This window comes from Bariatricus sp. SGI.019, assembly GCF_050315235.1.
Classification (GTDB): Bacteria; Bacillota; Clostridia; order Lachnospirales; family Lachnospiraceae; genus JAFBIX01.
Genome location: NZ_JBNPOQ010000014.1, coordinates 1 through 57671 on the forward strand (window position 1 = coordinate 1; position 57671 = coordinate 57671).

The window sequence follows — 57671 nt, forward strand, 5'->3', positions numbered from 1 at the left end:
ATATTACATTTCCGAATTGAAATATCATTTTATTTTTGATAGAATATAGATATTCTACGAATGAGGTGAAAGAATTATGGGACTTGCAATACCTATCGAAACAAGTGCGCGCCACATTCATCTGTGTCGCGAGGATTTTAATATATTATTTGGCGAAGACCGTGATCTGACATTTAAAGCCGAGTTAAGCCAGCCTGGACAATACGTCTGCAAAGAACGTGTTGCTGTCAGAGGTCCTAAGGGTTCCTTTGAAAAAGTTGCTGTGCTCGGTCCCTTTCGTAACGAAACGCAAGTAGAAATCTCCATGACAGATTCCCGCAAGCTTGGTATCCCCGGTGTCATCCGTCAGTCTGGTGACACAGCCGGTACTCCTGGCTGTGTCCTGGAAGGCCCGAACGGGAGCATCGAACTCGACCACGGTGTTATTGTTGCCAAGCGTCATATCCATATGACTCCTGTGCAGGCTATTCAGTTAAATGTCAAAGATAATGACGAAGTTTTCGTAATTATGGAGAGTTTCGAACGTTCATTAATTTTTGCTGATGTTGTTGTCCGTGTGAATCCGAATTTTGCACTGGCAATGCATGTTGACACCGACGAGGCCAACGCTTTTGCCAATGACAACCATCCAACCGGAGCATTGTTAAAACTCTTCGGCGGACGAACCTACAATCTTCAGAAATGGGCAGAAGAAGTTCAGAACGGCATCAATCGTTTTTAATCTGACGCCCGGTCACATCCATATGATAATCTTCTTTATAAATCAATTCTGACACCGGAACGATCTGATAGCCTTGTTCTTCTAAACCTGTCAGCAATTGTTCCAGTGCCTGTGCAGTATATTTTGCACCGTTATGACAGAGAATGATAGCACCGTTTTTTAGATCTTTATGGTTTAATACGGTGTCTATGATACTTTGTACTCCATAGTCTTTCCAATCCAAACTATCCACGGACCACTGAATCGGATAATATCCGCATTCCTGTGCAGTCCGAACCACCTCATCATCATAATCTCCATAAGGCGGACGGAAGAGCTGCATCTCCACTCCCGTCAGTTCTTTTACTCTCTCATGGACTTTCATGATCTCTTCTTTCTGCTCTTCTTTCGATAATTGCGACATATTCTTATGGTTCTCACTGTGATTTCCAAGATCATGCCCGGCTTCCTTTATTGCTTTGACATCCTCTGGATATTTTTCCACCCATCCGCCAGTCATAAAGAAAGTCACATGGACATTGTGTTTTTTTAAGATGTCCAGAATCTTCTGCGTATCTTCATCTCCCCAGGCCGCATCAAAGCTTAACGCTACTTTTTTCTCCGATGTCTCCACAGAATAGATAGGAAGCTCCCTTCCATTTACATTACTGGAAACGGTCGTGTAACTGGAAATATACTTGTAGGAACCTGACAGAGCAATAAGCAGTACCATTGCAAACACTCCGTAATTCTTCCATTTTCTCTTATTTTCTTCTTTCATAAATAAGACTCCAGCCATACATTTACTACTAATATATGTATCTGGATTTTGTCCTACCTCTTCAAATCTTTCTTATTCTCCCAAAAGAAAAAGGATGCACTTTTTCATAGCACATCCCCTTTTACATTGCATTAATGTTTAATATAAACATTGTAGAAAGTACAAGAACAAATCCCACTACATCAACCATCTGAAAGCTGGTCCCCAGAAATACTGCCGCCAAGATGGTAGCTGCAACTGGTTCCACACTGGACAGTAGTCCTGCATACACCGAACCAACACTTTTCAGTGCAGCAAGATAAAAGCAAAATGGTAAAATGGTTCCCATAATAACAATTGCGAAAAATCCAGCTATAACTATCCAGTCAATCTCTATCTCATATCTCCAGGGCCTTATCGCAATCATGAGAGTTGCTCCGCCCACAACCATAGCCCATGCGCAGATAATCTCAGCCGGGAATTTCTTAAGTAGCGGTCCTGGAAGCACACCATAAAAGCAAGTGGTAAGGGCCAGAATCATGCCTAGAATAATTCCTTTGGGAGAAATCGACAATTCATGGATATTGCCATGGGTTGCCACCAGGAAAATTCCCGATATGGAGCACAATACCGCTATGATTTCTTTCGTTTTGGGTGCCACTCTGTAAATCACCGCAAAATATAAAATCAAGATTGCCGGGTTCAGATATTGGAAAATAGTAGCTGTTCCAGCATTAGTCTCCTGCACTGCCGCAAAAAAAGAATACTGCATTCCCATCATTCCCAGAATGGAAAATGCTACTTGCCGGACTCCATCGCTCTTGTCCTTCCATACCTCAAACGGTTTTTCCTTTTTGATCAATACTGCATAAAGAAACAGAAGAATCCCAGCCGTCACTAATCGGTATGGAACCAGCCAGGTAGAAGTAATTCCTTTATGTTGGAACAAAAATTGTGCTATGGGGCTTGTTCCGCCCCATAGCAACCCTGCCGCAAATGCGGCGATAAAGCCTTTTTTTCTAGTCATTTGCGTTCAGCCATTCCTTCATTAGCTCAACATATCTGTCATTATCCTCTACGAAACACATATGACGACAGGTACGGAACAATTCCCATCTGGAATTCGGGATTCTGTCATACATATATTTTGCGATATATGGTGTACACAGATCATTACCGCCATTAATCACAAGTGTTGGCTCTTTGATATCTTTTAACTGTTCTGTAACATCGTAATCTTTCAATGTTCCCATAGGAGTATATTCATTCGGGCCCCATCCCACTACATAAGATTCTCCGCCTTTTTTCACCGGACGGCGCAGACATTCTGGTGAATCCTCTGTAACAGCTCCTGCTGCATGACGAAGCATATATTCCGTCTCTGCTGCCTGATATGCCGGATCACTGTAATCATTGGTAGATGTTGCTTTCTCAATTGCATCCTGCATCTCCTGCGGAAGTTCCTTAATCATACGATGCTGTTCAATTCCCCACATCCAGGAAGCCGGAAGTGTGCTGGAAAGAATCAGGCTCTTAAGTCCTTCTGGCTTATGATTACATACATAATCCAAAAGCAACATTCCACCCCAGGACTGTCCCAAAAGGTGCATCTCATCCAGTCCTAGATGTTCTCTTAAAGCAATCAACTCGTTAATCCATGTCTCTGCATTCCACAGATCCGGACGATTCTCTACATAAGATTCTCCACATCCAATCTGATCATACATGACAATCTGACGTCCATCTTCCTCTGCCAGTCTGTCTAACACTTCAAAATAATTGTGGGTAGATCCTGGCCCGCCATGTAATAATACCAATGGCTTCTTATCTCCAGTTTTCTTTCCTACAATACGATAATAAGTTTTGTACTCCAGGTATGGCATATAGCCTTCTTTAATCTCCATAGTTGAAAACCCCCTTTTTCTTCTTTCCCTATTATAATTAATTTATTTTCAAATAGCAATAGAGGGGATGGGGAATTTGCAAATTCCCCCATCCCCTCCTTCCTAAAAGGTGAGTTCCATCTTGGTTCCTTTTCCCACTTCGCTCTCTACGCGAATCTGTGCTCCATGCAGGATTGCACCGTGTTTTACAATTGACAGTCCCAGTCCGGTACCTCCGGTTTCTTTGGAATGGCTCTTGTCTACACGGTAGAAGCGCTCGAAGATTCGTTCCTGTTGGTCTGTCGGGATTCCAATACCCGTATCTGTGACAATAACTTTTTTGCCCTTTAAAGTACCGCCAACCCAGATACTGACTGAACCTCCCTTTTTATTGTATTTAATCGCATTTTCACAGATATTATAAATCATCTCATCAATGACCTGACGAACGCCACGGCAGATTACAGATTCTCCGGTCAGCTCAACATGGACATTTCTTTTCGTCGCCTGTGGTGCAAGCCGACTTACGATTTCTCGCGTAAGTGCATAAAGATCAACATCTTCTTTTTCAAGTTCTACACCGCCCTCATCCAGTTTAGACAACTTGATAATATCTTCTACCAGTGTGATCAATCGTTTTGCTTCATTATAAATGCGTTCTGAGAATTTATTCGTATCTTCTGGCCGTACCATGCCATTCATCATGATCTCGGCATACCCGGATATGGAAGTAAGCGGGGTCTTCAACTCGTGGGATACGTTTGCAGAAAATTCTTTTCGCATATTTGCAACTGCATCTTTGGTCTTGTTCTGCTCATCAATTCGTTCTAGTAACGGCGTCAGTTCCTCATACATCTCATGATCCAAAGGATTCTCAAGATTCAATTCATTAATCGGCCGTATCAGCCTGCCTACCTGTTGTCTGGATAATCCCCATGCAAATACCAGCATCAGGATTGCAATAATTCCGATTCCCGGCAATATCTTCATTGCCGTGTAAAATGCAGTATCCACACTTTTAGCCACACGTAAGATTGTGTGGTCAGGAAGCTGTTCTGCATAATAGAACATTTCCTGCCTCATAGTATCTGATTCTCTGACATCTTTTCCGATTCCGGACTTCATTGCCTCCTGAACTTCCGGCCGATTCTTATGATTCTCTAATTCCATCTTTCCCTGCTGAGAATCATATAAGATTTGTCCATCCTCATCAATCAGAGTCACTCTTGTACTCTTACGTACCGCATCCATCTCCTGCAGATAGTCTACACCGGATATTTCTATCGCTGCCCGGATATAATCTGCTTCCTGCTGAAGTTCATCTTCCATCACATTTACCGTCTGATGGTATATTACAAATGTTGTCATTGCATAAGCAATCAGAAGCGTTGTCGCAATGACCAGAATCATGCTCTTCTGTATTCGGTTCCTTAGTCTCACTGTTGTCATCCGCTCCTTCTCCAACATACTTTCACTCTGAATCATTATATCGACAGGGACAGTGACATCTATTCGCGCATACGATAACCCACACCACGGACTGTCTCTATTCTCTCTCCACTTTTCCCAAGCTTCTGACGCAGGGTCCTGACATGGACATCCACCGTTCTGGTCTCGCCATCAAAATCATAACCCCAGATTTCTTCCAGGAGAAGATCACGAGTCATCACAATATTAGAATTCTTCATCAGTCGCTTTAGCAATTCGTATTCCTTCAAAGTCAGATTCACAATCTCTCCCGACGCCGTTACTTCGTGTTTCTTGGTATCGATCTCAATATCTCCGACCTTAATAATATCCTGCAGCTCATTAGAACTTTTCTGACTCCTTCGAAGCACCGCTTTAATTCTGGAAATCAATTCCATCATACCAAACGGTTTCGTTACATAGTCATCTGCCCCCAGATCCAGTCCTTTCACTTTATCATATTCTGCTCCCTTCGCCGTCACCATGATTACAGGGATATCCCGTGTTTTCGGCGATGCTTTTAATCTTTTCAGCAACTCTATCCCATCTTCACCGGGAAGCATAATATCCATCAGAACAAGTTCCGGTGTCTCCAGCGCCAACGCTTCCAAAAATTCCTTTCCATCTTCAAAACCACGCGCTTTAAAGCCCGTGGTCTCTAATGTGTATACGACTAATTCTCGAATATTACTGTCATCCTCTACACAAAATATCATAAACTGTCTCCTTACGCTTTCTATACCTTACTCTCTTTATGAATTCCGGTAATAGAAAATTCTACCCACTCCGCAATGTTCGTGGCATGATCTGCGATTCGTTCCAGATATTTGGCCACCATGATAAGGTCTATAACCTTTACTCCCTGGTTACCCTTATTCTCGGCAATGAATTCCACCAGCTCCTGCTTATTTTCCTCGAACATCTTATCAACTTCATCATCTGCTTCCATGACATTTCTTGAAAGCTCGAGATTCTTCTCTACATAAGCAGTCACACTGTCTCTGACCATCTTAGCTGCTGCTTCAGACATCTGACCGATTCTTGGTATCTCCGTCGGCTCAACCCTTCCTTCAGAAATAATGATTTCCGCAATATCGGATGCCTGATCTCCGATTCGTTCCATATCGGTGATCATCTTTAGCGCTGCCGAAATCTGTCGAAGATCTCTGGCTACCGGCTGCTGCTGTAGTAACAGCTTCAGACACAGACGTTCAATATCCTTCTCCATCTGGTCAATCTCTTCATCTGCCTCGCGTACTTCTCTTGCCTGCTCAATATCACCTTTCTGTAATGCCGTGGTTGCACGGTTAATGGCAACTTCACATAACTCTCCCATGTGGATCAACTGTTCATTCAGATGCTGCAGCTGCATATCAAACTTATTACGCATATCTTAACCAAACCTCCCTGTAATATAATCCTCTGTTCTCTTATCTGCCGGTATGGAGAATAATTTTTCAGTATCATTGTATTCTATAACTTCTCCTAACAAAAAGAAGGCTGTATTGTCAGATACACGCACTGCCTGCTGCATGTTATGTGTGACCATGACAATAGTATAATCTTTTTTCAGTTCCATCGCAAGGTCTTCAATCTTGGAAGTTGAGATGGGGTCAAGCGCGGATGTCGGCTCATCCATCAGCAGCACTTCCGGCTGTACTGCAAGCGCTCTTGCAATGCAAAGTCTCTGCTGCTGTCCGCCAGACATTCCAAGCGCACTGGTCTTCAGACGGTCTTTGCATTCATCCCAGATTGCCGCATCGCGCAGAGATTTTTCTACAATCTCATCCAGTTTAGATTTTGAATGAATTCCGTGTGTTCTTGGGCCATAAGCGATATTATCATAGATACTCATTGGAAATGGATTTGGTTTTTGAAAAACCATTCCTACCCTTTTTCTCAACAGATTCACATCTATATCTTTGAAAATATCCTGACCATCCAGAAGAATCTCCCCTTCAATACGACATCCCTCTACCAGATCATTCATTCGGTTAATGGATTTCAGCAAAGTGGATTTTCCGCATCCGGAAGGGCCGATAAATGCAGTAATCTTATTTGCTTCAATCTCAAGATTAACATTTTTCAAAGCATGAAAATCACTGTAATACAGCTCCATATTTTTTATGCTAATTTTACTCATGACAATTCCTCTCTATACTTTCGTTAATTTCTTCGCCACAACGCTAGACAATGTATTGATTCCAACCACTAACACCAGCAGGATAACGGCTGTTGCATAAGCCTGATCCATGTATAATCCTTCACTGGCAAGATTATACATATGTACTGCCAGTGTTCTTCCTGAACTCATGACACTCTTTGGGAAATCAGCTACCGTTCCAGCAGTATAAATCAGCGCCGCCGTCTCACCTACGATTCTTCCGATTGCCAGGATCACACCTGCCAGAATACCCGGCACTGCTGAAGGCAATACAATCCGGAACACTGTACGAAGTTTGCCGGCGCCAAGTCCAAAACTTCCTTCCCGATAAGAATCCGGCACTGCCTTCAGGGCCTCTTCTGTACTTCTCATGATCAGTGGAAGTACCATAATAGACAGGGTAAATGCACCCGCCAGAATGGAGAATCCCCATCCACATGTCGTAACAAAGAACAACATTCCGAACAGACCATAGACAATAGAAGGAATTCCCTGCAAAGTCTCTGTAGTCAATCGGATTATTTCTACAAATTTATTTCCTCGCTTTGCATATTCCACCAAAAATATCGCAGAAAAAATTCCAAATGGTACTGCTATCACCAGCGATAAAAACGTCATAATAATCGTATTAATCAGCGCTGGCATTAAGGATGCGTTTTCAGAAGTATAATTCATTGAAAACAAGGAGGGGTTTATATATGGCACTCCATGGATCAAAATATATGCAATCAAGAAAATCAACACCGTAAATGTCAGGATTGCAGAAAGCATTACCAGAAGCATTACAACAAAGGAACCTGGTGTCCTTTTGTATGATTTCATTTTTTGCTTAAATGTAACTTCATTACTACTCATGATCGTTCCTCCTGTTTAATAGTGCTACACAGAAATTAATGATCAGTATAAATACGAACAACACCACACCTGTTGCTATCAGTGCTTCTCTGTGAAGACCGGCTGCATATCCCATCTCGATAACAATGTTCGCTGTCAGTGTCCTGACTCCTTTAAATATACCCGCCGGCATTCTTGCCTGATTTCCTGCTACCATGATCACGGCCATCGTCTCACCGATCGCACGGCCTACTCCCAGCACAATTGCTGCAACCACGCCAGACTTTGCAGCAGGAAGAACAACTTTAAAGATTGCTCTCTCATGTGTTGCCCCCAGGGCGACTGCGCCTTCATAATACTGTGACGGCACTGCCCGAAGAGAGGATTCTGTCAACCCTATGATGGTAGGAAGAATCATCATTCCAAGCAGAAGAGATGCGGTAAGAATACTGCTTCCATTTCCAGCAGATCTTAAGATTCCCATCTCTTTTAAACTCCTTCCTATATTGCGAATCAATGGAACTAATACTACAAGTCCAAAGAATCCATATACAACCGACGGAATTCCAGCCAGCAATTCTGTCGCCGTTTTCAACGGTTTATAGATCTGCTTTGGACAATAAAATGCCATAAACGCCGCTGTTAAAATACCAATCGGCACGCCAAATACAATCGCACCTGCCGTTACATAGAGGCTTCCGACAATCATCGGAAGGATTCCATATATGTCATTATTCGGTTTCCATATCTCTCCAGTCAGAAATTTGCCAAATCCGATCTCTTTCATTGCAGGGATACCATTTGCAAATAAAAACACACAAATGAGAGCTACCGCCAACACCGAAGCGCAGGCGGCAATGAAGAACACTCCCTGCATGAATTTTTCAGTCCATGCTTTCGATTTCATATTATTCTAATACCTCATCCCATGTAAGAGCTTCACCTGTGTAGATTGCTTTTACCTGATCACTTGTCAGCTCATCTGTCGTATTATTTTTATTTACGATAACTGCGATACCATCTGTTGCAATTACCTGTGGTACGAGACCTGCACTTAATTCTTCGTCTTTCAGTTCACGAGATGCCATACCGATGTCATAGCTTCCATCAATAGTAGATGTCATACCTGTTGTAGAATCTGTTGTCTGAAGTTCAATCTCAGCATTTGCATTTACTTCTTTGTAAGCTTCGATTAATTTTTCCATTACAGGAGATACAGATGAAGATCCACCAACAACAGCTTTTCCTGAAGGAGCTGTTCCTGCATATGGCTCAGCGTCATCAGAAGCAATGTAACCATTATCAGAAATAACCTGCTGTCCTTCTTTACTCATGATAAATGTAATGAAATCATTTGCAACTTCGTTGTCCATTCCTTCTTTTGTGGCAATGTTAAATGGTCTTGATACTTTGTATTCACCGCTCTTAACATTCTCTGCTGTTGCTTCTGCTCCATCAATCTTTACTGCCTTGACACTGTCATCAAGAGAACCAAGTGATACATAACCAATCGCATAATCATCTCCAGCTACGATTGTCAGCATAACAGATGTACTGTTCGTAATCTGAGCTTCCTCGGTTGTCATATCAATCTTCTCGCCAGATTCATCCTTCTCTTCAATTCCGAACAATTCAATAAATGCTCCTCTTGTACCAGATCCATCTTCTCTTGATACGATTGTGATATCCATAGAAGGATCCCAATCTCCACCTTCTGCTGTCTCTTCTGTAGCTACATCCTCTCCCTCTGCAGAAGAATCTGCATCAGAACTTCCACAACCAACTGCAAGACTTGCAATCATACCAACTGTTGCTAATACTGCAATAAACTTTTTCAATTTCATATTCAATTTCTCCTTTGATTTTGCTTTTTGTTTTCTTCACAGTTGTTATCATAAAGGCGCAATGTAAAATCTGAAATCTCAGGAATGTAAAATAAATGTTAAATTGGGGACGTAGTATTTTGCAAAAATACTACGTCCCCAATTGCAAAATGTGGTGTACCCAAATGAAAAATGCCCTGTACCCATTTAGTTCTCTAAGTCCGTTATTCCTTTTTCTGTATACAAATCTTTGATGTTCACTGTTTTCGTAACATCTGCGAAGTGTATTTTTATCTCTTCATTTCCGGTTAAATCTATGGTTCCCTTACCGTCAGAATCTAAGATGGTATCTTCATCAATGAAGGTAAATCTGTAATATCCTCCTGTACGAACTGGTTCCTTGAATGGGCTCACACGATATTTTATAATTTCAAGCCATTCTTCCTCTCCAACACTGATAACACCTGCACTAATATATATTTTTTCATTCTGCGGCAGGAACCCAAGTGTTACTATGTTTCCCACTTTCTCATAAGTAATTCTTACGTCACTATAATCTGCGGTCCTTCCATATTCGTAATATGCTTCATATACACCAAATAAAACGGCGCATATCATGGCTGTCACCATCACGGCAGCGAAAATCTTATGCAGATTAACTTTTCGTACTTTAAGCAATGGCTGAATCTCTTTTTTTCTTTTCTCTATCTCGTCTTTCGCTAACTTATCTGTGACAATTTCTTTTCGCATCTCCTCCAGGTATCTACGGCATTCTCTGCAACCTTCCAGATGTTCTTCAATTGCCTGGTTGCTTTCTTCACTTGTTAATCCGTCGATATAGCTTGGTAATAAATCCCGGATAATTTCACATTTCATTCTTTTTTCCACCCTTTCACAATTTTCTGTTTTGCACGATAGAATGTCACTCGCGCCCAGTTTTCATTTTTTCCAAATAATTCCGCGATCTCTTTAAAAGAGAATGCTCCTGTAATTCGAAGCAGTACCACTTCTTTTGAAATTTCATCCAGAATGTGCACCTTCTGAAATAATTCCATCTTTTCTTCTTTCAGGCAAAACTTTTCATCCAAAGATTCATTACCAGAATGCATTTCTTCTAGAAGCGAGGTTGTTCCTTTCTTCTTTCTGCGTTCCAGTTCCCTGTACCACAAATGCTTTGCAATCTGGCACAGCCAAGTTGACACTTTACAGGTTCCATCATATTTCTTTGACGACCGGACTGCCTGATAAAATGTTTCCTGCGTCAACTCTTCTGCCGTATCCTCTTCATGGCATAAAGATAAAAGGAACTTGTACACTAACTCGGCATGCTCTTGATATATGGAATCCATATCCAGCATTCTCTCACCTCCTTGTTATACCTATATATCCAAAAATAAGAAATTTCGTTACACACTTCAAATAAATTATTTACATAGTTAAATGCAACGCAATTCTGGCTTTTCTTTTCTATTTTAGCATGCTATAATCCTATTGAAATTCTAAAATAATATCTGGCATCTGATATGTACCTTACGTGGATACACCATGATGCTATAAAGAGAGGATTATAGATTATGTGGATTGCAGACCATTGGAAAGATTACGAAGTAATAGATTGCAGTAAGGGTGAAAAACTTGAACGCTGGGGACAGTATATTCTGGTTCGTCCGGACCCGCAGGTCATCTGGGACACTCCGAAGACCGAACACGGCTGGAAGCATATGAACGGACATTATCACCGCAGTAAGAAGGGCGGCGGAGAATGGGAATTCTTTCATCTGCCGGAGCAGTGGCAGATTCACTATGGTGATCTGACTTTTAATCTGAAGCCATTTAGCTTTAAACATACCGGATTGTTTCCGGAGCAGGCAGCGAACTGGGACTGGTTTTCAGAGAAGATTCGAAATGCAGGCCGTCCGATCAAGGTATTGAATCTATTCGCTTACACTGGAGGCGCTACGTTGGCGGCAGCGGCAACAGGTGCAAGTGTGACACATGTAGATGCCTCAAAAGGAATGGTTGCATGGGCAAAGGAAAATGCTGCTTCTTCTGGCCTTTCTGACAAACCGATTCGCTGGCTGGTAGATGACTGTGTAAAGTTTGTAGAACGTGAGATTCGAAGAGGCAATCATTATGATGCAATCATCATGGATCCTCCATCTTATGGCCGCGGTCCAAAAGGCGAGATCTGGAAGATCGAAGATGCTATTCATCCGCTGATTAAATTATGTACACAGATTCTGTCAGATCAGCCACTGTTCTTTCTGGTCAATTCCTATACGACAGGACTTGCACCGGCGGTTCTTACTTATATGTTAGGGACAGAATTAAAACAATTCCATGGAACCGTAGATTCTCAGGAAATTGGGCTTCCGGTCACTCACTCAGGTCTGGTTCTTCCCTGTGGAGCTTCCGGCCGCTGGGAAGCACGCTAATCAAAGCTTAGGAATTGGATTCCACAAATATAAAAGGCAGCTACCTTTGTCATGGTCATCGATCAGACATTGGCATCTGCCTTTTTATTCTACTTTATATTAATCATTCTTTTTCTACTTTTCAATTTTTCCAAGATTCCGATCACACCCAGAAGTGTATCACATGTTCCATACAGAAGAGCGTCGATTTCTGGTGTCGGAGCTACAAGATCCGGTATCATGATTGGCTTCATGCCAGCTGCATATGCGGCACGGATACCTGCCGGTGCATCTTCCAGCGCAATACAGTTCACAGGATCTGCACCAATGCTGTCACAAGCTTTCAGGTAGATCTCGGGATCCGGTTTTGCATGCTGCACCATATCCCCAAAGACTCCAGCATCAAAAAAATCATATATCTTAGCCGCTTTCAGATTTTTTAAGGCATACTCTTTCCGAGAAGAAGTTGCTATCGCCATTCGATACCCATTCACCTTCCCATATTCCAGCAATTTTCTTGCACCGTTCTTCATAGGAAGACCTTCTTCATTTACTATCTTATAGAACCAGATTCTTGCCTGCTTTGCAAACTCCTCGCACGGGAAATCCTCCGCAATTGTATTGCGAAAATAATGATTTCTTCCTGCCAGATTCATCCCCAACGTATGGTATATCGTCTCTCCCATATGTTCCAGTCCGAGCTGATTGCCGGCTTCTTCCCAGGAACGCTGTACAATTCGCTCAGAATCAAACAGAAGACCATCCATATCAAACACAATTGCTTCTATCATAGATCCGTCATCCATCAGAACTCTATGCCACGTCCAAGGGCATCTTTCAGATAACTTGATACATCTTCCAGCTTACGGATAATTTCCATCTTCTCTTCCCACTCGTCGCCTTCCATATCCTTATTCACCAGACATTGCTGAATATGCTTTACTTCTTTAATCAGTTCTTCTGTCATAGGAATACCCCCTTTTGCTCAACGTGATCTGTCATCATTTACATTTATAGTATACCATACTTTTCTACTTATTGCCCGTTCATTTCCTTACAAAATACATATCGTGGCAAACCGCCGTATTTTTCAGTCTCAAGCAAAATCTTGTAGCCTAATTTCAGAAAATTATTCACACTATATCTGTTTTCCGGATGGGCAGTTCCCATTAGATAACGATATCCTTGCTGCAATACGATATCTTCTCCTGCTGACATCAGCTGTCTCTGAATTCCTCTTCCTGTATATTCTGGAAGTACCGCTGCCGATTCCATATGTGCGACCATCAAGCTTTCCTGTTTTGTCAGATTCAAGTATTCTCCCAGATTATCTTTGGCGTCTTTCGGATAACGAACCAAAAGAAATCCTGCTGTCTTTTTGTCTATCAGCGCTTTTAATACAAAACCTTCTTGGTCTATATGTCTTCTTACATAAGCTTCATCATCCATGCTGTACCACTTTGCATCCTCGACCAGCCGACTGGCCGTTGTCATAATCTTCATAATCTCTGGAACATCCGCCTGTTCTGCATAACGGATTTGAATTGTCTGCTCCATCCTCTTCTCTCCTCTAAATCTCATCTCCTATAAGTACCAGCATATCTCCCTCCACAATCCGGCTCTCTCCTGTGGGTGCAAAAGAATGTCCCTTACGTTTTATCAAAACAATTCTTGAATGTGGAAGTTCCAGTTCATTCAACTGCCGGTTGTTCCACTTATGTTTCTTGTCGACATAGACCTCTTTCATTGCAATTGGCCGGGACCCCTGATATTCAACGGCACTCATAATTAATATATCTTCTTCCTCCAGAATTGTACTTCCCCTTGGAATGACCTGCTCTTCTCCTCTTCGGATATATGCAATCCGCATCTGTGGCGGCAATATTATACTCTGTATCTGCCGGCCGATCCATTCATGCCCTTTTTCAAGCGTCAAGGCTACAAACTGCAGTGAAGATTCTTCCGCATAATCATTGAATGTCTTCATGACATCCTGACTGTTGTCGATCATATGCAATCTTCTGGATATCAAAGGAAGTAATGAACCCTGTACTCCAATTGAGAGAAGTACTACACAGAATACAATATGAAACACATCATTCTTCGTATATGCATCATCCACCGTTACCATAATTGCAAATACGATAGAGGCCGCACCTCGAAGCCCTGCCCAGGAAACGACTGACTGCTGAGAGAGATTAGAGCGAAAAACCGATAACAATGGGCATACTGCCAATGGTCTTGCAATAAACGTAAGAAATAGGAATATTGCAATTGCCGGGAGCAGAATTGATGGCATTTGTGATGGAAATGCAAGTAACCCCATCAAAAAGAATACCAGCATCTGCATCAATCCTGTTGCACCGTCAAAGAAATGTACCATTCGTTTTTTATCCGGAAGGGTTACATTTCCCAACACAAGTCCCACAATGTAAGTACTTAGATAACCATTTCCGCCGAGTAAAGACGGAAATGTATACGCCATCAATGCAATCGCAACCACAAATATCGTGTCAAAACCAGAAGTTTCAAAATCAATGTGTCGAATCGCCCACATACCAATCCAGGCAATCAACATCCCTACAATCAGTCCCACTAAGACTTGCTGCAGCACTGTTGTCATAATACTTACCGGCGTACCGCTCTCTCCACGCATCACAGATAGAATAAGCACCGTCAACATATATGCCCACGGATCATTACTTCCACTTTCCAACTCAAGAAGAGAGGCTGTTCCATATTTTAAATTCAATTGCTTGGATCGCAGCACCGAGAATACTGAAGCTGCATCAGTAGAACTCAAGACCGCTCCAATCAGAAGACTCTCCAGCCATTCGAAATGAAGCATATGATAACAGAATACTCCGACAAGAAATGCTGTTATAACAACACCCAAAGAAGACAACATAAGAGCTTTTGGTGCAACTACCCTTGCCTCTTTCCAATTGGTGCCAAACCCACCATAGAACATAATAAAAATCAACGCGATCGTACACACCCGCTCTACCAAAACAAAATCATCAAAATGTATCTTAAAGATTCCATCCGAGCCAAAAGCAACTCCAAGCAAAATAAACGCCAGAAGCACGGGAACCCCCATTCTATTCGATAATTTGTTACATAATACACATGTCACAATCACAATGGACACAAGCGCAAGTAATATAAGCATTCAGCCACCTCCATCCTTATTTTAACATATATAATATCAGAAAGAAATCCAATTTTACTCCTCTGATGATTTATGTTAGAATAAGGTACATGATGAGAAAGAGAGGTACTTTACATGAAATTAATGATTGCATCAGATATTCATGGTTCCGCATATTATTGTAAAAAAATGATAGAAGCTTACCAGAAAGAACAGGCAGACAAATTATTGCTGTTGGGGGATATTCTATATCATGGTCCCAGAAATGATCTGCCGAAGGATTATAATCCAAAAGAAGTAATTGCTATGCTGAATCCTTTGAAGCAAGAATTATTGTGCGTTCGGGGTAATTGTGATACCGAAGTGGATCAGATGGTTCTGGAATTTCCGATTCTGGCTGACTATTGCTTTCTGGAATTAGACGGACAGACAATCTTCGCCACACACGGGCACCATTTCAATCCACAGAATCCGCCGATGTTAAAAGACGGGGATATCTTGCTGAATGGTCACACTCATATTCCGGCTAACCAGAACATGGGCGATTATATCTATATGAATCCTGGCTCTGTATCCATTCCAAAAGGAAACTCCGCCCATGGATACATGATCTATGACGGAGCTTTTATCTGGAAAGATCTGGATGGTAATATCATCCCTGTCTAGGTTCCTCACATTCGACTAAATGTCTTGTTCTTTTACTGCTTTTTCGTAATAAGAGAGAGTATTGCGATCAAAGCACACCATCTGCACTACTTCGATTTCCGGATGCTCTGTGCAAAAGTTGCGGATGGTACTTACCGCAATCGGTGCCGCTTTTTCTAACGGGAAACCATAGATTCCTGTACTGATTGACGGAAATGCAATACTTTTACATCCAGCATCGACTGCCAGTTTCAGACAATTTTCATAACAATTATAGAGCAATCTCTCTTCGTTATGCTGTCCACCATGCCAGACTGGCCCCGGCGTATGAATCACGTATCTGGCCGGAAGCCGGTAGCCCTTTGTAATCTTGGCTTCTCCCGTCTTACATCCACCCAGAGTCCGGCATTCTTTTAAAAGCTCTGGGCCAGCCGCCCTGTGAATTGCTCCATCTACGCCGCCTCCGCCAAGCAGAGACGTATTCGCCGCATTTGCGATTGCATCACAGGTACTCTTGGTAATATCTCCTAACACTACTTGCAACTTCATTTTCTATCATCTCCTACTATTGTTTTCCGGTTTCTTATGCCTTCTTATGAAAGATCTTCTTATGTAAATCCTGCATTCCACCAACCAACATCGTCAGATAACGAAGCACCGGTTCTGTTGCAATTGAAAATACCACAAACAGCATGATACATTTCGTAGACATTCCTGTAATTGCAAATAAATCTGGCAGGAATATGCTGCAGGCCAGCAACCCGATGACGCAGCCTACCCATATCACAATTCGAAATACATTAAACGGTTGACAGATTCTATACAGAATCATAAATCCGACAATTGCAAGCAGCATCGTAGCTGCTGTTGAGATGTCGGTTGCACCTACTGCAAAGATCTGCCCAAATACTACCAGAGAACCTACTGCCAGAACATCCGTAAGAGCCGCCGGCAATGCCTTTAGAATTACATTTGGCAAAAAATGACCTTTAATAAGATCCTTATTCGGCTGCAATGCCAGGAAGAACGCAGGAACTCCTATCGTAAACATACTGATCAAAGATACCTGCGAAGGTTCCAGCGGATAAGTAATCATAAATACCACGGAGAACAAGGACAGCAGGAAAGAGAAGATATTCTTCACAAGGAACAGTGTTGCTGAACGCTGAATATTATTAACCACACGTCTTCCTTCCAACACAACGGATGGCATACAGGAAAAATCCGACTCTAACAATACCACCTGAGATGCCTGTGCTGCCGCATCGCTTCCTGACGCCATAGCCACACTACAGTCCGCATCCTTAAGTGCAAGTACATCATTGACTCCATCGCCAGTCATTGCGACTGTCTTGCCCTGCTTCTTTAAAGCCTGTACAAACTGCCGCTTCTGTGCAGGAGTTACCCGTCCGAATACCGTATATTTTGCGACCGCACGCTCCACATCTTCATCTGTTGTAAGCGTTGTTGCATCTATATATTCCTCTGCATTCTCAATACCTGCTTCTTTTGCAACTTCAGATACTGTCATAGGATTATCTCCAGAGATGACCTTTACTTCCACTCCCTGCTCTGCAAAGTAGGCAAATGTCTCTGGTGCTTCCTTTCGAATCGGGTTGGCAAGAAGAATATACCCCAGCGGGAGAACCTTCTCTGTCAACTTCGTTCCTTCCAGCGTTCCTTCATATGTTCCGAAAACCAACACACGATAGCCACGCTTTGCATAAGTCTGAATCTCCAGCCGATAAGTCTCATAGTCCTCACGCAGCACAAACTCTGGCGCTCCCAGTACGTAAGATTTTTCCTCAAACACGACTCCACTGTATTTCGTCGCAGATGTGAATGGAATTGTACGAACTGCAACAGCTCCGGTTCCATCTTTAAAATATTCTTTCAGCGCTTCCATCGTACTGTTATCACTGCCCATGGCCTTGACAAAGTCTCCGACCAATTTTTCCAGTTCTGGTGTTGTCTCCTTATCATATAATTGGGTCGGAACCAACTTCTTCACACTCATCGAATTCTCTGTAATAGTTCCTGTCTTATCTACACACAGGACATTTACACGAGCCAGTGTCTCAATACTTTTCATATCATGAAGCAGCACCTTCTTCTTCGCCAGACGCATAGCACTTACAGCCAGAGCAACACTGGCCAAAAGATACAATCCTTCCGGAATCATGCCAATCACTGCCGCTACCATGGAAGTTATGCTATTGCGGAATGTCTCTCCATTAAAGAAGAATCCCTGAACGAACAACACAATTCCAATTGGAATCAGTGCCACCCCCACACACTTGACCAGTTTATCCAATGAACGAATCATCTCCGACTGTTCGCCCTTTTGCATCGCTTTCGCTTCCAACGTCAATTTTGAAATATAAGAATCCACTCCTACTGCTTCCAGCCGGGCATGGCATTGTCCGGCTACCACAAAGCTCCCGGACATCAGATGCTCTCCGCATCTCTTGATAATCTCGTCCGATTCGCCGGTAAGCAAAGCCTCATTAACCCGCACTTCTCCTTCCACAACGACTGCATCTGCGCAGATCTGGTTGCCACTTTTAAATAGAACAATATCGTCCAACACTAATTCTTCCGAATCCACAACTGATTCTTTACCCTCACGTACCACACTGGCATGCGGTGCATTCAGCATATTCAACTTTGCCAATACATTCTTCGACCGGATCTCCTGAATAATACCTATTAAAGTATTAATGATGATCACCGGTAAAAACGTAAGATTCCGAAAAGAACCCACCAGGCAGAGTAGTATTGCCAGCACCAGAAATATCAAGTTAAAATATGTAAATACATTCTCATGTATAATTTCCTTAGTAGTCTGCGCCGGAGGATCTACGGACAGATTCGACCAGCCTCCATCTCTGTGCTCCTGTACCTGCCTGTTTGTAAGGCCTTCTGTATATACCGGCTGGTAACGAGTCACCGGAGTTCGTTCTACTTCATAATCATATTCCCTTTCCTGTACTTCCTGTCTAGACTTCCACTTCATATAATGGCCTCCTCACATGTATGTTAATAATTATACGCCAGGGAAATAGAGAATTCTATAAACATATTCTTAAAAATGTATTATGCTCCTCACTTCTTCCATCTTCGCCACCGTCTCAGGATTGGAATATGGGATTCTATTGATCAGGCGGTCTACATAGTTTTGTTCTCTTATGATCTGAAATGTCGCTTCGTAATTGATATCAAAAAAATATGCCAGATAAGATACCCAGTAATCCATCTTTGTTTTTCTGGTCTGAGAAAGAATAGATTCTTTTCTATAAACTTGTTCCATGACTTCTGGACTGATCTTCGTCTTTCCTACTTCTTCAGCAGAGACTCCCAGCATGGTCTCAATTGGATCTTCCAGTTTGACACGGCAATTATCAAGCTTATCTGCATCCCGGATAATACGGGCATGCATAAGTTCTCGGGAATCTTCGATTCCTTCCAGCTTATAATCACTATGTTTTGCAATAGCCGTCCTTATAATAGAATCCCACGTATTATCCTGCACAAACTGACGAATCATTCCTTCTTCGAACAATATCTGCACACCAAAACTGGCGTGGTCCATGGTATTCGGTTCAAAACTGTTGTATCGTTTCAACTGTTCGAATCTTCCGATATCGTGTAGCAAGCCTATCAGTTGTGCCAACTGCCTATCTTCTTCTGGCAGTCCCATTCTCTGGGTAATCTGGCGACTACATTCTACCACGCCATATGTGTGCACAATCTTCAACCGTATCTTGTCATCGTCCCTGTCATAATGGTTCAGATAACATTCAAACTGCTTTTTTGCATATTGTAAATCCATCATGTTTCTCTACCCTCTTCTGTATCATTAATATGACAACATAGTAATTAATAATTCTCAACAGTGATTCTTGGTTACCTGCAAATAACTTGCAAAAAACGTTCCCCGTATTTTTGTAGTTTGAATTCTCCCACTCCACTGATTCGCAGCATTTCTTCAAGATTCGCAGGATGCGCAGCACTCATTAAGGCAAGTGTTTTATCCGAGAAGATCATATATGGAGGCACCTTTTCTTCCTCGGCAATCTCCCGGCGGAGCACACGAAGAGTTTCAAAGAGCTCCAGATCCTTTTCCGAAAGCATAGCAGCAGCTCCGGCTTTTTTCCTGCTTCCCCTCTTCTGCTTTCTTCCTGACACTTCTTCTTGTTCTTTTTCTTTTGCAAGTTTCATCACAAGTGTACGATTATTTTGCTGGAATTCGGCTGACTTCCTCGTCGTCTGAATGACCGGATACTGGTCACCGGACAATTCCAGATACCCCTGATACATTAATTCCTGTATGATCTGTCTGAGTCTTGCCACTGTTATCTGTGACAAAGTTCCATACTCCGGATTCTGATTCAATCCTTTGGAGAGAATCTTCTGATTCTTCGCGCCACGCAGAATATCAATAATTGTAGAAACACCATAGTTCATTCGATTTGCATCCATACAATGAATAATGGCTCTTGCCTCATTGGTAATATCAACCTCTTCAAACTGAGTCATACAATTCAGACAGTTTCCACAATACCCCGAACTATTCTCTCCAAAATACTTCAATATATAATGGCGCAGGCACTCGGAGGTAAAACAATAGAACGTCATCTGCTTCAAACGCTCAATATCCCGTTCTTTTACAAGCTGGCGTGTGAATTCGTCTAACTCTTCATTATCTTCTCCATTTTCTATAAAAAAACGATTCGTACGCACATCCATGGGTTCATAATAGAGGATGCATTCCGCCGGTTCTCCATCTCTGCCGGCTCGTCCCGCCTCCTGATAATAGCTCTCCATATTCTTCGGCATATTATAATGAATCACAAAGCGCACATCCGACTTATCAATCCCCATACCAAATGCATTGGTTGCCACCATAATCTGACGTCTGTCATAGATAAAGTCTTCCTGATTCTCTTTTCGTTCCTCATCACTTAATCCGGCATGATATCTCGTAACGGAAAATCCTTCCTTTCTCAATCTATAGCAAATGTCTTCCACATTTTTTCTGGTAAGGCAGTAGATGATCCCACTGCTTCCCGAGAACTTTTTCTCCCTGTCTTTCAGATAATGTACCAGTTCTTTGTACTTATCTACCGGCTTTTTTACTGCAAAATGCAGATTCTCTCTGTCAAATCCAGTCGTCATCACGTATGGATTCTGCAACTCTAGAATATCCATAATGTCATCACGTACATCTTCTGTTGCAGTTGCCGTATAAGCTCCAACCACAGGACGATATGGCAGTTTCTTTAGAAATTCCATAATCTTCAGATAACTGGGGCGGAAGTCTTGCCCCCACTGAGAGACACAATGTGCTTCATCCACTGCCAGGAAGGAGATATGCACATTTTCAGATAACGCAAACTCAAGAAATCCTTCCGTCTCCAATCGTTCCGGTGCTACATAGATAATCTTATAACGACCTTCTTTTGCCAGGCGAAGCGCTTTCACGTATTGTCCCATTGTCAGCGAACTGTTCAAAAACGCCGCATGGACTCCTGCCTGATTCAGTGCTCCGACCTGATCCTTCATCAGTGAGATCAAAGGAGAGATGACCAGGGTAATGCCTTCCATCATAAGTGCTGGGATCTGAAAGCACATCGACTTTCCAGCTCCCGTAGGCATAATTCCTAAAACATCCCGTCCCTTCAGGACAGAATCAATCAATGGGCGCTGCCCCTCACGGAACGTGTCATATCCAAAATATTGCTTTAATATATCTATCGGTTCCATTTTCTTTTATTCATTCTCCTTTTGACTATTTCCTCCAATTCCAGTATAATGCCCCATAGGTATATGTTCAAAGGAGGCGAAATCATCATGAATATGAACTTCAATCAGATTGCAATGATTCAAAAAATAAAAAGCTGTATTGACCGTTTCCGCGCCAACCATCCCAAATTTCCTTTATTTATAAACGCAGTATCCAGGGAAGCTCTGATGGAAGGAACAGTGATTGAGATCACAGTCACAACACCAGAGGGAAAGAATTATTGCTCAAATATCAAGTTAAAACAAGACGATATGGAGCTTGTTGAAACTTTGAAAAGCATGAATCTGAATCAACCATAAGCTTTGACAGAAAGATGGCAAGTAATCATTACGATTCACCTGCCATCTCTTTTTATTCCAGACTTGCAAAAAACAATTCATAGAAGTCATCTTCACTTTCCAACATCGGTGAATTCTCTCCGCCTCCATTGGTACTTCTTTTCATAGAAGCATGAAATTCCTCCCCGGCGCTGATCAGTTCCATCTCATAGATCTCATATCCCAATTCCCTGCATGTCCTGCAAAATGCAGCTACCGGATCTGATTCTGTCCGCGTTGCAAGCAATTGCTTTTTAAGTTTCTCATCTTTCAGAGCACGATTCTGTAATTCATCCAGCATTCCTACAATATCTGCCATAACCATCCTCCTATACACTTCTTATGAACTTACTCTACTCCATTTTTCGCACAGATATCTTTCAGACAGCATTTCTCACAATACGGCTTGGTTCGTGCCGTACAGACATCACGCCCATGGTATACCAGACGATGACAGAAGTCACTGCCTTCTTCCGGCGGAATGATCTTCCAGAGTGCCATCTCTACCTTTTTCGGTTCTTTTATTCCATCTACAAGACCGATTCGATTTACCAGACGGATACAATGTGTATCTGTTACAATTGCAGGCTCACCAAACACATCTCCCATGATAAGGTTCGCACTCTTTCTTCCTACACCTGGCAGCTTAAGCAATGCGTTAAAGTCTTTCGGGACTTTCCCGCCGTACTCTTCTTTCAGCATCTTCATACAGGCACTGATATCTCTCGCCTTACTTTTTCCCAATCCACAGGGTCTTACAATCTTCTCGATATCCTCAACATCTGCCGCAGCCAGTGCATCTATATCCGGATATTTCTCATACAATCCTTCTACCACGACATTGACCCGGGCATCCGTACATTGAGCCGCAAGACGGACACTGACCAGAAGCTTCCATGCCTGATCATAATCCAGAGTACATCCCGCATCCGGATATTCTTTTTTCAAACGTTCGATAACTTCCAGTGCCAATTCTGCTTTTGTCATATTTCCTCCTAATTTATAAATGCATTCTTAGATCTCTATCAGTTCGTATTCCTGTGTTCCAAGTCCAATCTTCTCTGCATGTTCCAGACACACCTTCCAGTTTGTAGTCGGTGCAGAATCAATAAAATGATCATGATGCACATGCGGCATCTGATCCAGCTGACTTCCGGCAATCACCGGCATCCGATTCACTGCATCTGCACAGGCACGATCCAGCGCTACTGGGTCAAAGGATGCGAACATTCCTACATCCGGCACGATTGGAATATCATTTTCTGCATGACAGTCACAGTTCGGAGATACATCAATTACCAGACTCACATGAAAATGTGGACGATCCTTCACCACTGCCAGACTGTATTCGGCTATCTTCTTATTTAAAATATCATTGGATTCATCCCCTGCCGGACAGACTGCATCCTTTGGACAGACACCAATACATCTGCCACAGCCAACGCACTTATCATGATTAATAGATGCCTTGCCATCTGTAATAGAAGGTGCATCATGTGCACAGATACGGATACAATTACCGCAGCCCACACATTCTTCCTGTTCCACATATGGCTTTCCTGCACTGTGCATCTCCATCTTTCCAGCTCTGGATCCACAGCCCATGCCAATATTCTTAAGTGCTCCGCCAAAACCGGTAGCCTCATGTCCCTTGAAATGATTCAACGTAATGAATACATCTGCATCCATGACTGCACGTCCAATCTTCGCTTCTTTAACATATTCTCCGTCTACAGGTACCAGTACCTCATCTGTACCCTTCAGTCCATCAGCGATCAACACATGACAGCCTGTAGAAAATGGAGAAAATCCATTCTGATACGCAGAATCCAAGTGATCCAGTGCATTCTTTCTACCACCGACATATAAAGTATTACAATCTGTAAGGAATGGTTTTCCTCCCAGTTCCTTTACCATATCTACAATGACAGCTGCATAGTTTGGACGTAAAAATGCAAGATTCCCCGGTTCTCCAAAATGCATCTTAATTGCCGCATATTTATCTTTAAAATCAATCTCCTCAATACCTGCAGTACGAATCAGGCGTTTTAACTTCTGTGGCAGATTCTCATTGAACGATGCTTTCATATTGGTAAAATAAACTTTTGATTTTTCCATATCGCTTTCCTCCATAATATTCAGCTTGTCATTAATCATACCACAATTCCCTGTTTTCAGCTATAGTTTCAGGGAAATCCTTTGGCCCTTTAAAATTTTGCTAAAGAGAATTTGTAAAACTGACAATTATTATACAAAGTGCTAATTTACTTCTGGACTTGTTGACATGGAAAAAGAATCCTCCTATAATTGGTGCGAAATCAATGCAAGCCAGAAAGGAACTTTATTATGAAACGTGCACTTCAAGTCTCTGAATCTATAGAATTAGGAATCATATTAGCACTTTCCGGCGGTTTCATGGACGCCTACTCCTACCTGGAACGCGGCAGGGTATTTGCCAATGCCCAGACTGGAAATATGCTTCTTTTAGGTGTCTCTCTTTCTGAAGGCAATTTTCATCTGGTCGTACGGTATCTATTCCCTGTATTGGCTTTTGCCATTGGAATCGCCCTGGCCGATGTTGTTCGGATAAAAGGAATAATCCGATTACACTGGAGGCAGATTTCCGTACTGTTTGAAGCTCTGATCCTGGCAACAGTAAGTTTTATGCCTCATAACATGAACCTGTTGGCGAACAGTCTGACTTCTCTGGCATGCGGAATACAGGTGGAAAGTTTCCGCAAGATACATGGAAACGGTATAGCAACTACCATGTGTATCGGCAATCTGCGAAGTGCCACTCAGAACCTGTGCAGTTATTTCTACACAAAAGAGAAAGGGCATCTGGAAAAAGGCCTGCTTTATTATGGCATCATCTTTTGCTTTGTCATCGGTGCTGTAATAGGAAATGCTTTTATCAAGATTTTTCACGAAAAGGCAATTTTATGTTGTTCTGTGATGATGTTTCTGGCATTCATTCTTATGTTCATCGACAGAGAGCGAAGATAAGTTCTGAGAATAAAAAGGAAATAATAATTTAATTTCTTCTTAAGAAATTTTCGATTTCTTTAAGGGATTTAACATACTTTAGACACATTTATACTTTATACTTTAGTACAGATAGTTGAAGAACACATCAACTATCTCCCCCCTCACAAAGTAAAAGCACCTTGGATTGAATACCAGGTGCCGCACTTTACTCTCATTCCTTTTAGATAACTATAACAACAACGAAACCCGTTAGCCGATAAGGTTAACGGGTTTTCGCTGTTATTCTCTCTTATTTTAATCTTAGTATTCGGAAGTCTTCTGCCTCTTTTCCCATCTGGCAGATTAATCTTTTCATATTGCTTTCTCTGACATTGCCGCAAAGCGTCATCGTTACAGTCTGTTCATCATCTATCGTCTCAAAATTCATGTGACAGATGTCTATTTTATTCAGGTTTGCCATATTCAAGAACAGATTGACATTGCCCACGGTGCGCTTGCAGCGAAAAGCAACTTCCACCTGATGATGTTCCTCTCTTGCATCCAGACCTGCTGTTCTCAGAACTTCTTCCAGAACATGATCCTGCATCCCCATCAGAATCCCGTACTGATATCTTCTGCTGACACTCATAAGATGCTGCAAGAATGCTACATACTCTTCCCGAACTTCTGCATTCACATCGGCTGCGCGCTTATTGATAATCTCATCTTCTCTGGCCTTAGAAAACACATCGCCCCCAGTCTTAGCTTTTGCCTCTGCCACATGTCTGGAGCACTCCATACGCTTCAGAAACAGCGGTTTCATCTGTGAATCTATCGCATCAATTTCTTTTCGAACTTCCTCTAATGTCATAATATTTCTCCTTATTATCCTAACAACTTTATCCAACTTATGTCTATCTGACTACATCTTGCAAGATCATAATAACTATACTTTACGGCTCGTTGCAATATGGAGCTTTTCTGACATCACAATCATAAGAACCAATATCACAGCCAAAAAGTATGGGTATAAAGCAACATCAATGTACTGTGCAATTAAGCCGAAGATTGGCGGAACCAGGCAAGTACCCGTATACGCCGAAGCCATCTGCACGCCAATAATAGACTGGCTCAAATCCGCTCCAAAATTCTGCGGCGTTTCATGAATAATGGATGGATAGATTGGTGCACATCCACATCCTATGACCACCAACCCTGCCAGTAAAAGCTCTTGGCTCAGAGGTAGGATCACCAATAAAACTCCTAATACGATCAGAATCTGCCCCATTCGAATCATGTTCCGGTCATTCACCTTCAAAGTAATAAAACCACATATGAATCTTCCCACGGTAATTCCAATATAAAACAGGCTGGCATATCTTGCTGCCTGTTCTGCTGAAATTCCTCGGTTTAACGTGCAATAACTCGCAGCCCACATTCCTGTTGTAGTCTCTAATGCACAATAACAGAAAAAACATACCATAACTTCTTTCACTCCGCTTCTCTTAAGCAGTTGTGAAAATGTCAGATGTTGAAGAGACTGCCCTTCTGATTCTGTACTTTCTCCTGAATGTATTGTCGATTTCTTTTTCCATAATGGAAGACTGATTATCAATATAGCAGTCAGAATAATCTGCAGCAGCGAGATAATACGATATCCTCCATTCCAGCGAAGCCCTCCGGTAATGGTCCATCCCATAATGATTGGCCCTATACTGGCACCAACGCCCCACATACAGTGCAGCCAGCTCATATGTCTTGCAGGATAATGAAGTGCTACAAAGTTATTTAACGCAGCATCCACACTTCCTGCTCCCAGTCCGTAAGGAATCGCCCATAGACACAGCATCCAGAAAGCATGGCTTACTGAAAAGCCAAATAAAGCAACTGCTGTAATAAATACACTGATTGTCGTAACCTTTGCCGCCCCAAGTCTTCTGGTCAGGCGATCACTTGCAAGACTTGAAATAATCGTTCCTGCCGATATGATCATAGATACACTTCCTGCCCAGGATACCGATGCTCCCAATTCCTGGTACATTGTTGGCCATGCTGATCCCAGAAGCGCATCTGGTAATCCAAGACTGATAAAAGCCAGATATATTACAACTAATAATAATGATGTCATTTTCTAATCTCCTTTTTTTGTCTCTTAATAATATAGGACTTTTGTTATAAAAAAGCAAGAAATACATCTTTTCTATAAATTTTCATTTTCCTTTTTTCAATTCTCCTATATAATAGAAAAAGATAAAACAGTATGTCATATTGAGGAGGAAACAAATGTCAAAGAGAACAGATATTCACAAAGTACTTATTATCGGTTCCGGACCGATCATCATTGGACAGGCTTGCGAATTTGATTACTCAGGGACACAGGCTTGCAAAGCATTACGTAAACTGGGCTATGAGATCGTATTGGTGAATTCCAATCCTGCGACCATCATGACAGATCCTGAGATGGCAGATGTTACTTACATCGAGCCGTTGAATGTGGAACGTTTGGAACAGATTATCGCCAAAGAACGGCCAGATGCGCTGCTTCCTAATCTTGGAGGCCAATCTGGACTGAATCTGTGTGCCGAGCTTGCTAAAGAGGGAATTCTTGATAAATATAATGTAAAAGTTATTGGTGTTCAAGTAGATGCCATCGAACGAGGGGAAGACCGCATTGAATTCAAGAAATCTATGAATGCTCTTGGTATTGAGATGGCAAGAAGTGAAGTCGCTTACAGTGTTGAAGAGGCCCTTGATATTGCTGATGAACTTGGATATCCGGTCGTTCTTCGTCCGGCTTACACCATGGGTGGTGCAGGCGGTGGCCTTGTATATAATAAAGAAGAATTAAAAACAGTCTGTGCCAGAGGTCTTCAAGCCAGTCTGGTAGGGCAGGTTCTGGTGGAAGAATCCATCCTTGGCTGGGAAGAACTTGAACTGGAAGTGGTTCGCGATGCTGACAATAATATGATCACCGTATGCTTTATTGAAAATATTGACCCACTGGGTGTGCATACCGGAGATTCTTTCTGTTCTGCTCCAATGCTTACCATCTCAGAAGAATGTCAGAAAAAGCTGCAGGAACAGGCGTATAAGATCGTAGAGTCTGTACAGGTCATTGGCGGAACGAATGTACAATTTGCTCATGATCCAGTAACTGACCGAATCGTAGTTATCGAGATCAATCCAAGAACTTCTCGTTCTTCTGCATTGGCTTCCAAGGCAACTGGTTTCCCGATTGCTCTGGTATCCGCAATGCTGGCTTGTGGATTGACTCTGAAGGATATCCCTTGTGGAAAATACGGTACTCTGGACAAATACGTACCAGACGGTGACTATGTTGTTATTAAATTCGCCCGCTGGGCATTCGAAAAATTCAAAGGTGTAGAAGACAAGCTTGGTACTCAGATGCGTGCTGTCGGTGAAGTCATGAGTATTGGAAAGAACTACAAAGAAGCTTTCCAAAAGGCCATCCGCAGCCTGGAAACCGGACGTTATGGTCTTGGGCATGCCAAAGATTATGACCAGAAGAGTAAGGAAGAACTCTTACAGATGCTGATCACTCCTTCCAGTGACCGTCATTTCATTATGTACGAAGCACTGCGTAAAGGTGCCACTGTTGAAGAGATCTTCGATATTACGAAGGTAAAGACTTATTTCATTGAACAAATGAAAGAACTCGTTGAAGAAGAGGAAGCACTCGCTGCACACAAAGGAAGCCTGCCTTCTGATGAGATGCTCATTTCTGCTAAGAAAAATGGTTTCTCTGACAAATATTTAAGCCAGATTCTGGATATTCCGGAAGAAGACGTACGTAACCGACGCATTGAACTTGGCGTAGAAGAGGCATGGGAAGGTGTCCATGTCAGCGGAACTCCTGACAGTGCTTACTACTACTCTACTTACAATGCAGAAGATAAGAATCCTGTCAAGACAGACAAGCCAAAGATTATGATTCTTGGCGGCGGACCAAACCGTATCGGTCAGGGTATCGAATTCGACTACTGCTGCGTACATGCATCTCTGGCTCTTAAGAAATTAGGATTTGAGACGATTATTGTAAACTGTAACCCTGAGACAGTGTCTACAGATTACGATACTTCCGATAAACTGTATTTTGAACCATTAACCTTAGAAGATGTATTAAGCATCTACAAAAAAGAGCAGCCAGTCGGCGTCATCGCACAATTCGGCGGACAGACTCCTCTGAACCTTGCTTCAGAGCTTGAAAAAAACGGTGTAAAGATTCTTGGAACTTCTCCTTCTGTCATTGATCTTGCCGAAGACCGTGACCTGTTCCGTGAGATGATGGATAAACTGGAGATTCCGATGCCTGAATCTGGCATGGCAACAACCGTAGACGAAGCACTCGCGATTGCAGAAGAGATCGGATACCCTGTCATGGTTCGTCCTTCTTACGTTCTCGGCGGACGTGGAATGGAAGTCGTATATGACGCTGAAAGCATGGAAGGCTACATGAAAGCTGCCGTCGGCGTAACCCCTGACCGTCCGATCCTGATCGACCGTTTCCTGAACCACGCACTGGAATGCGAAGCAGATGCTATCAGTGACGGTAACCACGCCTTCGTTCCTGCTGTCATGGAACACATTGAACTTGCCGGCGTACATTCCGGTGATTCCGCATGTATCATTCCATCTGTACACATCTCCGAAGAAAATGTACAGACTATTAAAGAGTATACCAGAAAGATTGCAGAAGAAATGCATGTCAAAGGTCTGATGAACATGCAGTATGCAATTGAAAAAGGAAAAGTATACGTCCTGGAAGCAAACCCACGTGCATCCCGTACTGTACCACTGGTATCTAAAGTATGCAATATCCGCATGGTGCCGCTTGCCACCGACATTATTACATCTGAACTTACCGGACGTCCATCACCTGTGGCAAATTTAAAAGAACAAAACATTCCATACTATGGAGTGAAAGAGGCGGTCTTCCCATTCAATATGTTCCAGGAAGTAGATCCTGTATTAGGACCAGAGATGAGATCTACCGGCGAAGTATTAGGACTGTCTTCTTACTATGGGGAAGCATTCTACAAGGCTCAGGAAGCTGCACAATCCAAGCTTCCACTGGAAGGCACTGTTCTGATCTCTGTAAACCGCAAGGACAAAGCAGAAGTTGTTGAGATTGCTCAGAGCTTCGCAGATGACGGTTTCAAGATCATTGCCACCGGCAATACCTATGAACTGATTCGTGCTGCCGGAATCGAGGCAGAAAAAGTAAAGAAATTATACGAAGGCCGTCCGAATATTCTGGATATGATCACCAACGGAAAGATTGACCTGATCGTAAACTCTCCGGTCGGCAAGGACAGTATCCATGATGACAGCTACCTGAGAAAAGCTGCAATCAAGGCAAAGATTCCTTATATGACTACAATTGCCGCCGCAAGAGCCACCGCAAAAGGTATCCGCTATGTAAAAGAACATGGCAACGGAGAGGTGCAATCCCTGCAGAAGCTGCACAGTGAGATCCACTAGGGGAATCTTGGATGAGATTGTTTTTTGATTGAGAGTGTACGGCGCGAGGGGTGGATGGAGGGTTTGTAATCCGATGCCCTTCGCTAAGAATCCTTAACAGAAAAAAGAGTGATAATTTTGCAACCAGGCTGATTCACCCCGAAATCTTGATGATTTCGAGGCTCAGCAGCCTTTTCAGATTTGGTTTGAAACCAAATCTTCATGCAAAATTATCACTCTTTTTTCTGTAACGGCTTCTATCGCTTGTCCAGACGGATTACAAACCCTCCATCCACCCCTCGCGCCTGACATTCTCAATCGCAGGAACATCTCATCCGGGGAGGGATTCCGCCCCTTACGCTTCTTGGGAATCCCTGCCGGTAGTTGGCGGAGAATTCGAGGAGATGGGCAGATTGAGAAGGCTAAGCGGAGCGTAATGAAAATCCTTGCCCGCGATGTTGGCTCTCCAGAGAAGAGCGCCTTTGCGCGAATCTTTGGAGAGTTTACATCCCGGTGCAAGAGTTGAATGAGAGCGAAGCATCGAAGCAATCTGCCCATCCCCTCGAATTCGGCCCCCAACCACCAAGATTTCCCCTCTTCACAGCATCTTCTTTCTCTTGAAGAACAGGATGCAGAATACGACTACGATGAGACTAAGCACACAGACGCCGGGATATCCATGTTCCAGGCCTGGCATGTCTTTGAAGTTCATTCCAAACCATCCAGTGATCAGTGTCAGTGGGAAGAAGATGGTCGATACCACGGTTAAAAACTGCATATTTTTATTCTGTTCGGCATCTACCTGAGACTGATAGGCATCTCTTACCTGTTGTGCATATTCCAGAAGATGCGCCGTTCTTCCCATCAGTCGGTCTGCACGGTCGGCGATGGTTCCAAAGTAGCGCAGCTGCTTCTTGGCAAAGAATCCATTTTCATTCTCTTCCAATTCCTTTCCCATATCCATCAATTCATCATAATATACCCGCAAAGTCAGGAGTTCCTTGCGAATTGGTATGATCTCATTCTGGAACCCTTCGGTCTTTCCTTCCAGGACTTTTTCTTCCATTGTCATAATCAGACGCTCATAGCGTCCCAGAAGTTCCAGGTCTCTGCTCATGAACTGCGTGATGAAATTATAGATAAATCGTTCTTTGGTATTCCCTTGCTTAGACTTGCTTCTTCGAATCCTCACGATCAGCCGTCTGGCAAAGTCATCATCATCGATGATCACAATATGGCGTTGATTAATGAAGAAGAGGATTCGATATCTGCTGCCCAGAACATCCAGTAATTTGGGTATACAAAGAGACCCTGCCAGACATTCCTGTTGGGTCTCGATCTTACAAAAACATACTTCTGACAGACTGATATCACCTTCGTATATCATCCCGGCAAGCGACATGGCTTCTTTCGCATGCCGGGAATCTGTGATAAATACTGCCTGTTTGTTTTCCTGTATTAATTGGTTTTCATCGATACTTTCTAAAGTCTCTCCCAGAGCCAATATCATCATCAGGCCTTCATTTCCTCTCCATTTGCTGTTACATTAATGAAATAATTCAGATCTACCTGTCCCAGGGCTGCATCTGCAATATTCATACAACTATTACTCATACGATCAATGCTGTGCAGAATCTGGTTAAATGGCGCCGTAAGGTTGGCCGCACATTTGCCCTTTCCAACTCTGGTCATATGGCCTTTTCTCATATTGATATCAAGTTCAATCACTTTTTCTTTCTTCTTAAGAATCTTCTTGGCATTCTCCAGATCGCCTGTGGTCATCGCCTGCATTGCCTCTGAATACATACTTTCTATCATATTCAGAATCTTCTCCAGATCTTTCATGGCATCTTTAGAATATTTGTATTTCTTTTCTATCTTATCTCTAATGCCTTCTGCTACATCCTCACACAAGGATCCCATACGGTCAATATCGCTTAAGACATACATAATTCCTGCCGTCTGGGTTGCCTGTTCTTCTGTCAGTACACCGGCAGAGAACAAATCTGCCAGGTATTCTGTAATTCTTCCATTCAGATTGCTTGCAATCGCTGCTTTTTCAAATACATCTTCCAAAAGCGGCATTTCCTCTTTCTTTACTGCTTTCGATGTATCCTGAAGCATCGTTCTGACCACTTCGCCGCAGTGAACCACTTCTTTTGCAACAAGCTGTAATGCTGCTGTCGGCTGGCTGACCAGTCTCTCATCCAGATACAACGGTTCTGCCGGATCATAAAGCTCTTTCTTTCCATCCGGTACAATGCGCATTACAATCTTGACCATCAGCCAGATCAGCGGAATCCAGATCAATGTCATTACACAGTTAAACGTCGTATGTGCATTGGCAATCTGCCGGGAGATTACTTCCACTTCTGGTCCTTTTGGAGATATCATCTGCACAAATTTGGCAAATGGATTGATAAACCAGATGAACAGAAGACATCCTGATATATTGAAGATACAATGTGCAACCGCTGTTCTCTTGGCATCTTTTGGCTGGCCTACACTGGCAAGTAATGCCGTAATTGTTGTACCAATATTATCGCCAAGAAGAATCGGAATGGCACCGGTAAGGCCAAGGATACTGGTCACTCCATCTGGTCCTGCCTGTGAAGCGAAGTTCTGAAGTACCGCAATCGTGGCACTGCTACTCTGCACGACTAATGTCATCAGAGTACCCACTGCAACGCCAAGAATCGGGATATCTGCAACCTTTCCGATCATATCGGTAAATACCGGACTGGATGCAAGTGGTTTCATGACATCTCCCATGGTCTCAATTCCGAGGAATAACAGACCAAATGCAAAAAGAGTCTGGCCAATGCTTTTTGCTTTTTCTGATTTTGCAATAAAGGAAATAATAAATCCGAGAAAGATAATTACATATATGTAATCGCTGATCTTAAATGCAATGATCTGCGCTGTCATTGTGGTTCCGATATTGGCACCAAGAATAATTGAGATTGCCTGCGGCAGATTCATAAGCCCTGCGCTGACGAATCCAATTGCCATGACTGTTGTCGCACTACTGCTCTGAAGTACCGCTGTTGTCAATGCTCCGGCTAACACTCCAAGCACCGGGTTCTTCGTAAGCATTGCAAGAATGCTTTTCATCTTCTCTCCTGCCGCTTTCTGGAGGCATTCGCTCATCATATTCATCCCATAAATAAATATTGCCAGTCCGCCTAACAGGCCAAAGACTATCTGTACTTTACTATCCATCTTAATCTCCTTCTATCTTATGAACTTGTATTTGAATCTATAGGAACGTTTTCTGATTATTCATACTCTATCCAGCTTCATTTAACTCTTTCCACTCATTGATATCACCGGTATAGATTTTCTTTAATGTGTCCAATGATATATCTTCCAGTGGATTTTGTTCATTTACAATGACTGCAATATTGTCATTGGCAATGATTTCATAATCAAGTAATTCTGCCTCATAATCTTTTAAGTCTCTGGAGGCCATTCCAAAATCACACTTTCCGGACATCGCCTGATTCAATCCTTCTGTAGAATCAGACTGTTCAATCTCAATCTTTGCATTCGGATTAATCAACATATAGGCTTCTGCCAGTTCTTCCATAAGTGGTGCAACAGAAGTAGATCCATTTATGGTAATCGTTCCGCCGGCCTTATTCGACAGAAACGTACTGCTCTTCGCTACCGTTTCATAATTCTCCCCTACAATCTCCTGCCCTGCACCGTGGATATAAGTCAGGAAATCCTCTTCTACCTCGTTTAGCTCTCCTACATATGTCAGATAAAAGGAACGGCTCAGAGGATACTTTTTATCTCCGGCATCTGCCGCAATTCCTTCCACTTTCAATTGCTTCATCCCTTCTGCTTCCTGTATCGAGCCCTCTGATACATAGCCAATTGCCGCATCATCATCGCTTACCATATCTATCACTTCTTCTGCATTACCGGCAATCTGTGCATCCGTCCGCGTCTGATCCGCCTGATCTTCTGATTCTGCCTGAAAATCTGCAAGCCGCGCAAATGTACTCCTTGTACCGGAACCTTCTTCTCTGGAGATCACCTGTATCTCTCCCAGTTCATCCAGCCCCTCTACTTTTACAGTATCCTGAGACTCACTGCTGTCCTGACAGGCAGTGCTGCCGATCACAATACTTGCTGCAAGTAAAACTAATAAGAATTTTTTTACTCTCATGCATGTTTCCTCCTATTTTACGTTATTCAGCGTACTCTTCTTTTGTAAAAACAGAATCGGGGAATTGTTAAATCTATGTAAAATCATTATTTTTACAAAATTGGTTGACTTTTTTTTCATATTTTCCTATACTAATTCCTGTAAACAGAAACGGGGAGCTTATGTACTAGGCTGAGAGGAAGTTGAGAACTTCGACCCATATACCTGATTTGGATAATGCCAACGTAGGAACGTATCGAATAAAAATGCGGGAGATGCTTTGGTATCTCTCTTTTTTTATACAGAAGGCCTTATCTTAAAAACAGAATACGGTAAAGTTGAGAGTGAGCGAGAGTTCATGAAGGGGTGCACCACCACGGGTGTATTACTTTGTGAACTCTTTTTTATATCTGATCACTTATGACTGCCGGGAAAGGAGACACACATGATCACAGTAAATGGACAGGCTGTTTCACTGGAAAAGCCTATCACCGTTGCCGAATATCTGGCTCAGAACCAGTATCGGATCGAACGGATTGCCGTAGAGATGAACGGCGAGATTCTTCCTAAGAAGAATTATGCTGCCGTTACACTGAAAGATGGAGACAAACTGGAAGTGGTAAGTTTTGTAGGAGGGGGCTAGAATATGAAACAACTTACAAAAGAACAGATCTATGAAGCACTCAATGAGCGTCATTCCCCACAGGTTCAGGAATTACTGTCTCAGGGAAGAGTTGCCATTGCAGGTCTTGGCGGACTTGGATCTAATGTTGCATTTGCACTGTCCCGTATCGGCGTCGGACACTTGCATCTGATTGATTTTGATGTCGTAGACATTACGAATCTGAATCGTCAACAATACTTTACAGAGCATATCGGTATGTATAAGACCGATGCTCTGAAACCACAGCTTCTGCGGATCAATCCCTACCTGGATATCCGCACAGACTGTGTAAAAGTCACAGAAGAGAATCTGCCGGAATTATTTCAGAATGATTCTATTATCTGCGAAGCCTTCGACCGTCCGGAGGCCAAGGCTTTGCTGGTCAATGGAATCCTGGAACATTTTCCTGAAAAGAAGCTGGTATCCGGTTCCGGTATGGCAGGATATGGAAGCAGTAATTCCATCCGCACCCGGAGGGTCACTTCCAACTTCTATCTCTGTGGGGATGAGACCACCGAACCTTCTGCCGGAAATGGACTCATGGCTCCGCGGGTTGCTATCTGTGCCGCCCACGAAGCAAATATGATTACACGACTCCTTCTGGGCGAAACCAGCGTATAATCTTCAAAAAAAGCATCGAAAACTATGAATAATCAAAGAAAGAAGGAAACATCTATGAATCAGAATGACGATAAATTTATCCTAGGCGGACATGAATTTACTTCCCGCTTTATCCTGGGTTCCGGGAAATTCTCCTTAGAACTTGTGAAAGCCTGCATCGAGAAGGCAGAAGCACAGATTATCACACTGGCACTTCGCCGTGCAAACGAAGGTGGACTTGCCAACATCCTGGATTATATCCCGGATAATGTAACGCTCCTGCCCAACACTTCCGGAGCCAGAAATGCAGAAGAAGCAGTCCGTATTGCCCGTCTTTCCCGTGAAGTCGGCTGCGGAGACTTTGTGAAGATCGAAGTTATCCACGACTCCAAATATCTGCTGCCGGATAACTATGAGACCATCAAAGCTACGGAAATCCTGGCAAAAGAGGGATTCGTAGTAATGCCATACATGTATCCGGATCTGAATGCTGCCAGAGACCTTGCAAACGCCGGCGCTGCCTGCATTATGCCGCTTGGCTCTCCAATCGGCTCCAACAAGGGGCTCTGCACCAAAGATTTCATCCAGATTCTAATTGACGAGATCGATCTTCCAATTATTGTAGATGCCGGTATCGGTCGCCCTTCTCAGGCCTGTGAAGCTATGGAGATGGGTGCCTCTGCAGTCATGGCTAATACTGCCATTGCCACTGCCGGTGACATTCCGGTAATGGCAGAAGCATTTAAAAAGGCAATCGAGGCCGGAAGAAGTGCATATCTGTCTGGTCTTGGACGGACGATTGAAAAAGGCGCCAGTGCTTCTTCCCCGCTGACCGGATTCTTACAGGATTAAGGAGGTGTACAGATGAAGGATGAACACGTAAATGAAAGTATCTTAAGTGAAGAGATACTGGAAGACCAGAAGAAAAACCGGATCGATCATATGACCTATCTTCCTGATATGGAAGTATTAGAATCAGATGTTATGGACCGAGTCATCTCTGAGATGAATCAATATGATTATGACCAATATACAGAAGCCGACGTAAGACAGGCTCTTGCCAGAGATAATCGGACACCGGAAGATTTTAAAGCTCTTCTTTCTCCTGCTGCACTTCCACTTCTGGAAGAGATCGCACAGGCTGCACGGAAGGAGACAAGAAAGCATTTTGGCAACAGTGTCAATATGTTTACGCCCCTTTATATTGCCAACTATTGTGAAAACTACTGCATCTACTGTGGATTTAACTGTCACAATAAGATCAACCGCGCCAAATTAAATGACCGAGAGATTGAACTGGAGATGGCTGCCATTGCCAGGACAGGTCTTCAGGAAATCTTGATTTTGACCGGTGAAAGTCGTAAAATGTCTGATGTAAAATACATTGGAGAAGCCTGCAAAATCGCAAGAAAATACTTCAAGGTCATCGGCCTCGAAGTGTATCCGATGAACTCCGATGAATATGCATACCTTCACGAATGCGGTGCCGATTATGTGACCGTATTCCAGGAAACCTATAATTCAGACAAGTACGAGACGCTTCATCTTGCCGGACATAAGCGGATCTTCCCTTATCGTCTGAATGCACAGGAACGTGCCTTAAAGGGTGGCATGCGAGGAGTCGGATTCGCTGCTCTTCTTGGTCTGGATGACTTCCGCAAGGATGCATTTGCCACCGGATATCATGCCTATCTTCTGCAGCGCAAATACCCTCATGCAGAGATTGCATTCTCCTGTCCAAGGCTTCGTCCGATCATTAATAATGACCGCATCAATCCAAAAGATGTTCACGAACCTCAGCTTCTTCAGGTGGTATGTGCTTACCGGCTCTTCATGCCATTTGCAAGCATCACTGTATCCACCCGTGAATGTGCCCGTGTCCGTGACAATCTGGTAAATATTGCGGCCACCAAGATATCTGCCGGTGTCAGCACCGGAATCGGCAGCCATGTCGATGAGATTGAAGAAAAAGGAGACGACCAGTTCGAGATCTCTGACGGAAGATCCGTTGATGAAGTATACAACGCCCTTCTGGAGCATGATCTCCAGCCAGTCATGAATGATTATGTATATGTATAAAGGAGAAAATATATATCAGAATATCATCGCAGTCAGCAACCGCACGATCTGCTCCCGGCCATTGCCGGAACAGATTGCGCGGATCTGCCGCTTACATCCGAAAGCAGTAATCTTAAGGGAAAAGGATCTTCCGGAAGAAGAATACCGTGTACTGGCGCGTGAGATAATGGATATCTGTAACGCCAACCATGTTCCCTGCATTCTCCATAGCTTTCTGGAAATTGCACATGAACTGCACTGCACATCCATCCATCTGCCGCTTCATCTGCTTCAGGATTACCGACAGGAGCATCCTGCCATTCTTAAGCACTTTTCTGTCATCGGCACCTCCGTCCATTCCGTCGAAGATGCTAAGAAAGCCCAGGTACTTGGCGCTGCTTATCTGACAGCCGGTCATATCTATGCCACAGACTGTAAAAAAAATCTGCCCCCGCGAGGAACAGATTTTTTAAGACAGGTATGCCAGAGTGTGGACATACCTGTCTATGCTATTGGCGGAATACATCCAGATGCGCAGCAGTTATCCGAAGTACTATCCTGCGGCGCCAGAGGTGGATGCATTATGTCCGGAATGATGAAGCTGTAATTCTTCTCTCACTATTCCATTGTGTAGGAAGCCGTACCTATGGATGTATATGTATCTGCATCCATGACCTCAATGGAGAATTCCAGGCTCTCGATATCATCCATCGTTTCAGCATCTACTTCATCAAAACTAGATAACTCTCCGATAACTTTCACCCCTGCCTCCATGATGTACGGAACATTCAGAAATGCATCCATCATGAAATCATTCACCGAAAGATCCTCATCCGATACGAAGACTGCTTTATCGGAACTATTTTCAACAAATACATCGATCGTCAGCTCTTTGTCCTCATCAAGTTCTTTTCCAAGAACAACGATTCGGATACCATCCTGATTAAATATCTCATCTCCTTCTATCTCTGGGAGCTTGAGTTCCCCATCATATGCATCCGTCTGAACCGTTACTACTTCTCCCCATGGCAGATCTTCTGCACCGAGCGTTTCCTCATCCTCTGGATCGGTAAATTTCATAGCTGACATGGAAATATCTATCTGCTGTACATCCCCCAGATACTTTTCCAATGAATCGTTCAAATATACGCTCAATTCAACGGTTTCCGTCTTTCCTGTATCTATAGTGTGAAAATAATTTTCTACAAATTTGTCAAAGTCATCTCCCGTCTCTTTCTGCATTTCCAGTATCGATGAAATATTCTCACTTCCCATAAACTCGCTATATTCATCAATCATATATCCGTTGATATTCAAGCTGGTTTTATCTACCGCAATCATTGAATCCGTATTATTTTCCACTTCAATAAGTATTGCGTGTGAACTTGTGTCTGTAATCTGATATCCGGTAACCGTCATCTTGACATCTTCCTGGTCATAGACAACCTGATCACATTCATACTTTGTACCGCTGTTCTTCTTTTCTTTACTCCCTGATGACTTTGTTCCTGAAGAACTATTTCCACCACATCCGGCCAGCCCCAGTACAAGGGCCAGGACCATGAGCATTGCTGTCCATCTTCTTTTCATACGAGATCCTCCAATCTTCTCCTGTATTCTTGTGTCTTTATGGTGTATAGGTCAGCATTCCTGTATCTGCGATTAATCCTTCATCGTCATAACCATAGAACCAGTTTGCCGCATCGAATATTTTCAATCCAAGTTGCATTTCTTTCACATCTTCCACTGCGCTTTCATCCGGAACCGTCTCATCATACCAGATGACCAGAGCATCGACGGAATAGGTCCCTGCCGGTATCTCAAAGGAATTCATATCTCCGCCTTCTTCCGGGACAAATCCGTCGACAGACACGTCATAACTTTGTAATATAATGTCCATATCTGTTGTATTCTCTACATATAGATATAATCCATAATCCATGCTTGAAAATGCAGATAATTCCTTTGCTACAATACGGACACCATTCTGATTATATAATTCTGTTCCTTCTGCGATTGCATCCGTGTCCATATTGTCATATGCAGATGTCTGGATGTTCGCTACATCTGATGTATACAATACGGAACTATCATCATAATAATCTTTACTGGAATCTCTGACTGTAAACTCTACATCAACGCTTCCTACCGTATCAATCCCTGCTTTTTTCAAAAATTCATCACTAGATGGGTTTAACGGTAATGTTTCGTTTGCCTTCTTGCCTGCCGGCACATCACACAGATTCACTCCGAAATAAGCATCTGGCATATAGCATCCATTTACAAATAACTTCGATACCGCGATGCTGATTCCATACTCTGTGTCGTTCTCTATCAACAATTTGATCGCCGGTTCTTTGCTATATTCATCATTTTCAATAGATGTAGCCGTAACCTTAAGTCCTTCCCAGTCGACAAGAACCGTTTCATCAATGGTCAGATCCTTCTCTTTTGACTTTTTTTCAGAAGATTCCTTTTTTTCTTCTGTTTTCTTTTCTTCTTTTTGCTCAGCAGAACCTCCAGAATTCCCACACCCTGCCGCACTAAATGCCATTCCCAGCACCAGAACCAGCACAAGTGACAGTTTCCCTAGTTTCCTCATACACTTTCTCTTCATACACTTTCCTCCTGATTTGTCTTTAGATGTATTGATACAATCATTTTATCATCTCTATATCTCTTGCTTCAACGCGGTGAAACTTAACATTTTTACTGAGCAAAATAAAAAGGAAAAGACAGACCAGGTAATCTATCTCTTCCTTAAATAAATCTTATCTAATCATGTATTCTCCCGAACCGGTTTCCACAACTGATGACTGATAGAATTCCTTAGCAACCCTGATCAGATAATCCGTATCTTTCGCTCCGCCGGTCTCATAAGGAGAATGCATTGCGAGCTGTGCTAATCCAATATCTATCGTATTGACAGCTACCTGGGTTCCCGATATGTTTCCGAGTGTAGAGCCTCCAAGGATATCCGATCGGTTCACATAGGTCTGATATGGAACTTTCGCCCTCTCACAGAGCTGTGTGAAGATTGCTGCTGCCATTCCATCGGTCGTATACTTCTGATTGGCGCTGAACTTTATCACAACTCCACCATTCGGATAAGGCCGGTTCGTCGGGCAGGCCTTATCCGGCTGATTCGGGTGCACGCCATGAGCATTGTCAGCAGACAACATAAAACTGGACGCCAGAGCCTGTCGGTATTGACTGGATGTCCTCCCAAGGCTTTCATTAATCCTAAGAAGTGTATCGAATAAAAATGTCGATCCGGCTCCCTGCTTCGTGCTACTTCCAACCTCTTCATTATCAAACACGCAATGAACTGGAATACTTTCGCCATCTGCTGCCTGCAGAAATGCCTGCAAAGATGCAAATGCACACTGCAGATCATCCAGACGTCCAATCGAAATATATTCTTCGGATGCTCCCCAGACACTTCCTTTCATACGGTTATATAAGAACAGATCATTTCCAACAATGTCTTCTTCCTCCACACCTGCCGCCTCTGCGACCCGCGCCATGAAGGTCCCTTTGGCTGATTCACAACCATACAGCGGAAGCATGTCCTTCTGGGCATTGTACTTATAGCCTTCATTGGCTTCTCGATTCATGTGGATCGCAAGATTCGGAATCATGCATAAGTCACGGTCCACATTGACCAGCTTCGTAACAAGACGATTCCCCTCCCTGATAACCAGCCGCCCTGCAACTGACAGCGGACGATCCAGCCAGGGAGCGCAGAGCATCCCCCCATATTTTTCCACATTTAACTTCACATAATGGTTCTCCACTTCCATCTCTGGATACTCCTTAATACGAAAACTTGGGGAGTCGCTGTGGCTTGCCATAATCTGAAAACCAAGAAAATCTCTCTTAGGAATCCGAAATGCAATGATTGCGGAACTATTACGAATCACATAATAGTTGCCGCCTTCTTCCAGTTTCCAGGCACTTCCTTCCAAAAGCTGAATATAACCCTGCCCCTCTAATTCTTGCTTCATATTTTCAATCGCATGAAATGGGCTGGGACTCTTCTCAATGAAAGTAAATAATTTCTGTACTGTATCCATAGGTTCTATTTCCTTTCTCCATCAATTCCAGATTCTGATCCGAATGTTCTATTTCTCTCGAATATCGATAGACAACATTCACTACATCCTCGAAATCCAATTGCTTCTCATTTTTAATCCAACGAGACAACAGAATTTCCCGAATTAAAAACACACTGGTGACTGACATCTGTACCTTATTATAAGCCTGTCCATCATAGACAGCACCACAAAAATATGTAAAGATAAAATATACCAGTAACTGTTCCCTCTGTATCTTCCACTGTGGCATATTTTCCTCCATCCAGTTTCGGAATTCCTGATGTAATGCTTCATATCTAAGGGAACCTGCCGTATACAGAGCATGCTCCGTTTCCTTTAACTGTATCAGCCATTCTTCCCGAAGCAATTCCAGGGAATACAGATGCTCGAACATGTTCTTTGCCCATGTGTATCTCTGTTCTCTATGATTGCTGCCCTCTTCCATCTTCATGCGGACGAATTCCCGTGCCGATTCTGTCTGATATTTTACAAATACTTCATCACAGGAAAATATATCGCCCTTTTTGATTCGCACCTGCATATCATGGGCAATCCCGAGTACAAGACCAGCCCTTAATTCCAGACTGATCTCACGGTTCTGGAGAATCTTCACCATAATCTCCCGGCCTTCTACCAGCTTTGAATAGAGAAACGGATCATAATCATCGTACTCTTCTTCTCCATCTTTTTCAAAATTTAAAAAGGTCACCGGTTCTTCCTTTGACAAGAGAATCCTTGCCACTTCTGGGCAAGACACCGATAAAGTAATCTCCCGGACGCCTTCAAATTCTTCTACATGGCGGGGATATAGGCGGCAAGTTTTACATAGACTGTCCTTTCCCAGATTGCAATACATATCACACAGATTATCTTTATTCAGAAATGCACATCTTTTCTCTTCTGACTGTCGAAATGTCTCCTTTCTCCAGTCTATGGACCGAAACAGCTTTCTTCGGTAATTCCCCTTTACTTTCTTATAGCGGTGCAAAGATCTCTTATCAACTACGATCTGCCATCCTGCACAACAGGTGTCTTCACATTGATCTGCTGTACAGGTAAACATATGATAATAATCTGGAATTGTATACAACATATCATTTTGTCCCTTTACTTAACAATACTAAATCCGATCCCTATAGCCCCCGGTCCGGTATGCGTTGCAATACACATAGACAAAGGATTATAATAAACTTCTGCCCATGGGAAAGCCTTTCCCACTTCGCTGCACCATTCCTCTGCTTCTGCGGCCGTCAATCCCGCTCCTGCTGTGCCAATCCTTATTCGACTTCTGTCCATCTCTGAAAATCTTTCTTCTATATCTTTCTTTAGAGCTTCGATCATCTTATCCTTTCCTTTACGCATCCCACGAACTTTTGCAAATGCATCCAGACGTTCTCCCTGTATAGTAAGGACTGGTTTGATATTGAGCACTGCTCCTATAGCTGCACCTGCCGGAGTGACTCTGCCGCCTTTTTTCAGATATTCCAATGTATCCACTGTAATATAAATACTAGAATCATAAGCTCTTGCTTCCAGATCTTCTTTGACTGCCTTCGCAGATGTTCCTGCAGCAACAAGCCTCACGGCTTCCATAACAGCTTCTCTCTGCGTAACAGAGATTCTGTGATTATCTACGACCTGAACTTTACCATCATAATCATCGGACAAGAGAATCGCAGTTTCACAGGAATTACTCAGTCCGCTGGACATCGGAATATATACCAGTTCTTCATATCCCCCGGCCAACACCTTGTCCCACAGATCCATCACATCCCCCGGAGAAGGCTGGGATGTTGTGACATCGATTCCGCTCGTGAGGCTTCCATAGAACATCTCCTGAGTAAGATCCTGCCCCTCATATCTCGTTACTCCATCAACAATGACTGGCATAGGGAGAATGAATATCCCTTCCTTTTTTGCTTCTTCCTGTGTAATTCCACTGTTACTGTCTGTTACGACTGCCGTTTTCATCCACTTATATCCTCCTGTTTCAAATATTCTTTTACAACTTGAAATAAATTCCCATTCTATTTATAATTAGATGTGACAAATTGTAACATCTCAGAATTTTTAATTCAAGATAATTACTAATAACTGTTACAAATCAGGGGGTTTTGTTCATGAATAAAGAACGGAAAAATCAATCTAATATCCTTGCAAAGGAATGCATTGTTACCGCACTGATCCAATTATTAAAGGAAAAACCTTTATCCGCTATATCGGTCTGCGAACTGACAGAAAAGGCCGGCGTCTCCCGAATGACTTATTACCGTAATTATCAGTCCAAAGAAGATATATTTGCTTCCTATCTGGAAGATGCTTTGATGAATTACAAGCAGGAAGCAAAATCTCTGTCACTGGACAAACATTTCTATTCTTCAGAAAATCTTCTGCACTGTTTTTCTTACTTTGAAGCACATCAGGAATTTATTGACAGTCTCTTCAAAAGCGGTCTAAGCCATATGCTCCTGAATGCAATCAGTCAGTATGTCCTGGAGACCTGGTATCACCCAGGAGACAGCATCGAACTCTATTACTGTCTTCAGGCTTTTGCCGGTGCATTGTATAACCTTTATATTACCTGGTCCTCGAATGGTTTTAAAGAATCACCAGAAGAATTGGCAGAGATCATGTATCGAATCGTGCCTTCTCCTCAACCCGAATCTGTAACTCTGTAATGTGTTCTTCTTCTCTTCCAGATACATGGATATCCACCCAGAGGATCTCATACACATCACCGACCATCCGATACCCATGTTCTTTCGCATAAGCAAGCAACCTGGGGAGACACTGATAATTCTGGTTGCAATTGCCCCGGTAACTGATGGTAAGGTATTCTCCGCCCGGTATGACCATATCGCCCTCCGTATCTATGATAAACACACCTTCATATTCCCGGCATCTTTGGTTCCTTGCACTTTCTGCCAAGATTACAGAACCGATATGATTGCTTCCTATGATATAGGATTTATCGGGATTCTTATTCAGAAGCTGCTTGATCAGCACATCCATCTCTTCATCCCGCTCATATCCTTTCTCGATATAATAACAGCTTCGATCTGGCAATTGCTGTAACTGCACGACTCCAAGCACTTTTTCTTCACATTCTGAAAGAGTTTCAATACGTTCTTCTACATTCTTCTGTAGTTGCCTCAACTTCTCCTGCTTCTCTTCGATCATATGAAGCTCTTCCATCAACAGTTCTTTCGTAGAACTAACCGTATGATGCTTCAGGTAATCCCCAATCTGTTCCATGGAAAAACCAAGTTCTCTCAATTCACGAATAACATTCAACCGCCAGATATCATCCAGATGGTAGAGACGATACTGATTCTCTCCACGCTTTGGCTTTAGTATTCCCAGTTTTTCATAATATCTCAGAGAATCTGCCCCGATATGGTATAGCTGTGATATCTCTCCGATTTTAAAATATTTCTTCATATAAATCCTTTTTTCTTTCATTTTCACTTGACCTTAGTATTATACCAAGGTTTAGTATAGAATACAACAAGGAGGTTTTACTATGAAGTTAGAAGGAAAATCATTACTTCATGATTTCTTTCGTTTTATCATTCCATCGCTAGTTGCCCAATGGGTATATGCACTTTACACGATGATAGATGGCATGTTCGTTGCCAGAGGAGTATCTGAACTGGCTTTGTCCGGTGTCAATATTGCCATGCCATTCGTTACCTTCCTTTTCTCCGTGGCATTATTATTTTCCGTAGGTTCCTCTACCATCATTGCCATGCTGTTAGGAGAAAAAGAAGATGCAAGAGCAAGGGAAGTATTTACCCATAATATTCTAACCGCCATTATTGTGTCTCTGTTGATTACATGGATCGTCCTGTGGAAATCCGAAGAGATTGCGTTATTCCTGGGAGCAACGGAACTCACCATGGATTACGTCCAGACATACCTGAAAACGATTGCATGCTTCAGCGTCTTTTTTATCTGTTCTTATTCGCTGGAGGTATTGATTAAGACCGATGGTTATCCTATGAAAGCAACGATTATCGTCACTACCGGAACGATTCTCAACTGTATTCTGGATTATCTGTTTGTCATCGCTTTTCACAAAGGAGTCTGGGGCGCAGCATTTGCGACAGGTCTCTCACAACTGTGTGTTGTATTACTGTATCTGACTCACTTTTGCAGTACCAAGACCCATATGAAACTGGTGAGGTTCACGCCATCTCTGTCTCTTATGTGGCGTACCATAAAGATCGGTCTGTCTTCTGGAATCACAGAATTCTCAGCAGGAATTGTCATCTTCCTGTTCAACCAGTCGATTCTCGCATATCTAGGCGAAGAATCCATTGTAAGCTATACCATTGTCACCTACGTCAGTACCATTGTGGTCATGTCGATGGCAGGTATCGCTCAGGGAATTCAACCTCTGGTCAGCTATCATTATGGCAGGAAGATGCCACAGAATTATCATCGTCTTTTAAAATATGCTCTTTGCTTTGGGACGGTGTTTTCCATTGCAGCTTTTCTGATATCCCGGGCGATTGCAAGTCCACTTGTAAACTTGTTCATCTCACCGGAATTAGCACAACTTCGGGCCGATTCTGTAAGAATCTTTTATACATTTTCTTACTCCTTTCTGCTCTGTGGGTTTAACGTGATTATTGGCGGATTCTTTACTTCAATCGAATACCCCAAGTCTGCCATGGCCATCTCTCTGGGAAGAGGATTCATCTTTGTTGCCATAAGTCTCCGGATCCTGACAAGACTTCTTGGGGGAAATGGTATCTGGATGGCAGCAACACTTGCAGAAGGAATGTGTCTGGTACTTACACTGGTATTATTCATGTATTACCGGTCAACATGCACCCATTCTTAATGACCCTCCAATCAAAACAGGAATGTCGGATGCATAACTAATCTTCTCCTATTCTTTCTTTTCTTCCTAATCTTATATCTTCCATCTCTTCGGCCATCTTGGCATCCATATGGTCGAAGAGATAATTCTTATTACTTTCGCGACGGCTTTCATACTCCTCCCGGATCTGACGTCTGACAATCTCTACTTCTTCCCGGAATTCCCTGGATGAGATCAGTGTTCCTCCCTGTCCCAGAGTAACGACCTGTTCTACACCGTCTGACGTAACAACCGTTACGTGATATTTCTTTCCAATCTGATGAACGACCTTCTCAATATACTGATCCGCCGTCTCTGCTTCCTTGGTGTATACCACGTGGATATTGTGATACTTCTGGATCTCCAGCGCATAGCCATCCACCTTATAAGCATCAAAGACCAGTATGACTACACATTTCTTAAAGCCCTGATAATTGCACAGAACATCCATCAGCTTATTTCTCGCTGCTTCGATATTCTCCTTTGCCAGTTCCTTAAGATCATCCCATGCAAATATAACATTATAACCATCTACCAGAAGATACTCCTGAATCTCTTCTTTCTTCTTCGTATGTCTCTCTTTTTCAGCACTTACCGTTCTGGACGCAGGGCTTAACCTGCGCTCTACTTTTCCATAGGTTCGGATAAATATCTCTTCTAATTCTTTCTCTTCCTGACGACTTAAAAGCGCCTGGCGGCTTCTTCCCTTGTCTGAGCGATTCCCTGTATGGCTCACAGTCTTCGGCTGCAACAGCTTCTCTTCCTTTTCCAGCTGGCTTTCAATATGCATATATTCGGGAACCTGATTCCAAGGAACTACGAATCCTGCGCCATGAGAACAGAATACGGAACCGGTCGGGTTATCCAGATCTCTGTCCGGTTCGTATCCACTAATCTCAATCACCTCTTCTGCATTATGGCAAGGTTCATACCCTCTGAACGTACAGATCAGCTTTCCGCGGCCTCTGGAATAACTGTTGACTTCTCTCTGGTAATCCCGCATCGTTGCTACCGGCGCACTTCCAGTCAGAATCGCCATCTCACCATGCGTCTGAGGCGGCTGAAATTCGCCGGACATCTTCTGGATATCCGTCATAGCACGTCCCACCATCTCAGACGGAACTTCCAGACAAAACTCATAATACGGCTCCAGAAGAACGCTCTCTGCCTGCATCAGTCCCTGACGCACGGCACGATAGGTTGCCTGACGGAAATCTCCGCCCTCTGTATGCTTCTGATGGGCTCGTCCTGCTGCCAGAGTAATCTTCATATCCGTAATCACAGCACCTGTCAGCACTCCGCGATGCTCCTTCTCTGCCAGATGGGTCATGATCAGACGCTGCCAGTTCTTGTCCAGCATATCTTCACTACAATTCGTATCCAGAACCAGACCGCTGCCCTTTTTCCCCGGTTCCATGATCAGATGAACTTCCGCATAATGGCGAAGCGGCTCAAAGTGTCCCACACCTTCTACCTTATTCCGAATTGTTTCCTTATATACAATATTTCCCGTGTCAAAGGATACCAGCACATGGAAGCGCTCCTGAATCAGGCTCTGCAAGATCTCAATCTGCATTTCTCCCATAAGCCGGGCATAGATCTCTCCTAATTCTTCATTCCATACGATCCGAAGCATCGGATCTTCTTCCTCAAGCTGCCGAAGATTCCGTAACATGGTATGTACATCACAGCCTTCCGGCAGCAGAATCCGATAATTCAGCACCGGTTCCAGCATCGGAGCCTGAGATTCCTTCTCTATGCCAAGACCTTCTCCCGGATAGGTATGACTCAGACCAGTCACCGCGCAGATACGTCCGGCTTCTGCTTCTTGTATCAATTCATACTTTTCTCCTGAATAGATACGGATCTGATTCACTTTTTCTTCCCAGCGTTCTTCATCCTCTACATGATTTGACATATGATTGGACAACATGGATTTGACCTTCAAGATTCCGCTGGTAATCTTCAGGTACGTCAGACGATTCCCCTGCGAATCACGGGATATCTTAAACACTTTTGCTCCAAATTCCTTAGAATGCGCAGAATCCTTCGCTGCATAAGGCAACGTATATCGTTCCATTCCATCCAGGAACTCTTGAACTCCCTGCAATTTTAACGCTGAGCCAAAATAACATGGATAGACTTTTCTCTGCACGATCAATCGGGCAATCGTCTCTTCACAGAGTTCTCCGGTCTGCAGATATTCGTCCAGAGCCTCCTCTTCACAGGTTGCCAGATTGTCATATAGTATCTCTTTCTCATCATCAAAGGCAATGCAGCCTTCATCCAGACTATGTTTTAATTCATCCAGCAGCTGTTCCCGATCCGTTCCATCCTGATCCATCTTATTTACAAAAAGGAAGGTCGGAATCTGGTAACGCCGCAGAAGATTCCACACAGTACGGGTATGTCCCTGCACGCCGTCCATTCCACTAATCACAAGGATTGCATAATCCAATACCTGCAATGTTCGTTCCATCTCTGCCGAGAAATCCACATGCCCCGGAGTGTCCAAAAGCGTCACCTGTGTCTTTCCAAGTTCCAGGACTGCCTGTTTCGAGAAGATGGTGATTCCCCGATTCCGTTCCAGTTCATAAGTATCCAGATAGGCATTCTTATGATCCACACGCCCTAATTCTCTGATCTTTCCGCCGAGATACAAAAGGCCTTCTGAAAGAGTGGTCTTTCCCGCATCTACATGAGCAAGAATACCTACGCATATATGTTTTTTGGGTTTATTCTCAGATATCACATCCATAGAAAAAGCCCCTTTCTGCAATAAATAATCATCTGTAATAACCTGATTATTATATCACAGGAAGGGGCAGAAGTCGACTAATGATTAATGTATATTCCCATCTGTCAGCGCAACTTTTATATAATCATGATGTACCAATTCCAGATATTTTCCGAATACATCTGTTGTCTTCATTTTTATACTGGATGTGTTCACACAAGGATGGCATGCGAATTCTTCATCTTGCAGCACTTCTTCATCTACCAGCAGCTGTACACGGTTCTCCGGGTCGAAGATCAATCCCATAATGGTTGCCGAACCGGGTGTGACATTTAGATATTTTTCCATATCTTCTGCCGATGCGAAGGACAATCTGGATGTAGGAATCTGCTTCGATAATTCCTTTGTCTGCAGTGACTTCTTTCCCGGCATTACCAGCAGATAGAATGCGGTCTTCTGGCGGTTGCACAGGAACAGATTCTTGCAGATCTCGATCCCAAGTGCCTCATCTACTCCCATACATGCCTCAATCGTAGCAACTGGAGGATGATCTACGCGGACATAGGAAATTCCTGCAGCATCCAACACATCATAAACTTTGATTTCTTTTTCTTTGCGTCCATCTGTATTCAACGGGCGTCCTTCATACAATTCCATCTCTTTCCTCCTGAATCGTTATTCCATGAACTGATCAATCGTAAATAAATTATATTTTTTGGAAATCTTTATATCTTCTTTGGTTAATTTTAATCCTTCAATCAACTCATTGTCTTCCTTAAGTACAGAGGATGCAATCATTACCTTGATTGCCACCGGAAGCATCGTCTTATACGATAGACCTGTAAGCATTCCAAGCTTACGGTTTGTAAGGCTTAGGCTGTTAATGCAGCAGATTAGCACCTGTTCTGTAGGATTATTCTGATTCTGAAGTGTATAATTCTCTATAAATTCATATTTTCTGCTCATCCCTGCATACAAAGCTTTACAGTCTCCTGGATTCTGCACATCCTTCACATCATAAAACAACTGAATTCTCATCTGCCCCGAATCAGACAATATGTATCGCTCTATGATACTTCTCAAGATTCTCTTACTTCTTCCATCGTAAGAATACATATACTGCCGATCAAAAAATTCTCCTTCCAGCTCTTCAGCATGAAACTCATCTTCCTCTGCTGCCAGAAGCTGTGACGGAGCAACCTTCAACACTTGTGAAATTTCCTCCAAAGTGGCCATATCCAGCGATATCAGACCCTTTTCATATTTTGAGATTGTAGATTTGCTCTTATGAATCTGCTTTGCCAGCTCTTCCAGAGTCATCTTATATGCCAGACGATATTTCTTAATATTTTTCCCCACTCGTTTGTCAATACTCATAACCTCTCCGTTTCTTACAAATCACTTTTTTTATGAAATATATCCCAAATTTATTTGAAATCACTTTTTTACTAATGATTTACAGAAAAAGTCTCTCTTTAATACATAAACACGAAAAAAGTTTCCTGTCAAGACACTTTCATCAATTTGCCGGGCACTTTTATTCACGTTAAAATAATATCATATTAAAGGAAAGATACTGAGGAAATTATGATGAATCAAAGACAATATAAAGACACCTTCGTGATTGGATTTGCAATATTTGCCATGTTCTTTGGCGCTGGGAATCTTATTTTTCCACCTTATCTTGGACTGATCACAGGCCAAAAGTGGTTTTTAAGTTTTTTATGTTTTATGTTCATGGACATGGGATTAAGTATTCTAACACTGCTCGTTGTTGCCAAATTAGGGAAAGGAGCTTCTGGAATTACAGAACGACTGGGCAGGATCCCTTCTTGCCTGATTCTGACACTGAATGCACTCTGCCTGGGTCCATTGATTGCCATTCCACGTACTGCCGCGACTGCATATGAATTCTCGATAGCACCATTCTTTCCGTCCTTTGACGGGAAATATTTTTCTATTCTCTTTTTTGCAATCGTCGTTTTATTCTGCCTGAAACAGTCTAAAGTCATTGATATTATTGGAACTGTCTTTGCACCTTTGATTCTTTTGGCACTGCTGATACTTATTGTAAAAGGAATTCTGTCACCCCTTGGTTCTATAGATGCTTCTGCCTCTACGCAGAGCGCAGTAGCGGTCGGTGTTAATGCTGGTTATCAGACGATGGATGTGATGGCTGCCATGATATTCTCTGCCTCTATTTTACTTACACTGCAACAAAAACATTACACTGACACCAAACAACAATTTGATATGATTGCCCGGTCCGGAGTCATTGCTGCCGTTATTCTTTTCGTTGTATATGGAGGTCTGGCATATCTGGGAGCAACCGTATCCAGTATCTACCCTTCAGATACTGACCGGGTTGTACTATTAATCGCAATCACTAAGTCCCTCTTAGGAAAAAAAGGAATGATTCTTCTGGGAATACTGGTCTGTATTGCCTGTATGACACCTGCGATCGGTCTGTTATCATCTGCCGCTTCCTTTTTTGAGAAGCAGACAAAAGGCCACATCAGCTATCGTACATTTGTATTTTTATTTGCAGGCACAAGCTGTATCATCTCAAACTTTGGAATCAGCCGGATTCTGGAACTTGCTTCCCCGATCTTAAGTATTCTCTATCCGGTATTAATCTTACTGGTATTCCTTGGATTATTCCAAAAACGTATTACAAAGGATATGTTCTATCGATTTACCGTTTTCGGGGTATTTTGCATCAGTCTGCTAAGTCTTAGAATCCTATAATCTCTTTGCATACAAAAAAGAGAATCGGTACAAATAATGCCGGCAGCATGTCCAACGTCTTAAACTTTTTAATATTCAGGATACTGCAGCCGGTACACATAATTAAGAAACCACCGACTATACATAATTCTGCTACCATCTCATCAGAGAAAAAACTTGCCGACAGATATTTCGTGAGCAGAAAGATACTGCCTTGCCAACAGAACAGAACCCCTGCTGCAAGTGCCATCCCAATGCCATAGGTAGATGCCAGCACTGTACTTGTCACCATGTCTAATGATGCGTTGGTAAACAGATATGTATTATCTCCATAGAGAGCACTCATTACCGGACCTACAATCGACAATGAACCGATACAGTACAACAGGATACCCGTTGTGAGTCCTTGCGCAAGATTCCCTTTGGAATGACTGTCCACAAAGCGATTGAACCGTTCATCCAGGTTCAATTTGGCTCCGATCAGACTTCCTAATACAAGGCTTACGATAAAGAGTACCGGGTATTCACTTTTTGGCATATTGGATACTACTGCATTAATTCCAATTCCAAAAGCCGCAAGTCCACAGGCCTGAAACATTGCATTTTCATATTTTTCTCCAATTCCCTTTTTCAATACGCTTCCTGCAACACTCCCTACAAGAATTGTCCCTGTATTCACAATTGTCCCTAACATCTTATTTCTCGTTCCTTTCTTATCTTATTCTGTTATGTTCCTTTTTTCTCTCCAATGCAAAGCAAATGATAAAGAAGATGATTCCATATACTGTTGATATTGGCGCTGCAAGACCGACCATCATCAGAGATGTGTTCGGAAGGCTTGCCATAAATATAGAGATTGGAATACGGACACAAAATGCAGCTGTAATTCCTTGTATCATAACCGGTATGCTCTTACCGCATCCATTAAAATATCCGATACTGCTGAATAAAATACAGGTCAAAAGACAGTCTACCGAGAATCCTTTCAGATAATCCGCGCTCTGCAGGATGACCTGCATATCATTGGTGAATAACGCAGACATTACAGTCCCTCCGAAGAATTCGGCCAGGAAAATGAATATTCCCAATGTACAGCCAGTAACCATAGCCGTGCGCACTCCTTTTTTCGCTCTTGCTTTTTGTCCCGCTCCAATGTTCTGTGCCACAAAAGCCGAGACACTCTGCATCACAGAAGACGGCACCAACATAATGAAAGAAATCAGCTTTTGTGCCACACCATATCCAGCCGACTGCATTAAGCCCATATTATTAATGATAGAATTAATCACCAGAAAAGAGATCTGTACCATCGTCTCTTGTAAAGCGATTGGAACGCCGACATTCAGGATTCTTCTTAACTCTCTTGGATATACCCTGCACTGCTGACGGGAAAAAGAGATTGGCATGTCTTGTCTGCGAAGCACGATCAAAGATATGATTACTGATACCAGCTGTGCAGTCACTGTCGCAAGTGCAGCACCGACTACATCCATATGTAAAGCCCCAACGCACACCAAATCTCCGATAATATTTACGACACAGGCAACTCCAACAAAGAGAAACGGAAGATTCGCATTGCCGATTCCCCTTAGAACACCACTAATAACATTATACGCAATAATGATTACAATTCCAGCTGAATAGACACGAATATAGAGAACCGTCTTATCAAAAGATTCCGCAGGAACCTGAAGTAGCCCGGCAATATTTCCTGCAAATGCCTCCAGTAAAACCGTCAACACAATTCCTAATACAGTAAATAATATAATGGTTGTTCCAACAGCATCGCCGGCCGCTTTCGGTTTCTTCTCTCCAATATGCTGTCCGATAATTACCGTTGAGCCCATGGCAAGACTGGTGATAATAAATGTCACCATCTGCATAAATGCACTTCCGGTTCCTACTGCTGAGATACTCGTTGCATCTCCGAATCTGCCGACCACCAGCAGATCCACTGCTCCATATGCCGCCTGCAAGATCAATGCTCCAAGCACAGGCAGTGCAAAACGAATCAAAGACCCGAACACCGGGCCCTCTACAAATGATATTTCTTTCTTATCTTTACTTCTCATAATTCATTACTTCCCATTTTAATGTTTATCTGCTAATATCATGCTATTCAGCATATCACCATTGAGAAGTATTTGTAAAGCATTATATTAATTTTGTTTTCCCGTCACCTCCTTCAGACTTCCATTGGCCGGATTATCAAGAACCTTCCCATCTTCGTCGAAGCGGGAACCATGACATGTGCAATCCCAGCTATGTTCTACCGCATTCCATTTCAGTGCACAACCCAGATGTGAACAACGTTTTTCGGATATTCTTAACAGATTTCCGACCGCAATGCATCCATTAACCAGAAGCTGTGGCTTGAGCATGCTCCTGGACGGGTCAAAGACTGCTGCATACGGATTCTTTTTATTCAATATCTGATCTGTCAGTAGATTAGCTGCTACCATGGAAGAAGTCATTCCCCATTTATTAAATCCCGTGGCTACATAATATTCCGCACAGTTTTTGGAATACCGCCCAATATATGGCACCTCGTCTAATGTCATACAGTCCTGGGTTGCCCAGCAGAATTGTTCTTCCCGGTCATGATAAAACTGTCCGGCAAACTTTCGAAGTTCCTCCCAGTTGCCGCCCATTTTGCCAGTTCTATGATCTCCACCTCCAATCAACAGATAATTCTTATAATTACGAAACGACATTCCACACATTGCCTCATCCACATACATGCCGTCTATCTGAGGCCCATTTTCCAGCGCGATCACGTAAGAGCGATGCTGGTACATCTTCAGATAATACATTCCATGCTTATTGTCAATAGGAAAATGCGTCGTAAAGATTACTTTATGGAATGTAATCTTTCCATTTGCCGTTACAGCCTCATGTTCCTTTAATTCTGTCACAAAAGAATGTTCAAAAATGTTAAGATCTTTTGCAATTGCAGCAACAAATTTCAAAGGATGGAACTGTGCCTGACCTACAAGACCGACGGCTCCCACATGATAGAAAGGAAGCTTTGTCTTCTCCGAAATATCCGTATCCACTCCAAGCCTGCAAAGGGCATCTGCCTCTTTCTCCAGCTTCTTTCTGTCATTTATCGAATAAACATATGCCATCTTTCGTTCAAGATCACAGTTCATCCCATGACACAGTTTCACGAACTGCTGCACTGCCGACTGATTTGCATCCAAATACATCTTTGCCTTTTCGTATCCTGCACTCTTAAGCAAACGATGATAGATCAGACCATGCTGTGCCGTAATCTTGGCTGTCGTATCTTTCGTAATCCCCGAGCAGATGGTCTTCCCCTCGACCAGAACATACGGGACTCTGTTTTCCTGTAAAAAATAAGCGCAGAGAATTCCTGCCATACCACCACCAATGATCAGTACATCCGTCTGGATATCTCCTTCCATACTTTTAAAATGTGGCAATTCTACACTTGCTGACCAGATTGACTCCATTTCCCCTCACTCCTCTTGTATCATAATGAAAAGATATATTATATTCTGTGCATATGTGAGCAGATTATCCACATAATCTTTTCTTGAATGAAAAAAAATACACCCACTTATTATGACATATGCTATAATGTTCCATAACGATTAAGAAAAGGAGCGAATTACAATGGATATTACGAACGATATCAAATATATAGGCGTCAATGACCATGATATTGACCTTTTTGAAGGCCAGTACGTTGTCGAAAATGGAATGGCCTATAATTCTTATGTTATTGTCGATGAAAAGATAGCCGTATTCGACACAGTTGATGCCCGTTTTACCGAAGAATGGCTGAACAACTTAAGAGCAGTGATTGGAGAAAAGTCGCCTGACTATCTGATCATTCAGCACATGGAACCTGACCACTCTGCGAATATTGCAAAATTCATGGAAATATATAAAGATACTGTTATCGTTGCCACTGCCAAGTCATTTGCCATGATGAAGCAGTTCTTTGGCAATGATTTTAAAGACCATCAAATGGTCGTAAAGGAAGGGGATACTCTTTCTCTTGGAAAGCATGAATTAACATTTATCACTGCACCAATGGTTCACTGGCCAGAAGTTATGGTAACATATGACAGCTTTGACAAAGTATTATTCTCCGCCGATGCCTTTGGAAAATTCGGAGCACTGGATGTTGAAGAAGACTGGGCATGTGAAGCTCGCCGCTATTACATCGGAATCGTCGGAAAATACGGCACACAGGTTCAGGCCCTTCTGAAAAAAGCAGCAAAACTTGATATTCAGACCATCTGTGCTCTTCATGGACCTATCCTGACCGAGAATCTGGAATATTATCTGAACCTCTATAATATATGGTCCTCTTATTCTGTAGAGTCCGAAGGCGTTATGATTGCCTACACTTCTGTCTATGGAAATACAAAGAAAGCAGTTGAAGAATTAGCAGACATGCTGAAAGAAAAAGGATGCCCGAAGGTCGTTGTCTGTGACCTCGCTCGCGAAGACATGGCAGAAGCTGTAGAAGACGCTTTCCGCTATGGCAAACTGGTACTTGCTACTACGACCTATAACAACGACATCTTCCCATTCATGCGCGAATTCATCAATCACCTGACAGAACGGAACTACCAGAACCGTACCGTTGGGCTGATTGAGAACGGCTCCTGGGCGCCGACTGCCGCAAAGAAGATGGCACAGATGCTGGAAGGCAGTAAGAACCTTACATTCACCGACACAACCGTAAAAATCTTATCAGTACTCAATGACGACAGCCGTGCACAGTTAGAAGCACTGGCTGAAGAATTAAAATAGGGATACGGTAAATTAATTTGGGACGGGGGTTTTTTCATTTTCCCCCGTCCCCAAGTAACTTTTTTATTTCTTCTTTTGTCGCTAACATTTCTGAAAATGCGCTTGCGCTTCCTGCTGCAAGTCCCATACGAAATGCATATTCGTAACTTTTCTGTTCTATCCATCCTGCAAGGAAGCCTGCCACCATGGAATCTCCTGCTCCCACAGCATTGACCAGTGTACCTTTTGGTGCAGGAGCATCATATATCTTTCCATCTGCTGCAATCAGAACTGCTCCTTCTCCGGCCATAGATACCAACACGTTAGCAGCACCCATTGCCTGTAACTTTCTCGCATAAGGAATCACCGACTCCCTTGTCTTAAGTTCTGTCTGAAAGATTTCTCCCAATTCGTGATGATTAGGTTTCACCAGAAACGGATGAAACTCCAGCACATTCATCAACAGGTCTTTGGTTGCATCTACAACAATCATAACTTCGCGTCCATCCAGTCTTTTCATGATTCTTCTATAGATATCATCCGGCATGGACTTTGGAATACTTCCTGCAAGAACTAAGATGTC

General features: G+C 42.8%; 56 protein-coding genes and 1 riboswitch (1 of these 57 running past the window's edge). Of the genes, 15 read left to right on the forward strand and 41 right to left on the reverse strand.

The genetic code is table 11. From position 1 onward, the window contains the following. The first annotated feature begins 76 nt into the window (after window positions 1-76). Window positions 77-721 (forward strand): PduL/EutD family phosphate acyltransferase, encoded by a 645-nt coding sequence (locus ACQRD1_RS10025; RefSeq protein ID WP_235232676.1) that lies wholly within the window; start codon window positions 77-79, stop codon window positions 719-721. On the opposite strand, the gene ACQRD1_RS10030 is transcribed toward ACQRD1_RS10025, so the two are convergent. From ACQRD1_RS10030 to ACQRD1_RS10085, 12 genes are all read right to left on the reverse strand, one after another. Then, window positions 708-1481, reverse strand: a complete 774-nt coding sequence (locus ACQRD1_RS10030) for a polysaccharide deacetylase family protein (protein ID WP_235232677.1) — start codon at window positions 1479-1481, stop codon at window positions 708-710. The two genes, ACQRD1_RS10025 and ACQRD1_RS10030, sit on opposite strands and share 14 nt — an antisense overlap. A gap of 121 nt (window positions 1482-1602) precedes the next feature. Further along, window positions 1603-2487 (reverse strand): DMT family transporter, encoded by an 885-nt coding sequence (locus tag ACQRD1_RS10035; RefSeq protein WP_235232678.1) that lies wholly within the window; start codon window positions 2485-2487, stop codon window positions 1603-1605. Beyond that, window positions 2480-3364 carry a proline iminopeptidase gene (gene pepI, locus ACQRD1_RS10040; protein ID WP_235232679.1) on the reverse strand — a complete coding sequence of 295 codons (885 nt, stop codon included), beginning with the start codon at window positions 3362-3364 and terminating at the stop codon, window positions 2480-2482. The genes ACQRD1_RS10035 and pepI overlap by 8 nt, the downstream gene beginning before the upstream one ends. A 102-nt stretch (window positions 3365-3466) precedes the next feature. Then, window positions 3467-4792 (reverse strand): ATP-binding protein, encoded by a 1326-nt coding sequence (locus tag ACQRD1_RS10045; protein ID WP_427787445.1) that lies wholly within the window; start codon window positions 4790-4792, stop codon window positions 3467-3469. 59 nt (window positions 4793-4851) lie between these two features. Beyond that, window positions 4852-5526: a response regulator gene (locus ACQRD1_RS10050; protein ID WP_235232681.1), complete on the reverse strand. Its 675-nt coding sequence runs from the start codon at window positions 5524-5526 to the stop codon at window positions 4852-4854. Window positions 5527-5546: 20 nt separating this feature from the next. Then, window positions 5547-6200 carry a phosphate signaling complex protein PhoU gene (phoU, locus tag ACQRD1_RS10055; RefSeq protein WP_235232682.1) on the reverse strand — a complete coding sequence of 218 codons (654 nt, stop codon included), beginning with the start codon at window positions 6198-6200 and terminating at the stop codon, window positions 5547-5549. Window positions 6201-6203: 3 nt separating this feature from the next. After that, window positions 6204-6953 (reverse strand): phosphate ABC transporter ATP-binding protein PstB, encoded by a 750-nt coding sequence (pstB, locus tag ACQRD1_RS10060; RefSeq protein WP_427787446.1) that lies wholly within the window; start codon window positions 6951-6953, stop codon window positions 6204-6206. 12 nt (window positions 6954-6965) lie between these two features. Beyond that, window positions 6966-7829, reverse strand: a complete 864-nt coding sequence (gene pstA / locus ACQRD1_RS10065) for a phosphate ABC transporter permease PstA (RefSeq protein WP_347376330.1) — start codon at window positions 7827-7829, stop codon at window positions 6966-6968. After that, complete coding sequence (gene pstC, locus ACQRD1_RS10070; protein WP_427787448.1) at window positions 7822-8715, reverse strand: phosphate ABC transporter permease subunit PstC; 894 nt, start codon at window positions 8713-8715, stop codon at window positions 7822-7824. Before pstC ends, pstA begins: the two co-directional genes overlap by 8 nt. A gap of 1 nt (window position 8716) precedes the next feature. Beyond that, a complete protein-coding gene (locus ACQRD1_RS10075) occupies window positions 8717-9652 on the reverse strand; it encodes a substrate-binding domain-containing protein (RefSeq protein ID WP_427787450.1) in 936 nt (311 codons plus the stop codon). 186 nt (window positions 9653-9838) lie between these two features. Then, the gene (locus ACQRD1_RS10080; protein ID WP_235232687.1) at window positions 9839-10507 is read right to left on the reverse strand and encodes a zf-HC2 domain-containing protein; all 669 of its coding nucleotides are present in this window, start codon (window positions 10505-10507) and stop codon (window positions 9839-9841) included. Further along, window positions 10504-10989 carry an RNA polymerase sigma factor gene (locus ACQRD1_RS10085; protein WP_235232688.1) on the reverse strand — a complete coding sequence of 162 codons (486 nt, stop codon included), beginning with the start codon at window positions 10987-10989 and terminating at the stop codon, window positions 10504-10506. The genes ACQRD1_RS10080 and ACQRD1_RS10085 overlap by 4 nt, the downstream gene beginning before the upstream one ends. Before the next feature lie 216 nt (window positions 10990-11205). Here ACQRD1_RS10085 and ACQRD1_RS10090 point away from each other — a divergent pair, with 216 nt between their 5' ends. Further along, window positions 11206-12066 (forward strand): class I SAM-dependent methyltransferase, encoded by an 861-nt coding sequence (locus ACQRD1_RS10090; RefSeq protein ID WP_427787452.1) that lies wholly within the window; start codon window positions 11206-11208, stop codon window positions 12064-12066. Between the two features lie 89 nt (window positions 12067-12155). On the opposite strand, the gene ACQRD1_RS10095 is transcribed toward ACQRD1_RS10090, so the two are convergent. From ACQRD1_RS10095 to ACQRD1_RS10110, 4 genes are all read right to left on the reverse strand, one after another. Next, window positions 12156-12836, reverse strand: a complete 681-nt coding sequence (locus ACQRD1_RS10095) for an HAD family hydrolase (RefSeq protein WP_235232692.1) — start codon at window positions 12834-12836, stop codon at window positions 12156-12158. A 14-nt stretch (window positions 12837-12850) separates the two neighbouring features. After that, window positions 12851-13012, reverse strand: coding sequence for a hypothetical protein (locus ACQRD1_RS10100; RefSeq protein ID WP_235232693.1), 162 nt, complete (start codon window positions 13010-13012; stop codon window positions 12851-12853). A 68-nt stretch (window positions 13013-13080) separates the two neighbouring features. Next, on the reverse strand, window positions 13081-13602 hold the full coding sequence (locus ACQRD1_RS10105) for a GNAT family N-acetyltransferase (RefSeq protein ID WP_235232694.1): 522 nt from the start codon (window positions 13600-13602) through the stop codon (window positions 13081-13083). A gap of 13 nt (window positions 13603-13615) precedes the next feature. Continuing rightward, entirely contained in the window at window positions 13616-15217 is a 1602-nt protein-coding gene (locus ACQRD1_RS10110) for a potassium/proton antiporter (protein ID WP_235232695.1), read from the reverse strand. A gap of 114 nt (window positions 15218-15331) precedes the next feature. On the opposite strand from ACQRD1_RS10110, the gene yfcE reads away from it, so the two are divergent. Continuing rightward, window positions 15332-15862, forward strand: coding sequence for a phosphodiesterase (gene yfcE, locus ACQRD1_RS10115; protein WP_235232696.1), 531 nt, complete (start codon window positions 15332-15334; stop codon window positions 15860-15862). Between the two features lie 15 nt (window positions 15863-15877). Here the strand turns inward: yfcE and ACQRD1_RS10120 are convergent, their stop codons facing one another. The 4 genes from ACQRD1_RS10120 to recQ form a co-directional block, all read right to left on the reverse strand. Continuing rightward, entirely contained in the window at window positions 15878-16390 is a 513-nt protein-coding gene (locus tag ACQRD1_RS10120; protein WP_427787455.1) for an O-acetyl-ADP-ribose deacetylase, read from the reverse strand. 34 nt (window positions 16391-16424) lie between these two features. Next, complete coding sequence (locus ACQRD1_RS10125; protein ID WP_347376323.1) at window positions 16425-18857, reverse strand: cation-translocating P-type ATPase; 2433 nt, start codon at window positions 18855-18857, stop codon at window positions 16425-16427. A 69-nt stretch (window positions 18858-18926) separates the two neighbouring features. Further along, window positions 18927-19673, reverse strand: a complete 747-nt coding sequence (locus ACQRD1_RS10130) for an HD domain-containing protein (protein ID WP_347376375.1) — start codon at window positions 19671-19673, stop codon at window positions 18927-18929. 74 nt (window positions 19674-19747) lie between these two features. After that, window positions 19748-21607, reverse strand: coding sequence for a DNA helicase RecQ (recQ, locus tag ACQRD1_RS10135; protein WP_427787458.1), 1860 nt, complete (start codon window positions 21605-21607; stop codon window positions 19748-19750). Between the two features lie 93 nt (window positions 21608-21700). Here recQ and ACQRD1_RS10140 point away from each other — a divergent pair, with 93 nt between their 5' ends. Then, the gene (locus ACQRD1_RS10140; protein ID WP_235232776.1) at window positions 21701-21946 is read left to right on the forward strand and encodes a hypothetical protein; all 246 of its coding nucleotides are present in this window, start codon (window positions 21701-21703) and stop codon (window positions 21944-21946) included. 52 nt (window positions 21947-21998) lie between these two features. Here the strand turns inward: ACQRD1_RS10140 and ACQRD1_RS10145 are convergent, their stop codons facing one another. From ACQRD1_RS10145 to ACQRD1_RS10155, 3 genes are read right to left on the reverse strand one after another with little or no spacing between them, the layout of a single operon-like run. Next, entirely contained in the window at window positions 21999-22283 is a 285-nt protein-coding gene (locus ACQRD1_RS10145) for a hypothetical protein (protein WP_235232700.1), read from the reverse strand. 29 nt (window positions 22284-22312) lie between these two features. Next, a complete protein-coding gene (locus ACQRD1_RS10150) occupies window positions 22313-22951 on the reverse strand; it encodes an endonuclease III domain-containing protein (RefSeq protein ID WP_235232701.1) in 639 nt (212 codons plus the stop codon). A 27-nt stretch (window positions 22952-22978) separates the two neighbouring features. Continuing rightward, entirely contained in the window at window positions 22979-24082 is a 1104-nt protein-coding gene (locus tag ACQRD1_RS10155) for a DUF362 domain-containing protein (protein ID WP_347376321.1), read from the reverse strand. Window positions 24083-24310: 228 nt separating this feature from the next. Between ACQRD1_RS10155 and ACQRD1_RS10160 the strand changes: the two genes are divergently transcribed. After that, window positions 24311-24970 carry a YoaK family protein gene (locus ACQRD1_RS10160; protein WP_235232703.1) on the forward strand — a complete coding sequence of 220 codons (660 nt, stop codon included), beginning with the start codon at window positions 24311-24313 and terminating at the stop codon, window positions 24968-24970. Window positions 24971-25241: 271 nt separating this feature from the next. Here ACQRD1_RS10160 and ACQRD1_RS10165 read toward each other — a convergent pair whose 3' ends face one another. Continuing rightward, the gene (locus tag ACQRD1_RS10165; RefSeq protein WP_235232704.1) at window positions 25242-25802 is read right to left on the reverse strand and encodes a chorismate mutase; all 561 of its coding nucleotides are present in this window, start codon (window positions 25800-25802) and stop codon (window positions 25242-25244) included. A 75-nt stretch (window positions 25803-25877) separates the two neighbouring features. Then, window positions 25878-27059, reverse strand: a complete 1182-nt coding sequence (locus ACQRD1_RS10170; protein ID WP_347376320.1) for an MFS transporter — start codon at window positions 27057-27059, stop codon at window positions 25878-25880. Window positions 27060-27214: 155 nt separating this feature from the next. Here ACQRD1_RS10170 and carB point away from each other — a divergent pair, with 155 nt between their 5' ends. Beyond that, the gene (carB, locus tag ACQRD1_RS10175; protein ID WP_347376319.1) at window positions 27215-30433 is read left to right on the forward strand and encodes a carbamoyl-phosphate synthase large subunit; all 3219 of its coding nucleotides are present in this window, start codon (window positions 27215-27217) and stop codon (window positions 30431-30433) included. A gap of 577 nt (window positions 30434-31010) precedes the next feature. Here carB and ACQRD1_RS10180 read toward each other — a convergent pair. The 3 genes from ACQRD1_RS10180 to ACQRD1_RS10190 all read right to left on the reverse strand — a co-directional run bounded on the left by ACQRD1_RS10180 (window position 31011) and on the right by ACQRD1_RS10190 (window position 34589). Then, a complete protein-coding gene (locus ACQRD1_RS10180) occupies window positions 31011-31925 on the reverse strand; it encodes a CorA family divalent cation transporter (protein ID WP_427787460.1) in 915 nt (304 codons plus the stop codon). Then, window positions 31925-33634 (reverse strand): Na/Pi cotransporter family protein, encoded by a 1710-nt coding sequence (locus tag ACQRD1_RS10185; RefSeq protein ID WP_427787461.1) that lies wholly within the window; start codon window positions 33632-33634, stop codon window positions 31925-31927. The genes ACQRD1_RS10180 and ACQRD1_RS10185 overlap by 1 nt, the downstream gene beginning before the upstream one ends. Window positions 33635-33701: 67 nt before the next feature. Further along, window positions 33702-34589, reverse strand: a complete 888-nt coding sequence (locus ACQRD1_RS10190; protein WP_427787462.1) for a substrate-binding domain-containing protein — start codon at window positions 34587-34589, stop codon at window positions 33702-33704. Between the two features lie 141 nt (window positions 34590-34730). Beyond that, window positions 34731-34837, forward strand: a riboswitch (TPP riboswitch). Between the two features lie 176 nt (window positions 34838-35013). Here ACQRD1_RS10190 and thiS point away from each other — a divergent pair. Genes thiS through ACQRD1_RS10215 form a run of 5 tightly spaced genes read left to right on the forward strand, consistent with a single transcriptional unit; the run spans window position 35014 to window position 38497 of the window. Next, window positions 35014-35211: a sulfur carrier protein ThiS gene (gene thiS / locus ACQRD1_RS10195; protein ID WP_235232710.1), complete on the forward strand. Its 198-nt coding sequence runs from the start codon at window positions 35014-35016 to the stop codon at window positions 35209-35211. A 3-nt stretch (window positions 35212-35214) separates the two neighbouring features. Then, window positions 35215-35853, forward strand: coding sequence for a sulfur carrier protein ThiS adenylyltransferase ThiF (thiF, locus tag ACQRD1_RS10200; protein ID WP_235232711.1), 639 nt, complete (start codon window positions 35215-35217; stop codon window positions 35851-35853). Window positions 35854-35907: 54 nt separating this feature from the next. Further along, a complete protein-coding gene (locus ACQRD1_RS10205) occupies window positions 35908-36684 on the forward strand; it encodes a thiazole synthase (RefSeq protein WP_235232712.1) in 777 nt (258 codons plus the stop codon). Window positions 36685-36696: 12 nt separating this feature from the next. After that, window positions 36697-37911: a 2-iminoacetate synthase ThiH gene (gene thiH, locus ACQRD1_RS10210; RefSeq protein ID WP_347376627.1), complete on the forward strand. Its 1215-nt coding sequence runs from the start codon at window positions 36697-36699 to the stop codon at window positions 37909-37911. Next, window positions 37904-38497, forward strand: a complete 594-nt coding sequence (locus ACQRD1_RS10215; RefSeq protein WP_235232714.1) for a thiamine phosphate synthase — start codon at window positions 37904-37906, stop codon at window positions 38495-38497. The genes thiH and ACQRD1_RS10215 overlap by 8 nt, the downstream gene beginning before the upstream one ends. An 11-nt stretch (window positions 38498-38508) precedes the next feature. Here ACQRD1_RS10215 and ACQRD1_RS10220 read toward each other — a convergent pair whose 3' ends face one another. The 5 genes from ACQRD1_RS10220 to ACQRD1_RS10240 all read right to left on the reverse strand — a co-directional run bounded on the left by ACQRD1_RS10220 (window position 38509) and on the right by ACQRD1_RS10240 (window position 43958). Continuing rightward, window positions 38509-39480 carry a hypothetical protein gene (locus ACQRD1_RS10220; RefSeq protein ID WP_427787464.1) on the reverse strand — a complete coding sequence of 324 codons (972 nt, stop codon included), beginning with the start codon at window positions 39478-39480 and terminating at the stop codon, window positions 38509-38511. A gap of 37 nt (window positions 39481-39517) precedes the next feature. Continuing rightward, window positions 39518-40507, reverse strand: coding sequence for a hypothetical protein (locus ACQRD1_RS10225; protein WP_427787465.1), 990 nt, complete (start codon window positions 40505-40507; stop codon window positions 39518-39520). Window positions 40508-40661: 154 nt separating this feature from the next. Continuing rightward, on the reverse strand, window positions 40662-41966 hold the full coding sequence (locus ACQRD1_RS10230; RefSeq protein ID WP_427787467.1) for a M18 family aminopeptidase: 1305 nt from the start codon (window positions 41964-41966) through the stop codon (window positions 40662-40664). Beyond that, window positions 41932-43080 carry a flagellin lysine-N-methylase gene (gene fliB / locus ACQRD1_RS10235; RefSeq protein WP_235232716.1) on the reverse strand — a complete coding sequence of 383 codons (1149 nt, stop codon included), beginning with the start codon at window positions 43078-43080 and terminating at the stop codon, window positions 41932-41934. Before fliB ends, ACQRD1_RS10230 begins: the two co-directional genes overlap by 35 nt. 14 nt (window positions 43081-43094) lie before the next feature. Beyond that, entirely contained in the window at window positions 43095-43958 is an 864-nt protein-coding gene (locus tag ACQRD1_RS10240; protein ID WP_235232717.1) for a DegV family protein, read from the reverse strand. A gap of 149 nt (window positions 43959-44107) precedes the next feature. Between ACQRD1_RS10240 and ACQRD1_RS10245 the strand changes: the two genes are divergently transcribed. Beyond that, window positions 44108-44665 carry a TetR/AcrR family transcriptional regulator gene (locus ACQRD1_RS10245; protein ID WP_235232718.1) on the forward strand — a complete coding sequence of 186 codons (558 nt, stop codon included), beginning with the start codon at window positions 44108-44110 and terminating at the stop codon, window positions 44663-44665. Here ACQRD1_RS10245 and ACQRD1_RS10250 read toward each other — a convergent pair. After that, window positions 44616-45428, reverse strand: coding sequence for a MerR family transcriptional regulator (locus ACQRD1_RS10250; RefSeq protein WP_347376626.1), 813 nt, complete (start codon window positions 45426-45428; stop codon window positions 44616-44618). The two genes, ACQRD1_RS10245 and ACQRD1_RS10250, sit on opposite strands and share 50 nt — an antisense overlap. 82 nt (window positions 45429-45510) lie before the next feature. Between ACQRD1_RS10250 and ACQRD1_RS10255 the strand changes: the two genes are divergently transcribed. Further along, window positions 45511-46836 (forward strand): MATE family efflux transporter, encoded by a 1326-nt coding sequence (locus ACQRD1_RS10255; protein WP_427787470.1) that lies wholly within the window; start codon window positions 45511-45513, stop codon window positions 46834-46836. Between the two features lie 37 nt (window positions 46837-46873). On the opposite strand, the gene ACQRD1_RS10260 is transcribed toward ACQRD1_RS10255, so the two are convergent. From ACQRD1_RS10260 to ACQRD1_RS10270, 3 genes are all read right to left on the reverse strand, one after another. Continuing rightward, entirely contained in the window at window positions 46874-49612 is a 2739-nt protein-coding gene (locus tag ACQRD1_RS10260) for an NYN domain-containing protein (RefSeq protein ID WP_427787472.1), read from the reverse strand. 84 nt (window positions 49613-49696) lie between these two features. After that, window positions 49697-50248: a prolyl-tRNA synthetase associated domain-containing protein gene (locus tag ACQRD1_RS10265; protein WP_347376623.1), complete on the reverse strand. Its 552-nt coding sequence runs from the start codon at window positions 50246-50248 to the stop codon at window positions 49697-49699. 18 nt (window positions 50249-50266) lie between these two features. Next, the gene (locus ACQRD1_RS10270) at window positions 50267-50968 is read right to left on the reverse strand and encodes a helix-turn-helix domain-containing protein (RefSeq protein ID WP_427787474.1); all 702 of its coding nucleotides are present in this window, start codon (window positions 50966-50968) and stop codon (window positions 50267-50269) included. Between the two features lie 210 nt (window positions 50969-51178). Between ACQRD1_RS10270 and brnQ the strand changes: the two genes are divergently transcribed. Continuing rightward, window positions 51179-52339, forward strand: coding sequence for a branched-chain amino acid transport system II carrier protein (gene brnQ, locus ACQRD1_RS10275; RefSeq protein WP_347376621.1), 1161 nt, complete (start codon window positions 51179-51181; stop codon window positions 52337-52339). On the opposite strand, the gene ACQRD1_RS10280 is transcribed toward brnQ, so the two are convergent. The 3 genes from ACQRD1_RS10280 to ACQRD1_RS10290 all read right to left on the reverse strand — a co-directional run bounded on the left by ACQRD1_RS10280 (window position 52326) and on the right by ACQRD1_RS10290 (window position 55794). Then, entirely contained in the window at window positions 52326-53012 is a 687-nt protein-coding gene (locus ACQRD1_RS10280) for a DUF554 domain-containing protein (RefSeq protein WP_347376620.1), read from the reverse strand. The two genes, brnQ and ACQRD1_RS10280, sit on opposite strands and share 14 nt — an antisense overlap. Before the next feature lie 19 nt (window positions 53013-53031). Further along, window positions 53032-54390: an MATE family efflux transporter gene (locus tag ACQRD1_RS10285; protein WP_427787476.1), complete on the reverse strand. Its 1359-nt coding sequence runs from the start codon at window positions 54388-54390 to the stop codon at window positions 53032-53034. Window positions 54391-54477: 87 nt separating this feature from the next. Further along, window positions 54478-55794 (reverse strand): FAD-dependent oxidoreductase, encoded by a 1317-nt coding sequence (locus ACQRD1_RS10290; protein ID WP_427787478.1) that lies wholly within the window; start codon window positions 55792-55794, stop codon window positions 54478-54480. 163 nt (window positions 55795-55957) lie between these two features. On the opposite strand from ACQRD1_RS10290, the gene ACQRD1_RS10295 reads away from it, so the two are divergent. Then, the gene (locus tag ACQRD1_RS10295; RefSeq protein WP_427787480.1) at window positions 55958-57109 is read left to right on the forward strand and encodes an FprA family A-type flavoprotein; all 1152 of its coding nucleotides are present in this window, start codon (window positions 55958-55960) and stop codon (window positions 57107-57109) included. A gap of 34 nt (window positions 57110-57143) precedes the next feature. Here ACQRD1_RS10295 and pfkB read toward each other — a convergent pair whose 3' ends face one another. Then, window positions 57144-57671, reverse strand: the 3' portion of a protein-coding gene (gene pfkB / locus ACQRD1_RS10300; RefSeq protein ID WP_235232729.1) for a 1-phosphofructokinase. The gene runs 381 nt beyond the window's last position; only the last 528 of its 909 coding nucleotides appear in the window; its start codon lies off the right edge, out of view; the stop codon is at window positions 57144-57146.

Coding starts and splice junctions, on each gene's coding strand:
- ACQRD1_RS10080 (WP_235232687.1), bottom strand. CDS start 10,507: ATGAAATGTGAAATTATCCGGGATTTATTACCAAGCTATATCGACGGA.
- ACQRD1_RS10290 (WP_427787478.1), bottom strand. CDS start 55,794: ATGGAGTCAATCTGGTCAGCAAGTGTAGAATTGCCACATTTTAAAAGT.
- yfcE (WP_235232696.1), top strand. CDS start 15,332: ATGAAATTAATGATTGCATCAGATATTCATGGTTCCGCATATTATTGT.
- ACQRD1_RS10295 (WP_427787480.1), top strand. CDS start 55,958: ATGGATATTACGAACGATATCAAATATATAGGCGTCAATGACCATGAT.
- ACQRD1_RS10125 (WP_347376323.1), bottom strand. CDS start 18,857: ATGAAGTGGAAGTCTAGACAGGAAGTACAGGAAAGGGAATATGATTAT.
- ACQRD1_RS10285 (WP_427787476.1), bottom strand. CDS start 54,390: ATGAGAAGTAAAGATAAGAAAGAAATATCATTTGTAGAGGGCCCGGTG.
- ACQRD1_RS10130 (WP_347376375.1), bottom strand. CDS start 19,673: ATGGATTTACAATATGCAAAAAAGCAGTTTGAATGTTATCTGAACCAT.
- ACQRD1_RS10165 (WP_235232704.1), bottom strand. CDS start 25,802: ATGACATTAGAGGAAGTTCGAAAAGAAATTGATGCGATAGATTCACAG.
- ACQRD1_RS10185 (WP_427787461.1), bottom strand. CDS start 33,634: ATGGATAGTAAAGTACAGATAGTCTTTGGCCTGTTAGGCGGACTGGCA.
- ACQRD1_RS10045 (WP_427787445.1), bottom strand. CDS start 4,792: ATGACAACAGTGAGACTAAGGAACCGAATACAGAAGAGCATGATTCTG.
- ACQRD1_RS10110 (WP_235232695.1), bottom strand. CDS start 15,217: ATGCTTATATTACTTGCGCTTGTGTCCATTGTGATTGTGACATGTGTA.
- thiS (WP_235232710.1), top strand. CDS start 35,014: ATGATCACAGTAAATGGACAGGCTGTTTCACTGGAAAAGCCTATCACC.
- ACQRD1_RS10205 (WP_235232712.1), top strand. CDS start 35,908: ATGAATCAGAATGACGATAAATTTATCCTAGGCGGACATGAATTTACT.
- ACQRD1_RS10085 (WP_235232688.1), bottom strand. CDS start 10,989: ATGCTGGATATGGATTCCATATATCAAGAGCATGCCGAGTTAGTGTAC.
- ACQRD1_RS10105 (WP_235232694.1), bottom strand. CDS start 13,602: ATGGAGCAGACAATTCAAATCCGTTATGCAGAACAGGCGGATGTTCCA.
- fliB (WP_235232716.1), bottom strand. CDS start 43,080: ATGTTGTATACAATTCCAGATTATTATCATATGTTTACCTGTACAGCA.
- ACQRD1_RS10215 (WP_235232714.1), top strand. CDS start 37,904: ATGTATAAAGGAGAAAATATATATCAGAATATCATCGCAGTCAGCAAC.
- ACQRD1_RS10100 (WP_235232693.1), bottom strand. CDS start 13,012: ATGACAGAAGAACTGATTAAAGAAGTAAAGCATATTCAGCAATGTCTG.
- ACQRD1_RS10190 (WP_427787462.1), bottom strand. CDS start 34,589: ATGAGAGTAAAAAAATTCTTATTAGTTTTACTTGCAGCAAGTATTGTG.
- ACQRD1_RS10150 (WP_235232701.1), bottom strand. CDS start 22,951: ATGACAAAAGCAGAATTGGCACTGGAAGTTATCGAACGTTTGAAAAAA.
- ACQRD1_RS10270 (WP_427787474.1), bottom strand. CDS start 50,968: ATGAGTATTGACAAACGAGTGGGGAAAAATATTAAGAAATATCGTCTG.
- ACQRD1_RS10095 (WP_235232692.1), bottom strand. CDS start 12,836: ATGATAGAAGCAATTGTGTTTGATATGGATGGTCTTCTGTTTGATTCT.
- phoU (WP_235232682.1), bottom strand. CDS start 6,200: ATGCGTAATAAGTTTGATATGCAGCTGCAGCATCTGAATGAACAGTTG.
- ACQRD1_RS10245 (WP_235232718.1), top strand. CDS start 44,108: ATGAATAAAGAACGGAAAAATCAATCTAATATCCTTGCAAAGGAATGC.
- ACQRD1_RS10025 (WP_235232676.1), top strand. CDS start 77: ATGGGACTTGCAATACCTATCGAAACAAGTGCGCGCCACATTCATCTG.
- ACQRD1_RS10145 (WP_235232700.1), bottom strand. CDS start 22,283: ATGGCAGATATTGTAGGAATGCTGGATGAATTACAGAATCGTGCTCTG.
- ACQRD1_RS10250 (WP_347376626.1), bottom strand. CDS start 45,428: ATGAAGAAATATTTTAAAATCGGAGAGATATCACAGCTATACCATATC.
- pstC (WP_427787448.1), bottom strand. CDS start 8,715: ATGAAATCGAAAGCATGGACTGAAAAATTCATGCAGGGAGTGTTCTTC.
- ACQRD1_RS10160 (WP_235232703.1), top strand. CDS start 24,311: ATGAAACGTGCACTTCAAGTCTCTGAATCTATAGAATTAGGAATCATA.
- ACQRD1_RS10170 (WP_347376320.1), bottom strand. CDS start 27,059: ATGACATCATTATTATTAGTTGTAATATATCTGGCTTTTATCAGTCTT.
- ACQRD1_RS10225 (WP_427787465.1), bottom strand. CDS start 40,507: ATGAAGAGAAAGTGTATGAGGAAACTAGGGAAACTGTCACTTGTGCTG.
- thiH (WP_347376627.1), top strand. CDS start 36,697: ATGAAGGATGAACACGTAAATGAAAGTATCTTAAGTGAAGAGATACTG.
- ACQRD1_RS10090 (WP_427787452.1), top strand. CDS start 11,206: ATGTGGATTGCAGACCATTGGAAAGATTACGAAGTAATAGATTGCAGT.
- ACQRD1_RS10035 (WP_235232678.1), bottom strand. CDS start 2,487: ATGACTAGAAAAAAAGGCTTTATCGCCGCATTTGCGGCAGGGTTGCTA.
- ACQRD1_RS10155 (WP_347376321.1), bottom strand. CDS start 24,082: ATGGAAAAATCAAAAGTTTATTTTACCAATATGAAAGCATCGTTCAAT.
- pstA (WP_347376330.1), bottom strand. CDS start 7,829: ATGAGTAGTAATGAAGTTACATTTAAGCAAAAAATGAAATCATACAAA.
- ACQRD1_RS10075 (WP_427787450.1), bottom strand. CDS start 9,652: ATGAAATTGAAAAAGTTTATTGCAGTATTAGCAACAGTTGGTATGATT.
- pstB (WP_427787446.1), bottom strand. CDS start 6,953: ATGAGTAAAATTAGCATAAAAAATATGGAGCTGTATTACAGTGATTTT.
- recQ (WP_427787458.1), bottom strand. CDS start 21,607: ATGGAACCGATAGATATATTAAAGCAATATTTTGGATATGACACGTTC.
- ACQRD1_RS10230 (WP_427787467.1), bottom strand. CDS start 41,966: ATGGATACAGTACAGAAATTATTTACTTTCATTGAGAAGAGTCCCAGC.
- carB (WP_347376319.1), top strand. CDS start 27,215: ATGTCAAAGAGAACAGATATTCACAAAGTACTTATTATCGGTTCCGGA.
- ACQRD1_RS10140 (WP_235232776.1), top strand. CDS start 21,701: ATGAACTTCAATCAGATTGCAATGATTCAAAAAATAAAAAGCTGTATT.
- ACQRD1_RS10030 (WP_235232677.1), bottom strand. CDS start 1,481: ATGAAAGAAGAAAATAAGAGAAAATGGAAGAATTACGGAGTGTTTGCA.
- ACQRD1_RS10120 (WP_427787455.1), bottom strand. CDS start 16,390: ATGAAGTTGCAAGTAGTGTTAGGAGATATTACCAAGAGTACCTGTGAT.
- ACQRD1_RS10220 (WP_427787464.1), bottom strand. CDS start 39,480: ATGAAAAGAAGATGGACAGCAATGCTCATGGTCCTGGCCCTTGTACTG.
- ACQRD1_RS10240 (WP_235232717.1), bottom strand. CDS start 43,958: ATGAAAACGGCAGTCGTAACAGACAGTAACAGTGGAATTACACAGGAA.
- ACQRD1_RS10255 (WP_427787470.1), top strand. CDS start 45,511: ATGAAGTTAGAAGGAAAATCATTACTTCATGATTTCTTTCGTTTTATC.
- ACQRD1_RS10050 (WP_235232681.1), bottom strand. CDS start 5,526: ATGATATTTTGTGTAGAGGATGACAGTAATATTCGAGAATTAGTCGTA.
- ACQRD1_RS10265 (WP_347376623.1), bottom strand. CDS start 50,248: ATGGAATTGTATGAAGGACGCCCGTTGAATACAGATGGACGCAAAGAA.
- pepI (WP_235232679.1), bottom strand. CDS start 3,364: ATGGAGATTAAAGAAGGCTATATGCCATACCTGGAGTACAAAACTTAT.
- ACQRD1_RS10260 (WP_427787472.1), bottom strand. CDS start 49,612: ATGGATGTGATATCTGAGAATAAACCCAAAAAACATATATGCGTAGGT.
- ACQRD1_RS10280 (WP_347376620.1), bottom strand. CDS start 53,012: ATGTTAGGGACAATTGTGAATACAGGGACAATTCTTGTAGGGAGTGTT.
- brnQ (WP_347376621.1), top strand. CDS start 51,179: ATGATGAATCAAAGACAATATAAAGACACCTTCGTGATTGGATTTGCA.
- ACQRD1_RS10180 (WP_427787460.1), bottom strand. CDS start 31,925: ATGATGATATTGGCTCTGGGAGAGACTTTAGAAAGTATCGATGAAAAC.
- thiF (WP_235232711.1), top strand. CDS start 35,215: ATGAAACAACTTACAAAAGAACAGATCTATGAAGCACTCAATGAGCGT.